This window comes from Shimazuella alba, assembly GCF_009831235.1.
Classification (GTDB): Bacteria; Bacillota; Bacilli; order Thermoactinomycetales; family Thermoactinomycetaceae; genus Shimazuella; species Shimazuella alba.
Genome location: NZ_WUUL01000006.1, coordinates 57,672 through 115,342 on the forward strand (window position 1 = coordinate 57,672; position 57,671 = coordinate 115,342).

Consider the following 57,671-nt stretch of genomic DNA (forward strand, 5'->3'; position numbering starts at 1 on the left):
AAAAGTTACTGTCTGGTCTGGAACAACGCTTGTTCCAGACCAGACTTCGTTTTACTCTCGTTTGCATTCCTGCTCGGATTGTCAAACAATATATTATGTATTATAATTCGTATAAATGTATAAACATACATTTAAGTGCCTATAGACAAGGATTAAAAACATGGCACGCACACTCGACGAAATAAAACGGGAAATCACTCGCCTTCGTACTACCCCAATGGTGCAAAATGCAGCTGGGTTTGGAAGGATATTGGAATTGATGCTGAATATTGTCGAGCATCTCTTTTCCAATGAAAAGCGCTTTGCAGCGTTGGAGAAGGAGAATTCCACAGAAAATCGTCGATAAGAATAGGCGGTATGCAAATGCATACCGCCTCACAAAAATGAAGCAAGAAAAAAATAGATCCATTATGTAAAAATTCCCAATCTCTTTACGACGATACAAATACACGTTAGGATAAAGTCATTCACTGGCTTAAGAGAAAGACATTGGTTTGACTCCGGAAATTCAGCGAATTCTCGACCTGCTGGCTGAGGCAGAGAAGTACTACGAAATCCACATAACTCTGCGGGCTAAGAATGCTGCAAGGAAGGTTATCGAGAATAGCACAAGTACGCTGGAGTTCATCTCCAGCGAGATCAAGCCTGCAATCATCGATGCACATGAGTCCCTGCGCGCACTCGAGGATGGAAAACTCAAGGATAAACTGCGCACAGTGGAACACTCATTCGCTAAGGCTGAAATCTCTCTTCGTTATGATGAGATTGTAAAAGGCTTCGATTACTTCAGGACTGGTCTTCGTGCTCTCGCACGTGCAAAGAAATTGAACAACGTTGAGTCCCAGTGACTTACCTCTTAGGCCACGCCCTGCATACATATGGCACATGTGTGTAGGGCGGCCAATCTATCATGATTCATTACATAAATTTAAATACGAAATATAGAGATCCTCACTGATTAGTTCAGCGGGGATCTCTTGTTTTTACTTTAGATATTATAGGTGTTTCATGATTTATATCGCTTTCTCGGATTAGTTTAGACATCAGATACTGCCTTTTTTCTTTTTGATCAAACCTTAATTGCACACACTTATATTATATGTAATTATAAATTATGATTAATATTTTTAATACATAAAAAATTAATCAAATCGTAACATTTCTTTACACTAGGTTTACGATTCCTTCATTTATCAACAATGTTTCCCACGTATATTGAAGAAGAACAAAGATTTAAGCATCCAACAGGAGGAATCTTTCGTGAAAATAAAAAAGCGCATTTTAGCAAGTGGAATAATTGGACTTGCATTCAGCAGTATCCTCGTCGCTTGTAGCAGTGGAGCAAATGACGAAAATAACAAACAATTAACTGGAACTCTAACATCTGTAGGATCAACTGCGATGCAGCCTTTTGTCGAGGAAGCAAGCAAATCCTTTATGGCTTCCAATCCTGGCGTACAGATCAACGTACAAGGCGGCGGAAGTGGACAAGGCTTAACTGCAACCGTGAATGATACTGCCGACTTAGGCAATTCTGATATATTCGCTGAAGAAAAAGAAAAGATTGATGCCTCTAAACTGATCGATCACAAAGCATTTGTCGTTGGGATCGCACCTGTCGTTCATCCACAGGTCGGAGTAACCAATCTTACACAACAGCAATTAATCGATATTTTCACAGGAAAAGTAAAAAATTGGAAAGAGGTCGGCGGGAAAGATCAAGCGATTGTATTGGTAAACCGCTCAGAAAGCTCTGGAACACGAGCAACATTTGCTAAGTTTGCGCTTAAAGATAACCAAGAGTTTCGTGGTAATGGTGCAATAGTTGAGGATTCGTCTGGCACAGTACGTAAAATCATCGGTCAAACCAAAGGTGCAATTGGCTATCTGGCATTTTCATACATTGATAACACCGTGAAAGCACTGACATTGGATGGTGTACAACCAACCAATGAAAATGTAACCACTAATAAATGGCTTGTGTGGGCTTATGAACATATATATACCAACACCAATGGAAAAAACAAACAACTAGAAGATGCTTTTCTCAAATATATTTTATCGCCTGAAATCCAAAATGGATTGGTGAAAAAATTAAACTATATCCCTATCATCGACATGAAAGTAGAAAGAGATGCTTCTGGCAAACTGAAATAATCGCTAAATCACACAACAAAAAGAAAGGAGCCTGAATTTTTGGGTAAACAGGCTCCTTCTTTTCTTATGAGATTACTTGAGAGGAGTTCGTTCATGGAAAAAAACGAAAAAACTTCTTTAGCAGTACAGCTACAGACACCTGCAAAACGGATGTTTTGGATGGAATGGCGCGGCCGCTCCATCACCTATATCAGTGTATGGATCGTAATTCTCGTCCTGCTGTCCCTTCTTTGGTTTATCACCTCCAAAGGATTACAACCATTTCTAAATGGGGAGGTAACACTCAGTCAGTTTTTCTCTTCGAATTGGAATCCACAAGATAACAAATTTGGCAGTTTGTATATCATGTTAGGCTCTTTCATGGTGACGATTTGTGCGACGATCATCAGTGCACCACTTGGAATTAGCGCAGCAGTCTTCATGACGGAAATAGCACCTAAATGGGGAAAAAAAGTTTTACAACCAACTACAGAGATATTAGTAGGGATTCCTTCAGTCGTCTATGGATTTATTGGTCTTACTCTTTTAGTTCCTTTTATCGGTAAGTTTGTTGGCGGTGTTGGCTTTGGATTACTAGCAGGGACACTGGTTCTATCGATTATGATCCTACCAACCATTATCAGTATCAGTGTAGATGCTATCGAATCCGTACCACAAAAATACAGGGAAGGCTCTTATGCTCTTGGTGCAACACGCTGGCAGACCATTTGGCGCATTGTTTTAAAAACCGCACTTCCGGGATTAATGACAGCTGTTGTCCTTGGAATGGCTCGTGCTTTTGGGGAAGCATTAGCTGTACAAATGGTCATCGGAAACGTACCAAATGCTCCTTTTGACTTCTTCACCTCTATTAGTACCTTAACAAGTATGATCACACAAAACATGGGAAACACCGTACCAAGTGAAACCTTTAACCAAATACTTTGGTCCATGGGACTTGTTCTATTGCTTATCACACTGGTATTTATTCTTCTCATCCGCTTTATCACTCGACGGAGGGATGCTTAGATGAACGCAAAATTAATCGACCGATTTGCAACCCTCTTTTTTTATGCAGTTGCAATCTTGATCATCTGTACTTTAATCGGTTTATTAGGCTATATCGTCATTCACGGTATTTCCTATATTTCATGGGAATTTTTAACCGAGCCACCTGGATCTTATATATTAGGTCAAGTTGGCGGTATTGCACCACAGCTATTTAACTCTTTTTACTTGCTTATTCTGACGATGATCATCACCTTGCCAATTGGAATCGGCGGTGGTATTTATATGGCAGAATACGCCAAACCAAACAAGTTTACGAAGTTTCTGCGCCTATGTATGGAAGTGATGTCCTCTCTGCCTTCCATCATTATCGGATTATTTGGCTTATTGCTCTTTGTTCAATATACAGGCTGGGGTTATACCTTAGCTGGAGGGGCACTCGCGCTAACCATCTTCAATCTGCCTCTGATGGTACGAGTGGTAGAACAAGCGATCACAGCTGTTCCTAGGGAACAAAAAGAAGCTGCCTTGTCCCTCGGTGTCACCCACTGGCAAACGATTACCAAAATCATGCTGCCCGTTGCTTTACCTGGTATTGTTACAGGAGCTATCTTAGCAGCAGGACGTATTTTTGGAGAAGCAGCCGCATTGCTCTTTACGGCTGGTTTGAGCTCACCAAATCTAGATTTCACTGATTGGGACCCGACTTCTGTCAGCTCACCACTCAATCCATTTCGGCCAGCAGCCACGTTATCCGTTTATATTTGGAAGGTGAATTCGGATAGCCTATCAACGGAAACCGCTGCAATTGTGTCTGGGGGATCTGCGTTTATTTTGATCTGCGTCGTCCTATTGTTCACGATCTTTGCCCGTCTACTCGGTAGGTATATTTACCGACGATTGACTTCATCTTGATCGGAGGTGCATAGAAAAATGCTCGATTTCCCTTTTGTAAAAAAACGAGACCCTGAACTTTCCAACACCGTCACAGTGGAAACAAAAAAGTTAAATGTTCATTATGGCAGCTCTCATGCCTTGAAAAATATCGACCTCACGCTATATGAAAAAACAATCACTGCCTTCATTGGCCCTTCTGGTTGTGGGAAGTCTACTTTGCTTCGATGTATCAATCGGATGAACGATACGATTGCAAATGCAAAGATTACAGGAGACATCCTGATCGATGGGGTAAACATTCACGCTGACACCATCCACGCTACTGGGTTGCGCAAACATGTAGGCATGGTCTTTCAAAAACCAAATCCTTTTTATAAATCTATCTTTGAAAATATTGCCTTTGCATTGCGGATTCATCAAACCCCAAAAAAAGATATCCCTGTTATCGTAGAAGATAGTTTGAAACGAGTTGGGCTGTGGGAGGAAGTAAAAGATCGTTTGCACGAATCAGCCCTGCAACTATCAGGCGGGCAACAACAGCGGCTATGTATAGCTAGAACCATCGCGATGAATCCAAGTATTATTTTACTCGATGAACCTACGTCAGCCCTTGATCCGATCTCCACAGAGAAGATCGAGAAATTACTCCAAACACTAAAACAAGATTTTACCATCGTCATCGTAACACACAACATGCACCAAGCTGCCCGCATCTCAGACTACACCGCATATTTCCATCTGGGAAATATGATTGAAATCGGTCATACAGAACAAATATTTACCACTCCAGCACAGACAAAAACAGAAGATTATTTGAGTGGGAAATTTGGATGATGGGGAGGGAAAACCAATGAGTCAAACGCTTACTGTAGATAAATTTCATGTATACTACGGGGAAAAACACGCCTTAGACAACATATCGATCAGCTTTCAACCAAAGACTGTAACTGCTTTGATCGGTCCATCAGGATGCGGAAAATCAACCTTATTGCGCAGTTTAAACCGTATGAATGACTTTATCCCCATGTTTCGTACAGAAGGATCTGTTCGCTTAGGGGAAGAAGAGATTTATGACTCGAAAATAGATGTTGTAAACTTACGCAAACGAATGGGCATGGTGTTCCAACAACCTGTACCCTTCCCATTATCCATTTATGACAACATCGCTTATGGACCTCGTATTCATGGAACAACACAGAAAAAGAAATTGGATCAGATTGTAGAGAAAACCTTGCAGCAAGCGCATTTATGGGAGGAAGTAAAAGACCGCCTGCACAAGTCTGCTCTGGGTCTATCTGGTGGACAACAACAACGCCTTGTCATCGCTCGTGTACTCGCCGTAGAACCAGAAATACTTCTGTTGGATGAACCTGCTTCCGCACTTGACCCCATCTCTACCGAACACATTGAACGATTGATTCTCTCTTTAAAAGAAGAGTATACGATTGTAGTAGTCACCCACAACATGCAGCAAGCCAAGCGTATTTCTGACCAAACCGCTTTCTTTTTACATGGGGAAATCGTAGAGAGAAACGAAACACAAACTTTGTTTCATTCTCCAATAGATCAACGAACAAACCATTACTTATCCGGACAATTTGGATAATTTTTAGCAAAATATAGTATTTAAACCATTAATCAAAACCAACCATAAATACAGTTAGACACGAATGTATGCACCATCTTAGGTATGAGTTCAATTCGATTTCGAACTCATACCTTTCATTTTTCATTTATATGTCTCTAACTCCCTGCTAACAAGCCAAGATAACTCCAAAACATTTTTCTCGCTAGATAATCCACCTCAAAAGTTTATGTATGACGGATGGATCATTCTTTATGTTTGAAGAAACAAAGTCCCCGAGATATATCAAGTGACTTATATCATGTTAAAATAACCTCTAATATAATAAATATAAATAAAAGTGCTTATTTAATAGAGGTGGAAAAAGGATGTCAAACAGAGATGAAGTGATGGATATAAGAAAAAGAGCCATTGAGCGAGCTATTCATTATATGCATCTTCATATATATGAATCACTCTCACTCTTTGATATAGCAGATGTATCTGCCTATAGTCCTTTTCATTTTTCCAGAGTATTCAAAAAAATATTAGGTGTCTCCCCTCTTTATTATTTCTCAACATTGAAATTTCAAAAGGCAAAAGAACTTCTACTAAAGACTGACTTAACAATACAAGACATTTGTTTGGATATTGGACATCAAAGTTTAGGAACCTTCACAACCGCCTTTACTAGACGAGTAGGACTTTCTCCGTCTTCTTTTAGATCATCTTTTATGCAACTTGAAGAAAATCTACAATTGATATGGGATATCCAAACTGATAAAAAGGACATTATTAAAGATTCTGATACAGTCATCAGTGGGATTATCTCAGGCACAAAATCATTCCAAAAAGGGATTATTTTAATTGGTTTGTTTTCAAAAGTTGTCCCAGAAGGGATTCCAAAATATTTAAAATTAATGAGTCAACCTGGAAAATTTCAATTCACTGGAATTAAACCTGGAATCTACTATTTGAAGGCGATTGTAATCACAGAGAATCTAACACCAATGAATATATATTTGCCGCAAGATTTATTAGGAGCAAAGATAGAAAAACCAATTATTATAAATAAAGCATTCCCAAGACGAGAACGGATCGAAATGATATTGAAGGAAAGGAAAAACACAGACCGTACTGTCCTAGTTTCTTTACCATTATTAATTCAAAGATATTTGAAAGAGAAAATAAGAGCAATCTAGAAGAAATATTGTCTACAATCATTTGATAAATTTGAATTTGAAGGAGGAATGAAAAATGATAGAATCTGAAATGAAACAAGGTCAATTGCTTGCGGTTAATTTATCCACAGAACAAACAGAGAAAATAATGGATTTCTATACTCAGGTAATTGGTTGGAGTTATAATGCTTTCAAAACAGAGGATATTTCAGGTTATACTATGAAATCAAAATCCGGACAGCCAGCAACTGTAATTAGCCATCTTAAAGGACAACATGCCAATATGCCACCATCTGTATGGATTCCATATTTTCAAGTAGATGATTTACAAAAAAGTCTAAAAACCTGTGAAGAACTTAGTGGGAAAGTGCTAAAAAAACCAGAATCTTGTTGTGGGAGCTATGCAGTGATTGAAAATCCAACAGGTGCTATTTGTGCGCTTTATCAAAAGTAAAAAAAGAGAATCTCGAAACGTCCATTACAACTGGACGTTTTGAGACTTTATGATATGATATAAAATCAAACTCAGATAGATATTAAGAATTCTTAAATATCGTTAAATTCCAATGGAATACGAACCGTAAAAACGCCCCCTTTCCCAACTGCACTTTCCACTTCTATTTCACCATGCTGTAATTCTACAAAATGCTTGACGCTAGTTAATCCAAGTCCTGTTTCCTCAGAGTTACGGATTCGAGCTTTTTCGACTGGATAAAATGTTTAAATATATGTGGTTGATTTCTTTCAAGAATTCCGATTCCTGCTGACCCCGTCTCTACAGAACATATTGAACAATTAATCCGCTCTTTAAAGAAAGAGTATACGATTGTCTTGTAGCCCATAATATGCAGCAAGCAAAACATAATTCTGACCAAATAGCTTTTTTTACATAGGGAGGAAGTGGGAAACTTCTTACGCAAGTATGTTAATAACATATATCATCTTCTGTTGAATAGCATTCCAGTACTACTGATTTATCTCCGTACGTTTTTTCAGCATGATTTTCACCCCACCCACAAAACTGATCCAAAATGTTTTTTAAACCCCAGCCATACTCACTCAGCTCATACTCTACTTTTGGCGGGATTTGGTTATATGTGATTCGTATGATAATTCCCGCACTTTCTAGTTCTCTTAGCTGTTTGGTCAACATTTTCTGTGTAATATTAGGTATTAATCTTCGTAATTCATTGGTTCGTTTTTTCCCTGTCATGAGATGATAAAGAATAACACTCTTCCACTTCCCGCCAATTACATCTAAGGTTACCTCCACTCCATTTTGATATCGTGGTGGTGTTTCTCCTTTGACAATCATTTTCTCGCCCCCTTCACACGAAATCATCAAAAACATAGCATTTCCAGAGCTAAGGATATTTTTAATCCCTACCATTTTTATAGATTTTTTAGGATCATCTGTGTTCCTATGGCACTTTGAAGTGCGTACTTCACTTATCATTATATAGCATTCATAATAACCATGTATTCAACTCATAGCATCAAAAATCTATTATTCGTTTGAATTAATCTCTAAACAAAAAATAATCACAAGCAGGTGACGTTAATTGAAAGTTTTAACTGTTGTAAGCCATCCCAGAACACAATCTCTTACATTTTCAGCTACAAACCGCTTTGTACAAGGCCTAATCGAAGCGGGGCATGAAACAGAGATTCTAGACCTGCATCGGATTGGTTTTAATCCTGTGCTTTGGGAAGAGGATGAACCTGATTGGTCAGGTAAATCAAAACTTTACTCTCCCGAAGTTGAGCAGGAAATCGAACGGATGAAGCAATTTGATGCATTGGCATACGTCTTTCCACTTTGGTGGTTTAGTATGCCTGCTATGCTAAAAGGCTACATTGATCGCGTATGGAACCAAGGATTTGCTTATGGCTCAAGCAGACTCCATCATCAACATGTATTGTGGTTCATTTTGGCTGCTGCTTCTCGTGAACATCTTGAAAAGCGGGAATATGACAAGATGATCGCTCATCACCTCAATGTTGGTTTATCAAGCTATGTTGGCATTTCAAATTCACAAGTTGAATATTTGTATGATACTTTAAATGGAGACCCACAACATATAGAAAAATTATTGGATAAAGCTTATCAACTGGGATTGAACTATGCAAAAACGTAAAGTGGAAGGTGAATATTTTTGCCGTGTTAACCTGCTTCGTTAGATTCTCCTCGTCGATTGAACATAAATTAACCCCAAAAACAAAGACTATTTATATCCTTGACTGGATAGAAAGATAGTCTTTTTTGTAATAGTGACCCTTAGTCGTGAAATTCGTTATTTTACAACGAAACTAGAATAGACTTATACTCTTTCTATAAACTCATCTACAAGGAGTGTTTTCATGTCTAACAAAAAAATAATTTACTTTCTCTGTACCGGGAACTCTTGCCGCAGTCAAATCGCAGAGGGATTTGGAAAGAAGTATCCGGAAGATCAATTTGAAGTATTCAGTGCAGGAATGGAAGGACACGGATTAAACCCCAAAGCTGTGAAAGTAATGGCTGAAAAAGGCATCGATATTTCCAATCATTCTTCTGATGTGATCGATCCTGAGATTTTAAATAAGGCTGATTATGTGATTACACTCTGTCGAGATGCCAATGATAATGGTCCGATAACTCCATCCCTTATACAACGAGAACATTGGGGATTTGATGATCCGCTAAGGCAAAAGGTACGGAAGATGAGATTTGGTTATTTTCCAGCAAGTACGAGATAAGATCGAAACACGTATTCAATAGTTTGCAAAAACGAAGACTTAATACGAACTAAATTTACTCAAAAAAAGGAAATATTGACATAAAGAAATATTAACTCCTTGGGATAATAATGACGAAAACTCCTACTAGACAAATAGCAGCACCAATCCAATCATATAAATCAGGAGTTTTCTTATCGATTCCCCAACTCCATAGAATAGAAAGCACAATGAATACACCACCATAAGCTGCATAAACACGACCAAACGAAGGAAAGGATGGAAAGCTGGCGATGATGCCATAAACAAAAAGAGAAAGTCCACCTAAAAACCCGTAGAACCAAGGTTTCCCTTCTCTTAACCAGATCCAAATGAGATATCCTCCCCCGATCTCTGTTAATCCAGCGAGTAAAAACCATATGAGTACCATATAACCTCTTTCCCTTCTATACATTTAACCCAGTAATAGTTTTGTATAATTTAAAAAAATAAACCTAAGCATTATATCAGCTCAGGCTTTATACCTCACTATATTCCAGTGGAAATCGTACTGTAAAGACACTACCTTTACCAACTGTACTCTCCACTTCTATTTCGCCATGCTGTAATTCTACCAGATGCTTGACAATAGCCAATCCAAGTCCTGTTCCCCCAGAGTTACGGGATCGAGCTTTGTCGACACGGTAAAAACGTTCAAATATCCTCGGTTGATCCTTTTCCGGAATACCAATTCCTGTATCCATCACTTGTACGATCCAATATGGATCATCTTGTTTGACTTTTACTGTTACTTTCCCCCCTATGGGGGTATAATTCATCGCATTGGCTAGTAGGTTCATCAATATTTGCCTTACACAGTCCGTATCCATTTTCACCATCAATGGGGCTACATCGGTCAGCAATCGTAAATTTTTAGCTTGCATTTGTTCAATCAATGTTTCCACTACATCATGAACTACCATTTGCACAGAAACGATGTCCATTTTAATTGGAACTTGTTTGGACTCAATCTTGGATAAATCCAATAAATCTGCAACAAGGCGTTGTAAACGTAATCCTTCTTTGTAAATGATTTGCAAAAATTCTTTGCAGGTGTCGGGGTCTGTCCGTGCACCATCCAGTAATGTTTCTGTAAAACCAACGATAGAAGTAAGCGGTGTTTTTAATTCATGTGAAACATTAGCCACAAAATCTTTTCGCAACTCTTCTAAATGACGAAAAGCGGTTAAATCACGAAAAACAACAACTAGTCCAGATTGCTGATCATTTTCTTGTATGGGAGTAAGATTTGCTTCGACAATTCTTTCTTGGGGATAAAACAGCGGCATTTCCAACCGTACCGGTCTGTTTGTCTCCATAGATTCGAGCAGAAGCGGACTCAAATTATAGGCAGATAAATAAACATCATAATGTTGTCCGAGCATTTGGTCTACTGGTAAACCAAACATACTACCGAAAGCATGATTCACTACTTTGATCAATCCATCCCGATCTACCATCATTAAACCCGTTTCTAAAGATTCAATGACACTATTCATCCGATTGGTGCTCTCTTGCAAAGCACTCAACTTCTCATATAATGTCTCCAAAACACTCACCCCCTTGTAGGCTAATATCATTTATAGACAGCCTGAGCTAACATAAGAGCTGGGTTCGCTTCACGCGGATTTTAGACATTTATTCCCATTAAACCTTCGTTTCTTATCGTCTTTAATTTAGGTTATTGATCCACACTCTAAACTACGTTATCGTTAAATTAGAAAATCGCTCCTATCCGGTTGAGCGATCCGAACTCGAGAAAGAAGTAGAATGAGCAGCGCGAACGAATTCCCTACTGACAACCCTGAAATGACCACTTCAAACGGAACGAAGTGCTGGTCAGAAGTAATTCAGGGGGATCTCGTGCACTACTACGAACACCCTGATGGTCGTAGGCTCAAGGCACTGATTGATCTTAATATTCGATGTGTTCGACATGTTATCGATCTTCGGAGTAATGAGCCAACAACAGTAACCGACTGGTACGAATTCTTCCATGGGTGATCCTTCTGTTCTAAGGTTCATGGACCATTTGCGAATTTCGTAGGTGGTCCGCCTACTTTTATTTTTCATCGTCAATTGTCTCAGGACGTCTTTGACAATCTTTATTTTCTCGTTTATTTCTCTTCTTTACTCTCCAACTTGTAACCAACTCCACGAACCGTTTTGATGTAGAGCGGCTTCTTAGAATCTGGTTCGATTTTATCTCGTAGATGACTGACATGAACATCTACAATACGCGAATCCCCAACAAAATCATAATTCCATACAGCATTGAGCAATTGATCTCGCGATAACACTTTCCCACGGTGGTTTGCGAGGTACATGAGCAATTCAAATTCTTTAGGGGTCAGGTCGATCAGTTCTCCATTTCGAGATACTTCGTACCCATCCGTATCAATGAGAATATCGCCAATTTGGATGCTTTTATCAACCGATTTCTCTTCCTCATCACTTCTCCTGATAGCTTCCATCCGGCGAAATATCGCTTTTACACGGGCAGTCAATTCTCTGATACTAAATGGTTTCGTCATATAGTCATCCGCACCCAGTTCAAGTCCAAGTACTTTGTTAAATTCATCAGATTTTGCAGTCAACATCAAAATAGGGATATGTTCCTTTTCTGTGCGAATGCGACGACAAACTTCCAATCCATCAATTCGTGGAAGCATTAAATCCAGCACGATCAGATCAGGCATTTCCACTTTTATTTTTTGTAATGCGATGTCTCCATCTAATGCACTATCCACTATAAAACCTTCTTTTGTAAGGTTAAATTCAATCAATTTTACAATGGAAGGTTCATCTTCTACTACTAAGATTTTCTTTGCCATCTTTTTCAACTCCTACATTCGTGCTCTATCCCTAATCTTAAGAGAAAACATACGAAAAGGAAAGGTTACGAGCACCTCCAGAAATAGTACTTTTTGGAGTTCACTCTTTTAACCTTCCCTTATCGAAAAACAAATATATTATCTCTTTTGGCGATTGTTTCTTGCACGCTCGTTTTTGTTCAAAAACTTCTTACGTAAACGGAATGTTTTTGGAGTTACTTCTAGTAATTCATCTTCTTTCAGATACTCGATAGCATCATCGATTGTCATCTGACGAGGAGCATCTAATTTTAATGTCTCTTCTTTTGTAGCACTACGAATACTAGTCAGATGTTTCTTTTTACATACATTTACTTCTAGATCCGTATCACGAATATGCTGACCAACAATCATCCCTTCATATACTTCTGTTCCTGGAACGATAAACATTTGACCACGCTCTTGTGTAGCATGTAATGCATAAGTGGTAGCAGTACCAGTTTCCCAAGCGATCAAAGAACCGAAGTCATTGGTTTGAATCACACCAGCATATGGTTCGTATCCTGCAAGCAGGCTATGCATTTGGGCTTCTCCACGAGTTGCTGTCAGCAATTGTTGTCGGAAGCCGAGCAGACCACGAGAAGGCGCTAAGTATTTAAATTGAATATTCCCGCTGTCTAGTACAACCATATCTTGCAATTGACCTTTGCGGATACCAAGAAGTTCTACAACTGCACCTTGGTAATCACTGCTCACTTCAATATCGACAACTTCCATTGGTTCCATTTTACGACCGTCGATCTCCTTCAAGATAACCTCTGGTTTACTCACTTGGAACTCATAGCCTTCACGGCGCATGTTTTCAATCAAAATTCCGAGATGCAATTCTCCACGCCCGGAAACCGTAAATTGATCCGATGAATCTGCATCTTCTACTCGCAGGGCCACATCAGCTTCGGCTTCTCGATAGAGTCGCTCACGAAGTTTACGAGAAGTAACAAAAGTACCATCTTGCCCAGCAAATGGACTGGTATTGATTCCGATTGTCATCCGAAGAGTAGGTTCTTCTACTGTGATTGGCGGTAGTGCTTCTGGATGCTCTGGATCTGCAAACGTATCACCAATACCCACATTATCTATCCCTGTCAGAGCAATAATATCCCCTGCAGTTGCCTCTTCTACTTCTACACGAGCTAGACCTTTATGAATGTACACCTGTCCCACTTTAACAGAGCGGGAAGTGCCATCCGCAGCTAGTAGAGTGAGTTGTTGACCTTTGCGAATGGAACCACGTTCCAATCTCCCGATCACGATTTGACCTTTGTATTCATCAAACCCTAATAAAGTAGCCTGCATTTGAGTAGGACCGTCAACATCTACTGCTGGAGATGGTAATTCGTTGATAATCTCTTCAAATAATGGCTCTAAAGTATCTGTTAGGTTTTCATAATCCATACCTGAAATTCCGCTCAGTGCACTAGCATACACTACTGGAAATTCACACTGTTCATCTGTCGCACCAAGATCGACAAATAGATCAAAGGTTTCATTAATAACTTCTTCTGGACGACGATTATCACGGTCAATTTTGTTTACAACTACAATCGCTTTATGTCCACGTTCGATCGCTTGACGAAGTACGAACTTGGTTTGTGGCATTGGTCCTTCTACTGAATCTACAAGTAGCAATACACCATCTACCATATTCATCACACGTTCTACTTCTCCACCAAAATCTGCGTGGCCTGGTGTATCTACAATATTGATCTTAATCCCTTTATATTCAATTGCCGTATTTTTCGCAAGGATCGTAATTCCTCTTTCACGTTCTAGTTCATTGGAGTCCATCACTCGATCTTCCACCTGTTGATTTTGGCGGAAAATATGGCTCTGTTTTAACATTGCATCTACAAGTGTGGTTTTTCCATGGTCAACGTGAGCGATGATGGCAATGTTTCTTATTTGCTCTACATTCATTTCTCTCTAATTCCTTCCTCTACATGATCACAAAGGAGATCGTACCACATATATGTGTTCATTGCTACGAAAAGGATGAAAAAGACCGATTTTATCGATGAAAAGTAAATCTTTTCTTTGACAGGAGGAAGAAAAAGATATGGAAAATCACCAATTGTAAACCAATCGCTATCCAAATAATAGAAAATCGATCCATACTAAATAAAAAGCTGCTAAGTATGGCTACTCCATATGGAAAATAGAATGATACCCTCCAAAGTTTTTTGCTTGGATTATACAAAAATAACATCAATATCAACGCTAACAGACATTTAAATAATGCCAAAATCAGAAAACGAAGATCATTGACTCCCATTCCATACGGAGAACGAACAGTCAACTCATAATTCTCATTGTTGCCAGTATATCCATTTAATATATGGTCTTGATCAGATTTGTATAGAGGTGAACCTTCGATCAGGTTAATTAATTTGGTCCCTACTTCTAACTCTGCTGATGCATAAGTGGGAGCTTTCTTCATCCATGCCGGAACCGTATATAGCACATAGCGATCTGGTATCGTGTAATCAACTTTTGCTGTGCGAATACTTGCTATTTCTTTATATACCTCATCTGACAATACAATGACATCATAACCAGGAATAAAACTGCCTATATTCGACTGTAGATGAAAGGCTGTTGGATATCCTTGAAAGGCAATTGTACTTTTCTCTATTACGCTTTTCTGATGATAAAAAGCATTAACAGCAGTAAAGAAATAGACAGCTTCATTTTCTTTTAATTTAGAAGGAAGAGATCGTCCCAACTGTTTCGTCAGCTTTGCATACTGTGAGTAAGAAATGGCGAGTGGAAAACGTATTCCATTCGATTCTTTCAAAATCAGAAAATCCACCGTTTGCTTTTGAAAAGAAACTCTTTTCTTTGTCAACTCTTGTTCTAATAATCTTTCATACTCACCTAATTTGGATTTATCTTTATAAAGTGCCTCTAAGTAAAAAGTAAAAGCATTCTCTTTATAATATGCTTTTTGAGTCTGATAGCTAGTCAGAAAGACTTTCATTTCCCCAATAGAAGAAACAAGAAAAATAACAGCTAAAAAAGAAACTACTATTTTTCCAGTCAATCCGCTAAATATTGTTTGATTACTTAAGATAGAAACAAATTCGATTTTTTTATCCATCCAAACAAGTGAGGCGACACACAAGATAAAAAAGAAACCAAGGACTAAGTAAAAAAACGAAACACTATACCATGCTGGCTTACCGAAAAAATGAAAGGACAAATATAACAATAGAAGAAGGATAATACTTACAATAATCCATATATAAGATTGAAACCGCCCAAAAGATTTCCGCGCTTTTCTCTTTGGGTACAAAAACAAAGCCAAACACAATGAGCTAACTACAAATGCAGAGAAAAAAAGAACTACTGTTATCCCAATCGCTCTAGATGGAAAAAGAAACGGAAAAGAAGGGGTTTCCATAAGCACGGCAAATATGGGAAAGATGAGTGGACTAAACAACAGACCAAGTATGATACCAGTTACCAAGGTAGAAAATCCAAACAATACATTCTCCCAAAAAATAACCCATTTCATCTGTTTTAACGACACATCGTCAAGAGTATCAGGAGTGATATTCCCCCGTCTAATGCTTATCTGATAAATCGTGGCAAAGAGAAGAAACAAAACAAAAAGAATCCGAACCATATTGATATCCATCATATCTTTTTCTTGGATATTTAAAAATTTTTCAAACCAAGGATGATGAATAAGCATCTCGTACCAGAGATAAACCATAATAAAGAAGGTATGTATCATAAAAAACATTCGGTAAGGTTGGAAGTTTTCTTTTATATTTCTCCATACAAGTGCTTTGATAGACAGGATAAACAACCTCCTTTAAACATTTATTTTTTTAGAGTAATTTTAACAGAAAAATGATCCGAAAAAACTATTCATAGAAAAGCTATTTTTCTTAATAAATGATAATATAAATGCAGCATTCTTGGCTGGAAATATTACCTGTAAAATGATGGATATACATATCTGGGAAAATTTGTTGATGTTAATTGCAATTTTTAATACTTTGGAAACAAGTGAATAGAAGAACCCTCTCAAAAACCATCGTTTTGAAAGGGTTTTATTTTGTTTAAAATCTTTTATTTTGGAAGAAATATATCTCTCCTAATTGCTCAAATTCATCACCTATCATTTTTAATCAAAATTCCCTAGTGTTGGGAATCTGCTAATCCTGATGCTACCCTATACTAAAGGAGAAAAGAATCACTTGGAGTAATATAATTTTTTCTACTGTTCATAAAAGTAATACAATGGGCCAATCGCTCTATCCCTAGTTTAATGTGACTTTCGTTTACTTGAGAAATGCTTAATCGAAGAAGATTTTCCTTTTTATATTCTGATAAAAACATTCTGGAGGCATCATCCACATATACATGCTGATCGTTTAGCATATGCACTGTCTGTTTTGCTGTCATATTCTCAGGCAAACTGATGGAGAGAAAGAATCCTGAAGTCGGTTTAGAAAAATGAGTATTAGATGGAAGCAATAATTCACACGCCTCTTGAAGCATTTGCATTTTAGTGCTATATACCTCTTTTATTTTTTTGAGATGGCTATGAAACATACCACTTTTTAAAAAGAGTTCTAGTGAACCTTGAGAAAGTGCTGAGCTATTAAAATCCGAACTAAATTTATATCTTAAAAAATTGTTAATCATCAATGTAGGAAGAACGACTGTAGCAATTCTTAATCCTGGGAGAAAAATTTTCGAAAAGCTTTTCATATAAATCACTCTCCCAGAAGGATCAAAAGAAAATAAGGGATCTGATTTTGAATTTTGGTCAAGGTCTCCTAGAAAATCATCTTCCACTATGTATACATCGTATTTTTCAGCTAACTCCACGATTTTTTTCTTTTCCCTGTTTGTATAAGAATGCCCAAGTGGATTGTGAAATCTTGGGATAATATAGAAAAATTTTATATCATTATTTCGAAAAATATATTCCAGACGTTCGAGGTCGATGCCTTCCATTGATAACTCAATTCCAAAAGTATTAACTTGTTGCAGATGGACGGACTCAAGCAATCCAAAATAAGTGGGCTGCTCCATTAGAATATTGCTTTTTCCATTTGGAAATGGCATAGAAACTAATAAATGGAGGGCTTGCTGCGAGCCAGAAACAATGATTACTCTTTCCGGTTGAGTGAATACCTGTAGATTCTGCAAATATTTCACTAGTTGTACTCGTAAGGAGTACAGTCCTTGTTGATCAGAGTATGTAAAAAGCTCTTCTTTATATTGTTCAATTGCTTGATTGATACAATGTTGAAATTCAACATAAGGCATAACATTTTTATCTGGACCAGCAGACAAAAAATCAATCACGTCATTTTCATTCGTCTCATTTCGAAATTCATTCACTACAAAGTAACCACTTTTAGGAACAGAATAAATAAAATGCTCTTTTTCTAATTCTTCGTATGCTTTAATGACCGTATTTTTGCTACATGAAAAACGCTCAGATAGCTGACGAACAGAAGGAAGTTTACTTCCTGCAATAAGTGTCCTATCTGCTAGTCGACGCTTAATCTCTTTGGTTATCTCTATATATTTGGCGCTCATCCATTCACCCCCTACAACTGTCATGGTACAGACAGCTAAAAGAATGGTTTATTTTTATATTTGTACCTTTTATTATGTTGATTATAACAGAACTGTACTTCAACAGAAATAAAAAATGAAACAGATATGATACAAAAGAAAAAGATAGGGGTAGGATTGGATGAAGAGAGAAACCAGAGAGAAATTAGGATTATTGCTGGGCTTAATTGGTGTGATTTGTTTTAGCTTAACACTCCCGACTACACGTATTGCAGTAGAATATTTGGGGACTACGTTCGTCGGTCTAGGAAGAACAGTTGTTGCTGCTATTTTAGTGGCAATGGTATTGATTGTTCGAAAAGAAAAGCTGCCTTCTCCCCGCCAATTCAAAAGTCTGTTTCTTGTTGCAGTTGGCGCAGTTTTAGGATTTCCTCTTCTTACTTCTTGGTCAATGAAATTCTTGCCGGTTTCTCACGGTGCTGTGGAAGTTGCGCTGTTGCCATTAGCAACAGCCGGATTTGCTATGGTTAGAGCAAGGGAAATTCCTTCTCTCAAATTTTGGATTTCAAGTGTAATCGGCTCTGTAGCTGTTATTATTTATGCCTTTCACCTCGGATTTGGTTCACTACAATTTCCCGATTTGGCTTTACTACTAGCAGTGATTATACTTGGACTAAGTTATGCAGAAGGTGGGAAACTATCGAAAGAAATAGGCAGCTGGCAAGTGATTGCTTGGGCCATTTTAATCGGTGCGCCATTTTTTGTTATTCCAGTTGGGCTGAGCCTTACAACGGAAATGCTTCATGCTCCAATACACGCTTGGGCTAGTTTTATATATCTCGCAGTTGTAAGTCAATTTTTAGCATATGTCGCTTGGTATAGCGGAATGGCTATGGGGGGAATAGCAAGAGTTAGTCAGATTCAATACTTGCAACCATTTCTAATGATTCTATTTTCAGCAGTATTTCTAAATGAATCTATCACATTTTTCACTCTTACAATAGCAGTGCTTGTTGTCTTTTCTGTTATATTAGGCAAAAATGCTCCCGTATCTAAAAAAGGATCTATATTAGAGAAAAACTAATGCATGTTCAAAGGGTTGTGAAGAAGCCTAACGACTGTTTCACTTTAATTAAGTCTTTGAGACAATCTTCCCAAAAGGGTACAGGTAATTGAAGTAGGGAAAAACCGAAACTTGTCTAATGAAAAAGTGTAAAAATAGGTAAAAAGCGTATCAACACATAGGTGATACGCTTTTTTTGATCAATAGTATTTATTGCCATAGTTGAATTCAAAATCGATATTCATCCCTTTAGGGACTGTCACATATAATTTATACTTCCCTTTTTTGGGTTGACCTGAGTATTTACTTAAAGGATCAAAGTAACTCAGTGAATTTAACTTCAGTGTAGAGGTAGTGTATGTACGAACTGTTTTTCCGGTACTGCTATTTACCACTTTATAGCTAATTTTTCCCTGAGTAGAGTTATTGCTACGAGTATGAATATAGTTTTGAGATCCTGGTACATAATTGAACTCAAAATATTTAACGGATTTCCCGCTTCCGGCTTCCCCATTATAGCGTGATTTGTTATTTGGAAATGCCCAGTTGAGTCCTTCGACAGCTACAGGATTTTTTTGGTATTCGGACCAAAGTTGAGGTAAAGTTTTGCCTGTGTACTCTTTAAACAAGTCATCGGAGTAGTAGTTATTTTGAACACGTTGGTGGATTTTCAACACACTGCCTGGTGCTTTGATATGATTTAACCAACTAAAAAAGCGAGCTGTCACACCATAGCTATCCGTGTATTTTTGCGTTGATTTTACGGCTGGAAGACGCCAAGACTCAATATGGGAATAGCGGGAACGAGCGTAATCAGCCATTCCTTCTCGAAACCAACTAGGAGCTTTGACACCATTTGGATAGGCATCAACAACATGGAACATTTCATGAACCAACATACCTTGGTCATTTGGATGTTTTTTTGCATAATCTGGATTCACATAAATCACATTGCCGGCTGCATAAGCAACAGGATATTTTTCATTTTTTACGAATTTTACAACTACCTCTTTTGGTGCTTTACCCGGACTATATTGCTGAGCCATTTGCGCATAGGTGCTTTTAAACGTTTTTTCATATTTACTTACGACAGATGATAGAGCTGAATCACTGTATTCTGTAGTAAGTTTATAATCACCGCTCGTCACCACTTTTGTTGCAGCAATAGCTTTTTTTGATGGTACTCCGATTGCAGGAATACATGCAACCGTTAAGGCTAGAGCAAAAGCTATCTTTTTATTTATCAGACGCTTCATCCATCCCTCTCCTTCATATGTACTATTATTTTAGTTTATGCTATAAAAAAATAATACCTTTTTCAAGAGATACCAGAATGAAGACAAAGAGAATTAACATTTCAATCAATAGAATTGTTAAATTTTTACGCCTTTCCTTTGTAGAGTGCAACTATTTCTTCTGATTTTTGTTGAATTTTCCTTCTTAATACATCAGGTTCTATTACCCTGATCTTTGCTCCAAAACCCATGATAAAAGCTAGTGCTTCTTGCTCCACCTGAAACTGTAAAGCTACTTTGCTCCATCCTGCTTGCATCTGTTCTTCTAGTACATCTATTTTTGGAAATCTGCCCGCATAAGAGAGATTTTGGAGAATAGCAGCGTCAACTTGTGCTACTACATGATATTGAGGCAAACGTTCTACAAATTGTTCCGTTGATTTTTTCCAGTAAGACGCTAAACAAAAATCATGAGGTCGCGTGAAACTTTCTTCTGTAACTTCTACTTGTTTGATTCGATCTACACGATAAGTTCGAATTTGGTCATCTAAAGAAGCAATAAGATACCATGTACTCCCCTTTGCTACCAACCCTAAGGGATTCACTAGCCTTTTTCGATTTTCTTGATCTGCCCGCAAATACTCGATCCAAACTTTTTGATCTCTCCACAAAGCATTTTGAAGCGAAGCCAGAAATACTTGGTCTTTCTTCGTTGGATGCCAGTGTGAGCTGTCTAGATGAATACGTTCTAACATATACTCGGCATCTTTTCTTGTTTTCTGAGGAAGAATGGAAAGCAACTTCATCTGCGCTAGTTCTACCTCTTTCTTTATACCTAAATCTTGTTGAATTTTTTCAGAAAGCGGAAGAAAAAGTACTGGCATTTCCTCTTGATTCAATTGCATAATTTTTGGTTTGTAGTTTTGTAAAAGCTTCCAGCCACCATACTTACCTTTTTCTGCATAAACGGGAAAACCTTCTGCACTGAGCACATCCATATCACGGTGGATCGTTCTTTCCGAAACTTCTAGTTTCTGTGCTAGTTCTTTTGTAGTTAGCTGCTCATGAAGTTGTAGATTCAACAAAATAGAAAACAATCGATTAATCCGCATTTTTTCTCCTAGCAATTTCTTTTTTATTTAACGGTAGTAACTTAAGGAGCAGATAGGGGGAAGTAGAAGAAACAAAAGTCTCCATAAAATGCCGATGCTATGAAAATATGAAAGCCCATCCCCATCATATTTGGGAATAAGCTTGATCATAAGTTATCCTTTACTAATTTTCACAAAAGATTCCTTACATGCTGAATGGAGGGATATATCGTCCATCGATATCCGTAAATCCATATTCTCTTGCCAGATTGCCAACCTTGAACACTTGCCCACTCTTTTTCATGATTTTTGGATCATTTGCTAATGCCGTGATAGCGCGTCCAATATAATAAGGGCTTTCGGTATCTTTCAAAGCATCAATCTCCTGCCAATGTTGTTCATCTGTATGAAATGTTGACAGTACCAGTTCTGTTCTCATCCATCCCGGAGAGAGAGCTATCACAGGAATATTATCTTGTTTTAGATCAATAGATAAGCCATATGCCATGCGAGTTAAAGCGTTTTTCGCTAAATCATAGTAAAAGGTGCCTGCGTATTTGTATTCATCCCAAAATGTTGTATGAACAATAAGCCCCTGTTTCTGTTCACGGAGTAATGGGATTGCAAAGTAATTTGTAGCAAGTTGCGCTCGTACACCTGCTGTAAACATGGTATCCCAATGATTTATCGAAAATTCCCAAAAAGGTTGTGGCTTTGGATTTTGCCAGAGATCGTGTCCACCCCATACATTATTCACCAAAATATCGAGCTTGCCTTGTTCACTACGAATTTGTTTGATCAGTGCTTCTGTTTCCAAGTCTATGGTATGATCACATCGCACAGCAATACCTTTCCCTCCAGCTTCCTCAATTTGTGCCACAGTATCATCGATTGTTCCAGGCCAATTGTTTGTCGAACTCCCTTTTGTACTCCGTCCTGTAACATAAACTGTTGCCCCGGCTTTTCCTAACTCTACTGCAATCCCACGTCCAGCTCCTCTACTTCCTCCTGTTACAAGAGCTACTTTCCCATTTAATGTTTTCATGTACCTCATCCCTTTTGTACAGATTTGTTCAAGATAAAGGAGAATGATTGACTCCTTTGGTTCTCACCTCTTAAATATAAAGCCTCAATATGACATGTAATGACATATTTACAAAAGTTATAGCTAAGTACGTTGAACAAGTATATCGTCTGCACAAATCAAAACGAGTTATTTTTTCAAAAATAGCAACATATTATACATTCGATGATACCTACAAATACAGGAGGTGCAACAATGGCCATAAAGCCCCCTATGCTCCAAAGTGGTGATACGATTGGAATTGTTACACTTGGGAGTCCTTTAGGAGCCAGTACAATTGACGCAAGAATAGAAACGTTAACAAGTATGGGATTTCAGGTTTTAGTCGGGGATCATGTATATGATTATGATGGAATTGTTGCAGCCCCCGCATCAGAACGGGCCTCTGATTTCATGCGCATGATAGAAAACCCGAATGTAAAAATGATTTTAGCAAGTAGAGGTGGCACTGGTGTCAAAGATATTCTCCCTTATCTCGATTATGATGTTATCCGGAGAAATCCAAAAATAATTTCTGGCTATAGTGATATAACGATCTTATTAAATGTAATCTATCAATTTTCCGATCTCATTACTTTTCAAGGTCTTATGCTCATTGATTTCACACCTAATACCCCCACTTATAACTATGAGCAATTTTTTATCACCACATCCTCCTTCACAAATAGAAGACAAATAGAAAACCCAGTAGGAATACCACTTACAAGTCTCGTACAAGGTAATGTTACTGGACCAATCGTAGGTGGGAATCTCACCTCTTTTGCCGATACACTTGGAACACCATATGAAATAAATACAAATGGGAAAATATTACTCCTAGAAGAAATTCATGAGTCAACAGAGAAAATCTATCGTGATTTAACACGATTAATCCAAGCAGGAAAATTTCGAGATTGTATTGGGATCGTGATGGGTGAATGTACTAATTGCCCCATTTCTTATGGAACTTCCTATGATACTCTCATAAACTCTTTACTTGTCCCGCTTGGAAAACCACTGATGACAAACTTAAATACTGCTCATGGGACCTATAAGACTACCATTCCCATTGGCGCAAGAATAAACTTAAATACATATGAAAATACACTTACTGTAGTTGAATCTGTTGTTCGTGCGTAAGGAAAATAAGTTGACAAACCCAAAATACAATTATTTTTCAAACAAAATGAACATACATATAATCAATTGTTTGATTAGCAACTTAGAAAAGATAATTCTGGGTATTGTCGAGACTTATGAAAGGCATAGATTTTGTTAGTTTCTAAACATTTCACTCTGGGAACGTGTCGAAACCCCAATAAATGACACTTCACAAAATATGATCCACGAATCCAGCTATATCCGTGTAATGCGTTTTAACTTCTTGAGAACATAGTCAATAGACTGTTTTTTGTTATAATTTTCATACTCATTATTGTCTAACTTAGTATGTTAGAGGTCACCTCATGACGGAGAACAGGCTTACTACCGAGAGTAAGTGCATCCTGGGAACTCAGGTTCATTCGCTCTATCTGTGTCAGGGCGAGGTGTACTACATCTTCCCTGATCTCACTGCCGAAACTCAATTCGGAGACATCACCGTCTTCACAACATGCCACCACACGGTGTTCGTGGATGGTGATCGGCGCTTCAAGGTTCAGCCGAATGGAACACCGGCAAAGCACTTCTTCTGTGTGGACGAGTATGGCAGCCAGAATCGCAGCCGTTTTAACGTTTGGCTACAGGTCATCGACCGCTGGCTCTGCAATGCGGAAGATGGGAAGATGGGCAGAAGTCGGAGGCCTACCCCTGGTTGAGCGACCCTGATCTCGAAGAGGACCGCCTGAACACCTGGTGGAACATCTGGAGTAGGGAGCTCCGGATCACTCAGTACTAAGTGACTTCCTCTCCGGTCGACAATGGCACACGCTCCTCTCGTTGTCGAGAGGAGCACCAATTCTACCTCCTTTTCTCTGAACAAAAAAACCGTTTTATCTCCTCTATAGTGTGTGGATTTTCCAATGAAGAAAGATCCCCAAGTATCTCTCCTAAATATGCCGCACGCAAAACACGCCTTAAAATTTTTCCATTTCTGGTTCTTGGCAATTCTTTCACAACATGAATACTTTTTGGTTTTAGAGGTTTCCCTAGCTTCTTTATCACAAACTCCTTTAGTTCTTGTTCTATCTGCTTCGAAGGAGAGCTCTGCTTATTTAGCGTGACAAAACAGACAGCAACGGTTCCCTTGACTTCATCTGGAATACCAATCGCTGCTGCTTCCACTACTACATTATGTGAAACAAGTACTGTCTCATACTCAATTGGCCCTATTCTTTTACCAGCAACTTTGAGGGTGTCATCACTGCGCCCTTCTATATACCAATAGCCTTGTGCATTTTTTCTTGCCCAGTCTCCATGCACCCATAGACCGGAAAATCGTGCCCAATAACTATTTTCATAGCGATCTGGATTCCTCCAAAATCCCCTCGTCATACCCGGCCAAGCTTGCCGTATAACCAACTCCCCTACTTCATTTTCCACTGAATTTCCATTTGTATTTACAATATCCACGATCATACCTGGAATTGGCCCATGAAAAGAGCATGGTTCCAATGGAAGACCAGGGAAACTGGACAAAATACCACCAGATATCTCTGTTCCACCCGAATAATTTACAATTGCACATCTCATTTTACCTACTTTTTTATACAACCACAGCCAGGGATCTTTGTTCCAGGGCTCGCCCGAAGAGCCAAATACTTTTAAACAAGATAAATCGTGCTTATCAACCCACTCCAGCCCGCTACTCATCAACATCCGTACTGTTGTTGGAGAAATACCTAGATGAGTAATCTGGTGCTTTTCGACCAAATTCCAGAGTCGACTGCTGTTTGGATAATCAGGTGTGCCTTCATATAATACAATCGTACCTCCTAGTAAAAGTGCACCAAAAACCATCCAAGGCCCCATCATCCAGCCCATATCTGTTACCCAGCAGAGTGTATCTTCCGATTGAAAATGAAAGGCATATTTCAAATCTTGTGCAGCTTTTAGAGGGAAACCTGCATGTGTATGGACTGTACCTTTTGGTTTACCAGTTGTACCTGATGTATACAACAACATACATGGAGTTTCTGCTCCCACCCAGATAAGCGGACTTTGATTTGGTGTGTTTTCCAGTAGTGTCTGATAGGATATCCATTCTACCTGTAGGTCACTGACCTGAAACTGTTCTCGAGATCGTTCTACCACAACAACATGCGAAAGGGTGACACATTGCTGTGCTGCTTTCTGAGCTTCCTTCCCCATCATCATTTTCTTCCCACGTCGATAGAAAAAATCAGCTGTTATCAGTAGCTTTGCACCACTATCATCTACTCTTGTAGCAACCGCTTCAGCAGCATATCCGGAAAAAACCGGAATCACAATAGCTCCGATTTTTGCTGCACCTAACATAACGACGACCGTTTCTGGAATCATAGGGAGATAAATGACAATACGATCCCCTTTTTGAATACCGAGCTGAAGCAGACCATGAGCAAATCGATCTGTTTCCTCCGCAAGCTCTCGATATGTTAGCTGTCTTTGTTCCCCATCATCAGCTTCCCAGCAAATGGCATGCTTTTCTGCTGATTTACCTTGTACATGTTTATCAACAGCATCATAGGCGATGTTCATTTTCCCATCTGTATACCATCGGGTCCAAGCAATCCCCCGAGAATCATCCATGACTTTGCTATACGGTTTATACCAAGTCAATCCTACTGCTTTCTCCATGTGGGACCAGAACCATGCTGGATCTTGTTCGATTGCTTGATAAAGTTCGTTTAATGATGCAAATCCAAGCTGTTTGATGAGTTGATATAAATTGGATTTTTCCCATTTTATGGAGGTAGGTAAATAGGTTTGTTTTTCTTCACTCAATGTGATTCATCCCTTTCCAACATGTATTGATTTTGCGATAAATCATTTTCGAAAAATCAGCAAATAGACCCTTTACAAGGAGACCAAGCCTCTCCCAGCAAGATCAAATCCTTCATACATGTTTCAAATAGATGCAGGAGAACGATTATTTAACACTTTTAAGTTAGTGATTAAAACATTTCTACCTAAAATGAAATAAGGAGAATAAGCTGAGCCAGACAACAAGGAGTAAGCGCTTACAAAGATAATATTATAACTATTCCTATTTATGATTTTATCATAGGCAAAAAATATTTTATTGATATATACTTTTATTAGTAGAAGGGATGCTGCTAACGGAAAGTAATACAGTGGCAGTTAGTGGAATATGGAATTAAGATTCAAGATAGACAGGTGTGCACAGATATCGAAATATCTGTGCACCTTTTAGCTAATTTGGATATCCGGATTGAGCGTGAGCATATGTCAATTGTGTATCTATACTCACATACTTGTCGTCAGCAATGAGACGCTCGATTACTTCTTCCAGATAACGAATAGACAGACCAAGTTTTTGCTGCCTAATTGGTATCTTCACAAGAGGATAGGCTTCATTCATTTTCAAGATGGCTTGACAGAGCGCTTTGAATTCATCAGTCGTTAGCGTTCTGCCTTTCCTAACTCTCTTGAAAACAGAATCGATCAGTACTCTAGCTTCCTCAATAAGCCGCTCCGATTTCGCAAGATCAGTCTCCTGCATCTGATCGCCATTCTGGACATCGTTCTTCTTAGCCATTTCTCTCCAATGAGTGCTAAATCATATAAAAAGAAATACAAATCATATCTTAACACAGAAAAATATTTAGAGAACAAATATTTTTAAATGTATAAACTTATATATTGGAATTCAAATTATCAGAAAAAACTGTTCAGAAAGAATATTGCTTGCCAACTCATTCCCCCTCATGTTTTAAATGTTTTATAGAATAAGCTAAGCGATTGGAAAGTCATTTCGCAACCGTCGTTTTCAATCAGTTTCATTTAGAACATCTTATAAGTTAAATCCTTAAAAAAGCGATCGCCCTGTTTTCGTTTTGAACTGCTAGTGGCAGTAAACGAAAACAGGGCGAGTGGTGCTTTACAGCACCACAAGGCTCACAGCCGATCAGGCAGCGATCGAGTGGTCACGCTGTGCCAGCGGCACAATCCACTTCCAGGGCTTGTATCCCTTGGCAGCGTACTTGGCGCACACCTCTTCGATCGCCCATGGATCGTCTCGAACCACCACCAGTGCCTCGAACACATCCGACGTCCGGGCCGCGAAGCAATCGCGAACCCACTCCGCCGTGCACTTGTATGTCACGTACTGGATGATGTGGTTCATCGCACCATCCTGTACCCACCAGGCCGGTCGGTGAGAACCTTCGCCGATGTTCATCCCGAACTCGTCGAGCTGGCGACGGCGGAAGTTCTCCACCAGTGGATTCTGAGCGGCCACGATCTTGTCGTTGGGCATTCCACCCGTACACGCGATGAGCTGCCCGGTCTTGTGGATCCCCAGCAGAACCACCTTGCCAGAGCGGTCACCATCCGTCTCATCGATGATGTTCGTTCCGTCGCAGATCGCCGGGATCGCATCCGGGTTGCTGATGATCGCCTTCGTGTACGAAGGGCTGTTCCAGCGGGAGTACGGACGACCGGTTCCCTCCGCTTGGAGCTTCGCGAACGGGAACAGAGTACGGTTCATACCGATCCGGAGCTGCGGCTTACGCCGCAGGAGCCGCGAACCCTTCTTCAGTCGGACAGAACCGCCCCAGATGACACCGGGCTTCGATCCGGTCTCAGCGACGAAGTTGAAGGCTGCCTGGATCTCGTCCGTGGACCACTGAGGGTCGGGCTCACGGAAGAAGACGGTACGCAGGTCCTCGGGAAGGTTGGTGATGTCCTTGTGGAGGTCCAGATTGACGCGCATGTTTGTCCCAATCTTGTACTGTGATCCTTAGGTCATAAAGACCTCTTTGTTATGAGTATAATACAGAAACCTCCTATCTTCCAATTTATTTGCCATAAATTTAAGGGTCATTCGCATAATTGAATCGCTAGATTCTCTCCTCCAATCAATAAGTTTTCGTTCTTCGATTATTATCTCTCCTGTTCTCTATGTCCTATTTTATTTTTCGAGTCATAACCCTAAGTTCTGAAAAATAGACTTTCCGTTAAACTACTTGAAGTTTTAAATCTAATTTTCTATATAATTGATTCTTCACTTTGCATAAGATAAAAATCCCTTGACAGCTACTGTCAAGGGATTTCAAGGTTTAATCTATTCCTTTATGCAATTAGTAAACTACTGGGAGAAACATGACCTCAGCTTCTCCTGTGTCAAACACCCAGAGCAAGCAATACCAGCTATGATTCGCTTCATTAATTCTTATTGTTGAAAAACTACTTTAGAATTGCTGTTCTAATCTCATCGACTGTAATCGTTTGAATTTCTTTAACACCAGACAATCTTTGATCATTGGTAATGAAAAAATCAGCTCCTGAAGTAATAGCTGTTGCTAAAATAAATGCGTCTGGTGTTTTCAAGTGATACTTACCACGTAGATAAGCCGCTTGTTCAGATACTTCAACACTGACTGGTTCAACGAACAGATTTGGAAAATGAGAAAAGAGTATCCGATAGCGTTTTTCTAGTGCCTCATCACCTTCTCGAATAGGTTTGGTTAAAATTTCTGTCAATGTTATCACAGAAGCAATTGCTTGCACTCTTCCTTCTTCTACTACTTCTAAAATTGTTTTTACCGTTTCTCCATAGTTTGGATGCTGTTCAAATGCGTAAATAAATAAATTCGTATCCATAGCTATTCGCTGAATATCAGCAAAAAAACGACTTACTCCCACCCTTCTCTCTCCTTATTCACATATTCATCCGCAGTTTCTTTTTCCCATAACTTCCTGCCAAGTCCCCAAAATGCTTCCGAGAATTTAATCGGTTTTCTAATAATAATGATTTCATCACGTAACTCGTCATACTTCCAAATCAACTCATCACCAATATCTAGTTTTGCTTTCTCACGAATATCTTTCGGAATCGTCGTTTGATACCTTTGCTTTATCTCACTTTCTAAACGCAGAGCATGATCCATCACCAAAAACCTCCGCTCTTATTTCAGATATATTTTTATTTTATCATACATACTAACACTTTATTCTGACAACCTTAATTTTCTTCCACAAAAAAAGCTCTATCTAATTTTTATTTTTAGATAGAGCTTTCATGCTGTTATCGTTATGGCTAATTTAGTACTTTCATGACATTGCGGACAGAATCAGCGGACTTATCAAGCGCTGCTTTTTCAGACTCAGTAAGTTCCAATTCCAATACTTTCTCAATCCCACTGCCACCAAGTACTACTGGTACTCCGAGGTAGAGGTTTTGATAACCGTATTCTCCCTCTAAGTAGGCAATGGCAGGAAGGATACGCTTTTTATCTTTGAGAATTGCCTCCGCCATTTGCACCAGAGATGCAGCTGGGGCGTAGTAGGCACTGCCATTACCTAGCAAATTAACAATCTCACCGCCACCGATACGAGCCCGTGCTACAATCGCATCCAAACGATCTTTGGGGATCAATTTTTCGAGTGGGATTCCACCAGCATAGGAATAACGCACAAGTGGAACCATGTCATCTCCATGACCACCAAGCACAAATCCGCTGATATCTTCCACAGAGATGTTTAGCTCTTTAGCTACAAACGTACGGAAACGAGCGGTATCAAGTACACCAGATTGCCCAATAACACGGTGTTTTGGAAATCCAGAGGTACGGAATACTTCATAGGTCATTGCATCTACTGGGTTAGTAAGAACAAGAATGATGCTTTCTGGAGAGTATTTTACCACTTGCTCTGTTACCGAACGCATCACTTTTGCATTGGTGTTCACAAGGTCATCGCGACTCATACCAGGTTTACGAGCAATCCCAGCAGTAATGATGACAACATCAGATTCTGCTGTGTCTTCATAGCTGCTTGTACCTGTGATATTTGCATCAAAACCTTGTACAGGACTCGCTTCTAGCATATCAAGCGCTTTCCCTTTGGTTGGGTTTTCTGCTTGAGGTATATCTACTAATACAATATCCCCAAGTTCTTTTTGCGCGAGCATCAACGCTGTAGTTGCACCAGTAAACCCTGCACCAATCACAGATATTTTACGACGTTTAATAGCTGTCATGCTATGTTCCTCCTACAAATTTTCAATAAGATGATTAGCAAATTCTGAACATTTTACTTCCGTTGCACCTTCCATCAAACGAGCAAAATCATAAGTGACCGTTTTATCCAAAATCGTTTTTGCTAAAGATTGATGAATGAGATCAGCTGCTTCTTGCCATCCGAGATGTTCCAGCATAAGCACACCCGAAAGAATGACAGAACCAGGATTTACTTTATCCAATCCAGCATATTTTGGTGCAGTGCCATGAGTAGCTTCAAAAATTGCATGACCTGTTACATAGTTAATATTTGCCCCTGGAGCAATGCCTATGCCACCTACTTGAGCGGCTAGTGCATCAGAAATATAGTCTCCATTTAGGTTCAGTGTAGCAATTACATCGTATTCTTTTGGCCGGGTAAGTACCTGTTGAAGGAAGGCATCAGCGATTACGTCCTTCACAATCAATTTTCCTGCTTCTGTTGCTGCTTGTTGTACTTCATCTGCTGCTTGTTTTCCTTGCTCTGCTGCAATGCGGTCGTATTGTGCCCATGTGAATACTTTGTCGCCAAATTCACGCTCCGCTAATTCATAGCCCCACTGTTTAAACGCACCTTCGGTGAATTTCATGATGTTACCTTTATGAACCAGCGTCACACTTGAGCGTTTATGTAAAAGTGCATATTCAATTGCAGCTCTCACTAGTCGCTCTGTTCCTTCTTTTGAAACAGGCTTTACACCAATCCCAGATGTTTCTGGGAAACGAATTTTCTTTACACCCATCTCTTCCTGCAAAAACTGAATCACTTTCTTCGCTTCAGCAGATTCGGCTTCCCACTCAATACCTGCATAAATATCTTCGGAGTTTTCACGGAAAATAACCATATCCACATGTTCTGGATATTTCACTGGACTTGGAACTCCATCTACATAGCGAACAGGGCGCACGCATACATATAAATCCAATTCTTGCCGCAAAGCTACATTAAGAGAACGGATTCCGCCACCTACAGGAGTTGTCAATGGCCCTTTAATAGCTACCAAATATTCTTTGATTGTGTCTAGCGTTTCCTCAGGCAACCATTCTCCTACTTGATTTTTTGCTTTTTCTCCTGCATAAACTTCTTTCCATGCGATTTTCTTTTCTCCATTGTATGCTTTATCAACTGCTGCATCCAATACCCGCTTCGAAGCTGCCCAAATGTCCGGACCTGTCCCATCTCCTTCGATAAAAGGAATAACCGGATGATTCGGAACCCGCAATCTGCCATTTTCCCCCATTGTAATCTTTTCTGCTGTCATGTATGTACTGCCTCCTTAATGGAATCAATCACATTTTTATTTATCGATGGTAACTATCCACTACTATAGCAAACATAGGGAAAAAGGAGATATATAATCTCCTTTTTTTATTATCTATTTTCGATTGGTACATATTTTTGATTCGTTTTTCCTACATAATCTGCACGTGGACGAATCAAACGATTATCATGGTATTGCTCCAAGATATGTGCTGTCCAACCAGTGATTCGGCTCATAGCAAACAAGGGTGTAAATAAATCCTCTGAAAGGTCAAGGTAATGGTAAACCGTCGCAGAATAAAAATCTACATTTGGTTTCAACCCTTTATTCGTAACCACTAATTGCTCCACTGTTTCAGAAATATCATACCATTTCGTATCTCCGTGTTGTTCACCTAACTTTTTCGACATCACACGTAAATGTTTTGCTCGAGGATCTCCGTCTTTATAGACGCGATGGCCAAATCCCATAATTTTAACTTTATTATTCAATTTATCTAAGATATAAGGTTCTGTATTTTCAGCAGTACCTATCTCACGTAACATCACCATTACTTGTTCATTTGCACCACCATGAAGCGGACCTTTGAGCGCACCAATAGCAGCTGTTACTGAAGAATACATATCTGCCAAAGTTGCCGCTGTTACACGAGCTGCAAAAGTAGAAGCATTCAATTCATGGTCAGCCTGCAGGATTAAAACTTTATCTAGAGCTTGCACAGCAACTTCGGATTGTTCTTTTCCAGTTAACATATATAAAAAGTTTGCCACTAATCCTAGATCGGTACGGGGTGCGATTGGCTCTAATCCATCACGTATACGAGCAATAGCAGCAATAATGGTTGGTATTTTTGCAGTTAAACGTATTGCTTTTCGTTGATTTGCTTCAGCAGTATTTACTTCTGCTTCTTCATCATACATGCATAATGCTGAAACCGCGGTTCGAAGCGTGGTCATTGGATGTGCATCTTTAGGGAATAAGCGGATTTGATTGATTAATTGATCGGAGATTTGTGCATTTTCTTGAAGTGCTTTCCTATGTTCAGCTAATTCCTCTCGGTTAGGAAGATGATTGTACCAAAGAAGAAATGCTACTTCATCAAAAGTAGAGTTCTCCGCTAAATCATCAATATTATAACCTCGATAAGTTAATACTCCATCGATAATGGAGCAAATTTCTGAGGAGAGAGCTGTAATACCTTCCAAGCCTTTAACTACCATGTGTTATCGCTCCTTATCCATCGTAACAAAATGAGAGGCACCTTGAAATTTCAGGTAAAGTAAACGGTTTCATACCAGAGTCATTGTAAAACCATTTCGATTATCAAAACACTTTCATATTATATCCGAGAAAAGAGATTAAATCTACTTGATAAATCGAATTTAGTGCCCAAAACTAGTGTACCACATAATTACCAAATTTCCCATCCTAAGGTCTTTGTAAGATGCATCCATTCAGAGCATCTAATGGTATAATATCCCTTGTAAGGAGGTGAGCAGTTTACGTGAACAAACAGCATATAATAGGAATTACATTTCGAAGCGTTCTAGTAATCTCTATCACGATTATCGTTTATTATCTACTACAGTTTTCCATTCCTCTTCTCTACCCTTTTCTCATCGGATGGGTAATTGCAATGTTGATGGAACCTATCATCCTTTTATTAGAAAGAAAATGTAAGATACCAAGGCTTCTAGGTTCCTTTCTCGTCTTATTTTTGTTGTTATCTTTGTTACTTACATTGGTCATCTTTTTAATCGCTGGAATTGTAGTAGAATTAACCAATCTTGCCCAAAAATTGCCTTCATTCTTTAATGACTTGGGACAATTGCTATTTGAAAAATTTGTCCAGCAGAATACATTTATAAACCACATCTTAGATACGATCCAAATGTATTTACAAAAAAATCCAACGCAACAAGCTAGCATCCAAGCCACTATCCAAGAAAATATTTCTGCGCTCACCAAACAAGGAACCATGCTCATCACAGATATTATTAGTGGTATCGGAACTTTTTTAGGAAATCTTCCTTATTTGATAACTGTTATGGTATTTATCACTCTCGCTACATTTTTTATCAGCTTAAAATGGCCACGTATCAATGCTCGTCTAGAAAAAATTATACCTGATCATATTCGTACAGTTGGAGGAACCGTTTTTCATGATTTAAAAAAAGCATTAGTTGGTTTTATCGGAGCACAATTGACACTTATTACTATTTCAGCAGTTATTATGTACATAGGACTTCTTATCTTACAAGTTCCTTATGCTATTTCAATTGCTATTATTATTGGGATAGTTGATCTTTTACCGTATTTAGGAGTAGGTGCTGTACTTGTCCCATGGATTATTTACCTATTTTTTATCGGCAATATCCATCTAGCTATCGGGCTTAGTATTGTCTATTTGATAATTCTTATCACAAGGCAATCTATCGAACCAAAGTTGGTCGCCACAAGTATCGGACTCGATCCATTAGTGACCTTGATCGCTCTTTTTATTGGATTAAATCTGCTCGGTGTACTTGGTTTTATCGTCGGACCAACTGTAGCTGTTATTATTATCGCTCTACACAAAGCTCGTATTTTCCAAGATATTTGGAGATACATTATAAATGATAAAAAACAGCGAACTTAGCGAAAGCGTTTCATCGCACGATCCCGAAGCCAAACAAAGACCATTTGTTGAATGAATCGACGAGTAAAGGGGATCAATAGCAAAACAGCAATGATATCACTTATAAATCCCGGAAAGACTAACAGCACAGCACCCAATGATAGCAGCACACCCTTTAAAATCGTATGCCCAGGGGGTTGTCCAGCAGACCATTGCTGCTGTGCTGTTTTAAATGTTTGATAACCAAATTTTCGAATAAGCAGTAGCCCAATGACCCCACACAATACAATCAGCAAAATGGTCAAGAGAGGTCCAATCAGACTTCCTACCCAAATAATACCAACGAGTTCTACCAGAAAGACGACCACCATAACTTGCAAAATTTTTCTAAAAAGCAACTTAGACATCCCTTTCCATCACTGACGCTTTTTCTTTTTGCTCACTCTGTATTGGTTGATTGTAATTTTAATAATTGATTGTATAATTCAGGACATTTTTCACTCAATCGAATTCTTTTCATTTCTCTCGAAACCCAAATATGTTTGGTATGACCTGTTGCCAATAATTTTTGATCTGCTTTCCTTTTGATGCAATAATGAAAAACAATTTTGCTTGGTCCAATCTCCTCAATTTCTGTCTCCACCACAACAACATCATCATATTTAGCTGAATCGCGATACTGCGCACCAACATCTACTACCGGTAACAAAATCCCCTTTGCTTCTAATATTGGATAAGAAAATCCTAACTTTCGAATCAAATTTGTTCTTCCTACTTCAAACCACACCAAATAGTTAGCATGGTAAACAACTCCCATTTGATCTGTCTCTTGATAACGAACTCTTATTTCTGTACTCAAAACCATTCCTCCATCAACTCTTATTCCTCCTGTCAGTATAACAAAAAAATAAGTATCATATTTCACCAACTCCAATCACATAATAAGGACAAGGAATGCACAACAAACTGTCGGAATATGTTAGAATGAGAAGGTTGGTTTTTTTGATACGGCTATTCGAAAAGTGCCTATAGATAAGCTTCATTTACTTGCTTTTATAACATGAATAGCCTTAATGTGACTAAAAATCTATGAAGAAGAAAGGAGCCTAACCATGCTACGTCGCAAAACAAAACGCAGAAATCGCCTTCGTTGGTGGATCTTCCCACAACTAGGTTTGATGTAAAATAAGAAACACCATCTCTATATTCGTTTAAGAGATGGTGTTAATTTATATTGATTCACGACTGCAAGCATTGCATGGTTGCAGTCGCTTAAATCAGCTTCTAAACTGACTTAGGAAATCTCAGCCGAACGTGATGATCCTGGGCATTACCAGTACGAAACGTATAGCGTTCAGTACCTTGCCATCTTTGGAGAGTAGCTCACACTTTACTTCTCTAGAATTGATCACCTGATACGTAACATTTGCTACTGGAACTGACGTCTCACCAGAGTAATCATCAGCAGTAAACCTTTTTCCACAATCGAATTTGTAGGTGTGGACAACTAGGTAGCGAAAATTTCCTTTTTGTGCCTTTTCTGATGGAAATTCTCCACCAGCTTCCTTCAATCCACGGAGAAACTCATCCCGCCTGCTACTCATCCTTAGATCCTATCGTTCGTCGGGAAATGTAAACACCTATATTCTGCCTTTAAATCAGAAAATTATCTACATTACATTTGCTTTTCCAGAATAGATCTGACCTGTATTTGTATCCACTGTAACCACTTTTTCCAATCGAAGGGTATCCACTGCGCCTCTTACTCCAACTACTACAGGTATCCCAAGACTGACACAAACAACTGCAGCGTGAGAAGTAAGACCACCTTCTTCCGTAATAATAACGGATGCGCGTTGAATCAGATCGATTATTTCTTTATCTGTTCCACATGTGACCAATGCTGCTCCATCCACCATTTTCTCCCGCAACTCTTGAGCCGAAGTGCCGACTACAACAGGTGCTGTAACCACTTGTTTTCCGATTCCTTTTCCTTGTAGGAGAACTCCACCTACCACATACACTTTCATCAAGTTAGTAGTACCAGATTGACCAACTGGAACTCCAGCGGTAATGAGAATCAAATCACCCTGAGAAACAAAAGAGGAAGAAATCGCTGAATGAATGGAACTTTGAAACATTTCATCTGTTGTTTCACATTCTTCCCCAAAAACCGGAAATACTCCCCAAATCAAGTTTAATTTCCGCATAATATCTTCGTTTGGTGTCACCGCTAAAACAGGAATATTCGGTCGATACTTAGCAATCATTCTTGCCGTATAGCCTCGTTCTGTTGCAGTTACAATGGCAGATGCTTTTAAATTTTTACTTGTGTGTACAACTGCTTGGCTGATTGATTCAGTGATCGTATGCCCAGTTTCTAAGCTCATCTTATCTAACCAAAGAGCATGGTTAAAAAACGCTTCTGTCCGTTCTGCGATTTTGGCCATTGTCATTACAGACTCAACAGGATACTTACCCGCGGCTGTCTCACCAGACAGCATGATAGCATCTGTACCATCTAAAATTGCATTTGCTACGTCACTTGTCTCGGCACGGGTTGGACGTGGGTTTCGCTGCATGGAATCCAACATTTGGGTAGCTGTAATAACTGGTTTGCCCATAAGATTACATTTACGAATTGTATCTTTTTGTACTTGAGGCACTTCTTCAACGGGAATTTCCACCCCAAGATCCCCACGAGCTACCATCAAACCATCTGCTACTTTTAAAATTTCATCAACGTTTTCAACGCCTTCTTGATTTTCGATCTTAGCAATAATCGGGATATAAACATTATGTTCTTCTAAGATTTTACGAATATCAATAATATCTTCTGCTTTTCGAATAAAAGACGCGGCGATAAAATCAACATTTTGTTCAATACCAAAGCGAATATCTTCAGCATCTTTTTCCGTAATACCAGGAAGATTTACTCTTATTCCCGGTACGTTTACCCCTTTTTTACTCTTCAGCGTGCCACTGCTCTGGATCGTACAATGGACTTCTGGACCTTCCACATCATTGACTTCAAGTCCGATTAAACCATCATCAATCAAAACCGTTGACCCCGGATGTACATCATTTGGAAAATCAGAATAGCTGATCGATATTCGATTTGCGTCACCCAAAACGGACTCAGTTGTCAAAGTAACCTGATTTCCAGCTACTAATTCTACCTCGGGAACGCTTAGATCACCCGTTCTTATCTCAGGGCCTTTTGTATCCAATAAAATGGCTACTACTTTTCCTTCTTCTTTCGCAGCTTGACGAATAGTACGAATTCTAGCAGCATGTTCTTCGTGACTCCCGTGTGAAAAATTTAAACGAGCTACATTCATACCTTCTCGAATAAGAGACCGCATAGTCTCTAAATCTTCACTAGCTGGTCCAATCGTGCACACAATCTTTGTTTTCCGCATAATTTCCTCCCATTTGTTTCTAAACAAGCTTTTTAAATGGATAATTGTTCGGTCAGGGGGTAGAGAGTAAGATCTGGTGTATGTTTTTCTGTAAAGGCGACAGTAAACGGAACTCCTATAGGTTTACCATTACGAACCGCTACCATTTGATTGCTCGCACCTTCAAGTATTAGTTCTACTGCCTTTACACCCATTCTGCTCGCAAGTACACGATCAAAAGCAGTCGGAGAACCACCTCGTTGAACGTGCCCTAAAATAGTAACCCTTGTTTCCAGACCGCTCTCTTCTTCAATTACTTTGGCAACTTCTACTCCATTGCCAACCCCTTCTGCAATAAGAATAATACTATGTTTTTTGCCACGTTCAACCCCTCGGTTTAGACGAGAGATAATCTCTGCCAAGTGGAATGGCTCTTCTGGTATCAAAATAGACTCTGCTCCACCAGCTACACCAGCCCATAAAGCTATGTCTCCCGCATTTCTTCCCATCACTTCCACTACATATGTACGTTCGTGTGATGTGGCAGTATCTCTAATCTTATCGATACAATCAATTACAGTATTGATAGCTGTATCAAAACCAATGGTAAATTCCGTTCCAGGGATATCATTATCGATCGTGCCAGGGATCCCTATTGTTTTTATCCCTTTTGCAGCTAGTTTCGTAGCCCCACAGAAGGTTCCATCTCCACCGATAACGATAAGTCCATCAATTTCAAATTTCTGTAGCTGAGCTAATGCTTTGGCTTGTCCTTCCTCTGTCCGAAATTCATCTGATCTAGCAGTATATAGTATAGTACCACCACGATGAATAATATCTCCAACTGAACCTAACGGCAAAGGAATGATATCACCTTGGATAAGTCCAGTATAGCCTCGTTTCACCCCGAATACTTCCATACCAGCAAAAATAGCAGCACGGACTACTGCTCGTATTGCAGCATTCATACCTGGTGCATCTCCACCACTTGTTAACACAGCGATCCGTTTCATGCTTTTCACTCCTAATTCCGAAAGATAATTATTTCATATTATTATTGTAATTTTACATCTTAAATATCCTTTCGTCGAGAACCGAACAAACAACTCCCAATATAACAAAAGATAAAACGGATCAAAAAAGATCCGCAGTAGTTACTCCAATGATATATTTTTAAGGCCCTCTCGAAATCACTAATACAAATAATATGACAAGACTATCTTGTAATAGTAAAGAGAAAACAAACCATCGAAAATCGGCCTTCTGTATCAAACAAAGTAGTTCGTATACCATAGCTACTTAATTTAGATATTATATCAGAAAATTTGTAACTACATCTAAAAAATGTTCATTTTCTTCTATACGGACATGCCATGAATTCAAAAAAATATTCACTTTGATATAAAGAGATTTTTTCTTACATGTACTTTCCATTGATTACTACAAGTACCTGCTTCTATTTTATGTAATTTAAGCGGGAAATCAAACTCTTTCATCACTCGATTTGCGACCACTTGATACACTCAGATATCTTTAGAGTACTTTTTACTCCACTATTCTCTACCACACTTCCCGCTTGTTCCATGTCAGGAAAGAATGTACCAGAATCACGTTTCCAGATAATGAGCTTGTCTAAAAACTTTGCAGACAAATGGTTCGCACTCCACTCTCATATATAATCATAAAATGACTTTTCTCTTTTTAAACCAATGCAGCGTGATAATAAAATTATGTTTCTGATACCTTATCGTTTAGTTAATATTTATTATTATTAATATTATTTTCTACTTAATAGACCTCTAACCTGTAAAACATTAATATTCTTCTGTACAATACAACTGGAAAATATTATTATTTTTAATTATATTATAATATTTATTTAGATCTGCTATAAATGAGATACAGTTTATTTTTAACAGTAAAACATATGGAAGGGGTGCCCAGTTGGAACGCAATGAATTACTTTATATAGGGATGGAACTCGCCAAGTATTTTGTCTATTATTGCGAAGGCGAAAATTATGTTAGCATGATCGATCAATTCCGATGGGCAAAAACCCGGATTACCCTTATAGAAGCAATAATTAATTTGCTCCAGCATAGTGAACCAGATCAACAGTTAGTAGAAACGAAACTCACCGATGAAGATTGGAAGCGCTTAACTACCTTTATTCAAAGGGCTGACATCCATGATGTAAGAATATTACACACAGCCATGATTCGCTATGTTTCAGCTTTTGAATTGGAGAAAATACAGAAAACAGAAGAATATCTGACAGAACTATTGATCCATTTTGATGAAGAATAGACTTTATATCTCTACTAAGAGGTTATTAAAGTGATGCCCCTATCCAATACAAAATTTCGTAACAAGTAGGGGCTTTTAAGTATGTCTATCCCTTTACGAATGAGCTAAGAACACACTACAACCCATCACCTGCGCCCTTGAATGATTATGATTAGCGAATATCCCGCACTGGTTGTAATGAACCAATTCACAATATCCTTCTTAGACTCCTTCTCAAGAGTTTTTGGCAGATACATCCTTCATTTGAGATCCTAGATAGGTTTTTTACTCTTCAACTTCACACTCTCATCAAAAGAAGCATGTATAAAGGGGATAAAAAATAATTGAGAATGAATATCATTATCGTGTTATAATAATCACAGCCGTCTCACCTAAGGGGCAAAAATGACGCATTTCGCACCACACCGGTGGATTCTAGGACCTATGCAAGAAGGGAAAGCAATTGGTCGATTTGGATTTCTGACCTATTTTGGTCATGGTGTCTACGACTCCATGCTCGTCCTATTTCTTCTCGAACAAGGATGGAGCAAGGCGGAGATCGCACTGCTTATTCCTATCAGTGCACTGACAGGCATTGTGATTGGACCAGCGTGGTCTATGCTGGCCGACGCGGTAAACAAACATAAGCTAATTCTGACCATTTCTATGATTGGAACGGCCACATGCATTCTGGTTCAATCTTTTTCGCCACCACATGCACTTTTCTGGACAGCAACGGTACTTATGTACATCTTTGCTGCTTCTGTAAGTCCTATCACAACAGGACTTACAGCGAGTTATTCAGCTCGTACGGGAGGTAATTATGGAAAACTGAAATCCTATGGTCCGATTGGCTATGGAATCGGTGCCTTGCTCATCGGTGTTGTTAGCCAGTTCACAGGACTAATCATCATCTGCTACACCTTTGCTCTGATCCTTATCGGATGTGTCTTTGTGCTACGCTGGTTCCCTACCGAAGCCAAGCGAGACGATCCTGTTTGGACAAAACTGACTGTACATACTCTGTTCAATCGAAAGACGATCGGATTTTGGATCACAGTGCTTCTAGTCACTGGTCCACTCCAGTCTTTCCTTTCGATCTTTGGACTGCTGTATACATCTGCAGGGGGGAACGCAGCAGATATCGGATATGCAACCATGTTCGGATACTTTATCGAATGGATCACACTTCGATACAGGCAGCAGCTATTCAAAAAGTTCAACCAGAATATGATCACTTGCAGTGTCGTACTGGTTCTTGGAGTTAGCTGGTTTGCGATCTACCTTTTCCAGAGCACAGTGACATTCTGGTTCGCCTTTGCGGGACATGGTGTAGGCATCGCACTCCTCATCTCTACATTCGATCTACAGATGAGTAAGATCGGCGGGGAGAAGTTGACCAGCTCCAGCATCGGAGTACTCTACTCGATGATCTCTGTTGCCATGTTCGCTTGTACTGCTCTTTCCAGCTTTGCTATTAAGCTGACAGGGGATGACTACATCACTGCTCTGCTGTTCGGAATTATCACGATAGGTGGACTGTTTGCAATGGTTCGAATGTACGTAAAGACTAAAACAAATACTTCGGAGAAATCACCCACTCTCGAACCCGAGCTGCCAATGCAGACAAAAAGAACTGTAAATAAGCCTGCACTGCTGGTTGGCGCGGTGGTGATGGTCGGTTTGCTCGTGATCGTTAAAACAAAAAATACGCTAAGATGATCTCATAAATGAATATTGTAGTATGAGGTAACCTTTATCTCATACAAAATCACCCTTTGGCTTTCGCCAAAGGGTGAAAAGATTTATTTTATATATTATTAGTCAATCTTGATGAAAATCTCGTGTTATCTGTAATTACTATCTCGTTATGCTACATGATTTTGATTGCTTGTGCACAAACACCGCAAGCCCATCTAAAAGCAACCATTCCAACATAATCCCAATTCAGTTGCCAATTCCAAATTTACTTTTGTTTTATTGGAAATGTTATATACTTAGTGACCTATGTTCAAAATACGATCAGTCCATCCTTGATAAAAATCTGCTTCGTGCGAGACAAGGATCAAACTCCCAGAGAAGGCAATCAACGCTTGTTGAAGAGCTTCTTTTGCATCTATATCCAGATGGTTTGTTGGTTCATCCAAAATAAGAAAGTTTGTAGGTGATAAGAGCAATAAACATAGCCTTACTTTCGCTTGCTCTCCACCACTAAGGGATCGAATCGCTTGTGTAACATGCTCATCTTTCACTCCACATCTGGCTAAGTGAGAAAAAATTTCTTTCTTCGTTAGCTTCGGATAAGCATCTGATATTACTTGCATCGGAGTCATACGCCCATCTTCCCATTTTAAATCTTGTTCATAGTAACCTACCTTTACTTGCTCCGAAAAACGAAATTTTCCCGAAATAGCTGGTATGGAACGAACCAATGTTTTAAGTAGAGTTGATTTTCCTATCCCATTAAATCCAGTGATGATAAGTTTTTCCCCAGCCGCAACTGATAGATTGATTTTAGGTAAGAGGGGTGTACCATAACCAACTTCTAAGTCATGAACCGCTAGAGTTGTCTGAGCTTGTAATGGTATCTCACGGAACTCAAAGGTTGGCTTTTGAATCGTTGTAGGGGCAGCAATGCGCTCCATCCGATCCAATTGTTTTCTACGACCTTTGGCTATTTTGGAGTTGTTACCTGCAATGTTTTTGCGAATATAAGCTTCTGTCTTTTCGATATGTCTTTGTTGGGTTCGATACTGACGAATGTAATCTTCTTTTAAATGTTCTTTCTGGCGAATGAAATCAGAGAAAGTGCCATGATATTTTTTGATCATTCCAAGCTCGATATTACAAATACAAGTAGTGATCTTTTCTAAAAATCTATCATCATGTGAAACAACAATAAATGCCCCTTTAAATGTTGTCAAATAACTTGCAAGCCACTCTACGTGTTCTTTATCCAAAAAATTAGTAGGTTCATCTAACAATAGAACATTGGGTTGCTCCAACAATAATTTGGCTAAAATTACTTTTGCACGCTGTCCACCGCTTAACGTTTGAATCTTACGATCCATACCAATTGCTTCGATTCCCAAGCCAGAAGCAATTTTTTGTATATTACTATCTATTTGATAGAAATCATTTGCTTCTAGTTGTTTTGCAGTTCCACTGCTTTCATCAGTAAATCATTATCTGCATTTGCCGCACTCTCTTCGTAAAGGTAATTCATTCTTTGTTCCATTTCCATCAAATTTGCAAACGCTGTTTGAAGATATTCATTTATCGTGTATTGCCCATCAACCTGAGCATATTGATCCAAATGACCTATTTGTGCATTGGATTGCCAAACAATTTCTCCTTTATCGGGAATAACCTCTCCTGTTAGTATTTTGATCAGAGTGCTTTTTCCTGCTCCATTTTGCCCTACTACTCCCATGTGTTCTCCTTTGTATAATTCAAAAGAAGCTTGATCATATAATTTTTTCTCTGCAAATGAATGAGATAAATTTTCGACTTTTAGCAAACTCATTTTGTTTTCATCCTCTTTTTTAAAAGTAAAAAGGCAGAGAGTAGTGTCGTTTGACACCTGCCCTCTGCTTTGTGCTTCCTTCACAAATAGCTCCACATACAAAGGACCGAAGACAAAGCGTTGCCTTTGGTCCTTTTATCTATCTTCATCGGAAAAATAGTCACCTTTAAATAAGCATAGCATGCCTACGCTTGTTTCAACTATTCAGCCGATGAATAAGGAACGTCAAACTGTTCCTTGATTAGGCTCCATACAATGCTTCATCGTATACATTTGTATGGAGCTAAGTTTTCTAATGAGTTTTCCCAATTTTATATACATCATTTTTATGCACCTTTCCTTCATTCAGATTTTAATCCAAATCAGCAGGAAGAGCAAGTTTCTAATATATCAATGAAGATCAATCGTTATATTTCATAACCAAGCAAAAAACCGTAGACAGATAGTCTACGATTTTTACGCCTTACCTTCTAATACAGCAGAAGAAAACTCGCCAATTCGTGCAAATTTTTGATATCGATCTTCAATTAATTGTTCGCCGTTCATCTCTAGCAGGGCTTCTAAATATTTTACTAAGACACATTTGATGTTAATCGTTTGTTGGTTTGGATCCTGATGAGCTCCACCTTTGGGCTCTGGGATAATCTCATCGATAATACCAAGATGAAACAAATGATCAGAAGTAATTTTCAGAGCTTCTGATGCTTCTTGTGCTTTGGATGCATCTCTCCAAAGAATAGTTGCTGCACCTTCTGGAGAAATAACAGAATAATACGCATGCTCAAGCATCAAAAGTTTGTTTCCAACACCGATCCCAAGTGCTCCGCCACTACCGCCTTCACCTGTAACAATACAGATAATCGGAACAGAAAAACCAGCCATTTCTCTCAAGTTACGAGCAATTGCCTCGCTTTGGCCTCTTTCCTCGGCCTCCATTCCCGGATGAGCGCCTTGCGTATCGATAAATGTAATAATTGGACGGCCAAATTTATTTGCTTGCTCCATCAATCGAAGAGCTTTTCGATAACCTTCAGGATGTGGCAAACCAAAATTACGGCTAATCTTATCTTTTGTGTCTGTCCCTCGCTCATGACCAATAACCGTAACAGGGATACCATTTAACTTGGCAATACCACCTACAATAGCGGAGTCATCTCCATATAAACGATCCCCATGCAACTCTATAAAATCAGTAAAAAGGGTATGAATATAGTGCAAAGTTGTCGGACGACTTGCATGACGGGCAATTTGTACCTTCTGCCAAGTTGTCAAATTCCCATAGATTTCTTGTTCTAGTCTTTCTGCCTTTTTTTCAAGAGTTTCGATTTCCTCACTCAAGTCAATCGATTTCTCGCTAGTAAAAGTTCGTAATTCCTCTATTTTGTTTCGCAATTCTACGATTGGCTTCTCAAAGGACAGCGGATTATTCAAGTTCTCCCCTCCCTAAGCATGAAATGCTAATAATTTTATCAGAGTATCTCGAAGTTCCAATCGAGGTACAACTTGATCTAATTGTCCTCTTTCTAGTAGAAACTCAGCAGTTTGAAAATCATCAGGCAATTTTTGACGAACTGTTTGTTCAATAACTCTTCTGCCAGCAAATCCGATAAGTGCTCCTGGTTCAGCGATATTAATATCCCCTAGTGAAGAAAAACTCGCAGAGACACCACCAGTTGTTGGGTTGGTTAGAACAGAGATAAACAATACCTTATCTCTATTCATTCTCTCTAAAGCAGCAGTAGTTTTTGCCATCTGCATGAGAGAAAGAGCCCCTTCCTGCATACGTGCCCCGCCTGATGCAGAAAAAAGAACAAAAGGGTATTTTTTCTTCGCTGCTCTCTCTGCTGCTCTGGTTATTTTCTCTCCTACAACTGATCCCATACTCCCCATGCGGAATCGAGAATCCATCACTCCAAGGATGACAGGAAATCCTCCGATCGTTCCTTCACCAGTTACGATTGCTTCGTTTAAATCGGTCTTCTTCATGTCCTGTTCTATCTTCTTCGCATAGCCAGGAAATTGCAAAGGATCAACGGATCGAAGATCCTCGTCAAATGGAAAAAAGCGACCATCATCCACAAGAGAAGCTATTCTCTCTGGTGCACTAAGTGAAAAATGATAGCCACAAGATTTACATACTTTAAGATTCTTTTCTAGCTCTTTGGCAATACAGATCGTTCCACATTTTGGGCATTTCTCCATGATCCCTTCTGGAACTTCCTTTTTAGCTTGTTCAGAAGGGATGGTGGCATATTTACGTTGTTTACGAAATAAATCCTTAAGCAATCAATCTCACCTCGGTTTCATAACAGAATCGAACCATTCAGCATTACATTAGCTTTGGATGGCAGCATTGGTTAATTGAATCGTTTTTTCCATGATGTCATCAGGATTTATATCAAGTAGAGCAACCCCTGTTTGAATTGCAGCAGCTGCTACTTCTTTTGCAACTTGTGGTGCAACCCGGCTGTCAAATGGTGCTGGGATTACATAATCTGGGCGTAATTCATATTCTGGTATGAGGTTTGCAATTGCAAAAGCTGCTGCTACTTTCATTTCTTCATTGATTTGTGTAGCGCGCACATCAAGTGCTCCCCGGAAAATCCCAGGAAATGCAAGTACATTGTTTACTTGATTTGGATAATCGGATCGTCCTGTTCCTACTACTTTTGCACCAGCAGCAATGGCAACATCAGGCATAATTTCAGGATCAGGATTTGCCATAGCAAAGATAATAGGGTCTTGATTCATTGATTTTACCATATCTTCCGTCACTGCACCTGCTACAGATACACCGATAAATACATCTGCTCCAGCAATAGCTGTATGTAAATCACCTTGTACTAAATTTCTGTTCGTAATACTAGCGATTTCCTCTTTAATTGGATTCATACCTTGGGGGCGTCCTTCATAAATCGCACCCTTGCTATCACAGAGGATTACATCTTTTACACCCATATGAATTAATAATTTCACGATTGATATACCAGCTGCACCCGCTCCATTTATTACAACACGAATTTCACTCATCTGTTTACTAACTACTTTAAGAGCATTGATAAGTCCTGCAACTGTTACAATTGCTGTACCATGTTGGTCATCATGAAATACAGGGATTTTCAATTCTGCTTTTAACCGTTCTTCGATTTCAAAACAAGCTGGAGCAGCTATGTCTTCCAAATTTATTCCGCCAAAGGTAGGCTCTAAAATTTTGACCGTCTCTACAATTTTATCGATATCTTTGGTATCAATACAAATGGGAAAAGCATCCACACCGGCAAAAGCCTTGAACAATACAGCTTTTCCTTCCATTACGGGCATTGCTGCATGAGGGCCTATATTACCTAGTCCCAAAACTGCTGTACCATCTGAGACCACTCCTACTAGGTTCCCTTTCATCGTGTAGTCATATACTTTTTCTGTGTTTTGATGGATCTCTTTACATGGCTCCGCTACGCCTGGAGAGTATGCCAAACTTAAATCTTGTGCGTTACGAACGGGAACTTTAGATAAAACCTCTAATTTCCCTTGTTTTTCTTGATGTAATTGCAGTGATTGTTCTCGTATACTTGTCAACAAATTTCGCTCCTTTCAAGCTTTCTGCTCTTGTCCTGTTAAGGGCTAGCAACTTTGCATGATTTGTCCACTGAGTGGGCAAACTTCGACTCATAATACCAAACATTATAACAAAAGGGAATAAAATAAGATAATGATGCGTTAATATTCGGATTTCCCGGAATAAAGTCCGTTTTTTCTGAAAAAAAAAGAGAGTTGATCCGCCATCCTCTTAAGATGACGAACCACAAGAACTACCGCTACTACTGCTACTACTGCATGAGCTGCTACTGCATGAACTACTACTGCATGAACTACTACTACATGAACTACTACTGCATGAACTACTACTACATGAATTGCCATAACTAGTACTGCATGACTGACGATTTTTATATTTCCCTTTCCTTTTTTTTCCGATTTTACAAATGTTTGAGATGCAGATAACTGCTGTTAACATAAGCATAACCAAAACAAACAATGATACAAAAATAGCACCAACCATGAAAGCTCACCAACCCTTCAGAGGGTAAAATGGCGTACATGTATACATATCTATTGTATCATAATATTTACATTAAATGAAAATAACAAACCCTTGAAGTTATACTATTTTGACGTTGTTTTTTCCCACAATCTGCTCCAATTCTTTGAGGCAGGTACCTGTTGGAAATACCCCAAATTGTGAAACGGGGAGTTCCAGCATTGTCTTTGTTCGTTCATAGTATAAAAAAACGGAAAGACTTCCAGGATGATTTTCAAAAATATATTTTATAGTTTCAGCTTTTTCTTCTATTTGTGCGGGAATACGAATATATAATTTGTTTATGTTTTTCATTGAATCCAGAGCCGCCAATTCATTTGCAATCAACTTGCGCTGATTGCTTGCTACTTGTACAGTAGCAGTGACATACAACAATTGCTTTTCTTGTAAAAGCATCCTTCTTTGTTGATAAACATCAGGAAAAACAACTAGCTCTATTGTTCCCGTTTTATCTCCTGCTTCTACAAAAGCCATTGCATCCCCTTTCTTTGTTTGAACGATCTTTATACTAGAAATTAATAATGGAATGTCGAATCTACTTCGATTTGCTAAATGATTAACTTGTTCAACCGTGTAAGCTCCCATGGGGTAAGGATCTAATGGATGGCCTGATAAATAGAAACCAATCAATTCACGTTCCAATTCCAACTGCTCCATTTGCGTATAAGGAGCGAGATCTGGGTATTGAATCTCGTAAGGAAACTCTTGAAATAAAGAATGTTGATTCCCAGAATCCCGATTTGCCTGTATCGCATCATCCAAAATAGCTAGCTTTTGCTTCCGATTTCCTGGTAATGAATCCATTGCTCCTACTTGAATCAATGATTCCAAGACACGACTATTACAAAGGCGAAGATCAATTCTACTACATAGATCAAATAGATCTAGAAAAGGTCCATTTTTCCTTGCTTGTAAAATAGAGCGAATGGCGAGTGTACCAACATTTTTAATTGCACCTAATCCAAAATATATCCCTGTGTCTGATATGGTGAAACTTTGCTCACTGGTTTGGATATTAGGAGGAAATACCGTAATACCCATTTTTTTTATCTCTTCTAGATACTCGACCGTTTTGCTCTGATTGCCCATCGTGGTAGTAAGCAGTGCCGTGAGAAATGCAACGGGGTAATTAGCTTTCAGATAAGCAGTTTGATAAGCAAGTACTGCATACGCCACAGAATGACTTCGATTAAACCCATAATCAGCAAAACGGACGATTAAATCATAAACTTCATTTCCAAGCGTTGTAGAATAACCTTGTTGAACACACCCATCAACAAAGGCAATCCGCATCTCATGCAACAAATCTTTCTTTTTCTTTCCAACTGCTCGACGCAGAATATCTGCTTCCCCCATCGTAAAACCTGCCAAGGTTGCAGCTATTTGCATAATTTGTTCTTGATAAACAATAATTCCATATGTATTTTGAAGAATTTTGGTTAAAACAGGGTGTGGCATTTGTATTTCTTCTTTTCCATGCTTTGCTCGAATAAATCGAGGAATTTGTTCCATTGGCCCTGGACGGTACAGAGCAACTACTGCTACAATATCTTCAAAGCACGAAGGTTTTAATTCTGTTAGCGTTTTTTTCATTCCTGTTGATTCTAATTGAAACACTCCACTTGTCTCTCCACTAGAGAGCAATTGATATGTTGCAGGATCATCCATTTCCTCCTGAAAAACAAATGTTTCTCCTGTTTGTTCGCCAATAAATTGTTTTGCTCGTTCTATAACGGTTAGATAACGCAAACCCAATAAATCCATTTTTAACATACCGATCGTTTCCAGTGATTCCATTGGATACTGGGTAATTGGTGCTACCCCGCTACCTTCTTGTAATGGAACATAGTCTGTCAAAGGAGTTGGGGCTATTACGATTCCAGCTGCATGTGTCGAGGGATGTCTAGGAATGCCTTCTATTTTTGCCACTGTCTGAAATAGTTTTCTTACCGTTTGATCTTGATTTATTTCTACTTGCAGTTGTGGTTCTCTCTCCAACGCCTTTTTTAAGGTGATCCCAGGTGTGCCGGGTATATATTTGGACAACTTGTCCACTTGTTGATAAGGAACTCCCATCACTCTTCCCACATCGCGTACTGCTGCTCTTGGAGCCATGGTCCCGAACGTAATAATCTGCGCTACTCGATCTTCTCCAAATCGATTTTTTGCATATTCAATTACTTCATCCCGTCGCTCATAATCAAAATCGATATCAATATCAGGCATATTTACCCGCTCAGGATTCAAAAACCGCTCAAATAATAGACCATATCGAATGGGGTCTACCTGTGTAATCCCAAGCAGATATGCCACAAGACTTCCAGCAGCGGAACCTCTACCAGGCCCCACGGCAATTCCATTCTTCCAAGCAAATCGAACCAAATCCCATATGATCAAGAAGTAATCATTAAATCCCATTTGGTCAATTACCCGTAATTCATACTGTAATCTAGAGGTTATTTCATCAGTTACATTTGTATACCGTTTCCCTAGACCTTTTTCACATAAAGCAGTTAGATATTCTGCTGGAGTCACTTTATCTGGTATGGGAAAAGCAGGCAGCAACAATTCACCTAATGGCAGGCTTACCCGACAACGATCTGCTAGTTTTGCTGTATTAGAAATAGCTTCTGGAATATGCGAAAAAAGAGCTGCCATCTCTTCTGTTGATTTTAAATAGACTTGGTCTGTGTGAAAGCGAAATCGATCTTCATCTGCTAATTTACTCCCGGTACCTATACATAGAAGGCAATCATGCATGTATGTATCTTCTGGATGGGTATAGTGAACATCGTTGGTAGCAATTAACATCAAGTTATATTCGGTTGCCCACTCGATGAGAACTTGATTCACTTTCTGTTGCTCCCAGAGTTGATGATTCTGTAATTCTAATACAAATCGATCTTTTCCAAAGATAGCAAGATATTCTTGTAACAATTGTTTTGCACCTACGAGATCATCTTGTAAAATAGCGGATGGTATTTCTCCTGCTAAACAAGAACTCGTAGCAATCAAGCCTCCTGAGTATTTTCTGAGTAATTGTTTATCAATACGCGGGCGGTAATGATGTCCTCGTAATTGTGCTTCTGTTACCAATTTTAGTAAATTTCTATATCCCTCATTCGTTTCAGCTAATAATAAAAGATGATGATTTTTTGCATCTTTGCGTGATGGACGATCTTGGTAGTGACCGGATGTGATATACATTTCGCAACCGATAATCGGTTTTATCCCATTTTTTTTACACAATTGAAAAAATGGAACTACCCCATACATTACACCATGATCGGTGATTGCTAAACTTTTCATGCCCAATTCTTTCGCTTTTAGAACTACTTCCTCTAATCGAGAGGCTCCATCCAGCAAACTGTATTCCGTATGTACATGTAAATGAACAAATGAACTGTTATCCATGTTGCCAAATTTCTCCTCTCTGATATGGATGAATTGTGAATAAAACGGTTAAATTTTAAATGAAATATATATTTGATAATGATGACTGGTTTCATAAAACCATCATTTCGGGTATGATATTAGTATATAAATTTTTGGAAAAGGGGGAACCAAATTGATTATCAGTCGTAAGGCGCTTGCGAGGGAAAAATTGGAGAAACTTAAAAATGGTTACTCTGTCTATACAGAAACAGATGAAGTTGCTAGTTACATTGAAAAAGAACTAGCTAACCTGGGAAAAAAGGTACTAATCGACCGTACGCCGATTGGATGTTGGTTTATCCCCGAAGAGCGCCTAGAAGATACCAATAAAGAAGCAAAATAACGATAGTGAAGATAGACAGCGCCCCATGAACAAAGAATGGTGGCGCTTCTTCACGCCTTTTATCAGGGGGCAAGAATGGTAACCTTAACTTTATTACTTATCGTCATCATGATTTTATCATTTTGTAGTACGATCTATTTTAGCATTGTTTCCCGTAGAAGGGGAGCAAATGCTCTACTTTCTCGCAGCTATATGAATTTGAGTATGGGAATCTTATTTACAGCATTATCTATCCATCTTTTTACCTTTACGCTTCCTCTTCTTGGTAAAATTTTGGCTGCGCTTATCTTACTGATAGGTATCATAAATGTATACTACTCATTCAAGATAAAGCGATATGCAAATCAACAGAACCTACAACAAAAAAACAATGCTGAAAAATAACTATCTGTACATAAAGAGAGGTAGGGATGATAAATGTCCCTACCTCTCTTTTTCTAATAAGATTTTCCAATTCCTCTTTGTTTTTTCTTATGTTGTAACCAAGTTTGTCTCCAGCGATATTCCTTTTGACTCTGTAGCTTTTTTCCAGTTTGCTTCCATGCATTCCAGTTGGCAATAACATAAAATGCAGTAAACAGAACCCATAAACTAGAAAAAAGTATCTGAAGTTCTGACTCCCAACCTAGTCTCGGAACTGCAAAAACGATCAATCCGATTCCGCCCAATATTTTCATCAGGATAAATACCTGCATCTCCACCACCTCTTTCTACTATATGAAAGAAGGATGAGAAATAGACGAGTAATCTAACAATCGATAGACTCACCCGGCTGCAACTCTACTCCAGATAAATCTTTGTACCGTAGTTTTTTAATAAATTTGGCACCATCTTGTTCAATGAGTGGATATGTATTGTAATGGATGGGCACCACTTGCTTTGCATCTATCCATTCTGCCGCAATCAAGGCATCTTCTGGCCCCATGGTAAAGTTATCACCGATTGGTAAAAATGCTAAGTCAATATCGTTATGCATTCCTATCAGCTTCATATCTTGGAACAAAGCAGTATCTCCAGCATGATAAATCGTTTTGCCATCTGCCATCAATAAAATACCAGCTGGATCTCCTAAATAGATGATCTCTTGTTTCTCCTCATCTACAAAAGCACCACTATGATGAGCTAAAGTAAATTTTACTCGGCCAAAAGGAAAATCACAGCCTCCACCAATCCCCATACCATGTGTTTCAATCCCTTTCCAACTAAGCCATGTAGCCAGCTCAAAAGGTGCAATCACCTTTGCATTATTTTGCTTTGCGATCGGTATCGTATCTCCAAGATGATCGCCATGTCCATGCGTCAGTAAGATATAATCTGCTTTCACTTGATCAGCAGTTATATCTGCTCTTGGATTACCAGTAAGAAAAGGATCGATAATCAAGTTGTAGTCATCCATATGTATTTCGATACAAGATTGCCCATGATAAGTAAGTTTCATCTGTATTCCTCCTATATAAAAAAGACTACTTCCTTATCTATCAAAGGTGTAGTCTTTTTATTATTACTATCCTATTAAATGGGTTCGGCTGGGTCAAGGTATTGCTACCCTTTCCCAGCCGGTGGTCACCTGTACTGATACCAAGCAGTTACAAGGTAATCAATCCCTTGTGAAACATCCTCACGCAATTTACGATCCTCCAGAAGTCTAGCCTTACGATCCGCAAGGATCGGGGTTCCTTCCAAGATATCACGCAAAATTGCAGCTCGGACGAATGATTGACTTGCAGTCAACTTCTGCTGCATGAACCAGTAGGCAAAAGCGTATGCTTCCATATTGTACGAGTCGCTGGCAACGAACGACGTTTCAAGCGGGAGGCGAAGAATCGCACACTTTATCTCATTGCGCATGGGTTCGGGAAGAGAATCTGCCTGCCTGTCCGCTTCCTCCAGCTTCCCATCCAATATAAGGGATATCGTACGATCCTTCGCCTTATCCCACTTCGGGTTATCAAATGTAACTCCAAAGTAGAACATGGCAAGCTGGACAGCTTCCACCAGATTGATCTTGCAGGCTGTGCTCATCTTTCCTCCAGTTACTATTCCTGTTGCATTGCTTCCATCACCTAGCATCCATTGATAGGTAATAAGATAACAATGAGATCGCTCCTTTGTCGCGAACACCTACTTCAAGCTTAGCATAATAGTTGTAAAGATTCGACCAAAACCCTCTTTTTTTAAAATTTACCAAATTAATTTTACATTTGTTAATTATTTCATTTTTGATAGATGTCATTTAGGTGTGAGGATAGATGTATTCTTCGGTCTATCCTCACGGTCTTCAACTAAGAATCGCGTTCCTCCCGATCAGATCAAAAGCTTCAACACCCTTGTTCATATTCTCAGCTCGCTCAGGATCTCCCTCAAGATACCTTTGCTTCAAGTGTTCGAAGCCATTCACGGACACGGTCGGGTTTACGACGATCCTTTTTCGAGTTGTTAGCCGTGCACTCCTCTGTTGAAAACAGTACTACATTTCAACTTATCATAATTTTAATTAATCTGATTATTTTATTTACTAATATGTATGTAGGTAATTGAAGTTTTTGATATGACAGGACCGGGGTTTCTCGTTTCACAAGAACCCCGGTCTATCCCCTAACCTATTCATTACCTCAATGAAGCCATCACCTTTCGAATATCAGGAACATGATCCACGATGCTTGAAAGCTGTTCGCAGGCGATCCTAGGCTTCGGCTGGTCTCCGCTGAGACTCTGAATCGCATCATTGATGACAGACTTCCGAAACAGGTGTCTCCGACCAAGCTTGTCTCGAATCGCTTCGAGATCCTTGATTACATCCTTGTATTCAGAAGTGGAAGAGGGCATGGTTCCTCCTTCAACAGGAGATGGACTTTCCATCTATGCTTATTATAAATCAAAAAATAATTTTTTTTAAGGTTTTTACTGGTCGGTATAAAAATAAAGTGAAATTCAAAAATGACAGAACCATGTGCTTGGGCAAAATGAATTTTAGCTAGGTACAAAGCCTTGTCAGTCTATTTTTTACTCCTCCGGTTCTTATTTTGTACCTAATTTGAGTTCTGCATAAGAGTAACCCTCTTACACATTTGTTAAATTAACAATCCTTATTAAGCGCCCGTTTTACGCACCCCTTGATACTTGCCTACATAGCATACAGTAGTTACCGCTTGGGAAGGGGATTATTATGGGGCTAAAAAAAATTCAGCTACAAATTGTTCCAGAGCATCAATTTACCAATAACAGCAATATTATCATGAGTCGCTCAGTGGCCCTAGCCCTTGGTATCAAAGAGCAACCATTTTGGGTTACCTTTGGTGGTGCAGCTGATACAGGTTATCTTGCTCTCAGTACTCATTCAGGTAACTTAGTTCGAATACATGCAAATTTAGCAAAAAAACTCAAATTGCGATCACAACCATCTATTTATGCACAGTATGACGAAGAAGCAATGCGTTTACGCTTTGGACCATTGTTTGGAGTTTTAATCAATGGTACTCAAGATTCCAAGCAAGAAAATGTGCTAGGTCCCTTGACAAAATTTTTAGATGAATGCGTGTTAGCTGGTATCACTCGAGGTACTGCGGTTGCAGTGTTTCAACCAGAGCATATCGATTTAAATCAGAAGGCCATACTTGGATGGGTAAAAGAAAAGGGAAAATGGATTCAATCGAAGATCCCTTACCCAGATATTATCTACAATCGAATTACTTCCCGCCGAATTGAAGAACTAAAAAACGTCCAGAAAAAGCTAGATAAATTAACCAATTATCATCGTATACCCATGTTCAACGAACGATTTCTTAATAAGTGGCAAGTTCATGAAATCCTGCAAAAAGATGATTTCGTCTCTAATATGCTTCCACAGACGTATCGCTACAACTTGATAAAAGTGAAAGAAGCAATCGCAAAACATCCCTGTTTGTATCTCAAACCCACCAATGGAAGCCTTGGGGGAGGTATCATCCGACTTACCAAAGTCCATCAAACTTATCTTTACCAATACGCCACTCCTAATGGCACAGTATCACAGACAACAACTTCCCTCCTCAAACTAGGCAAATTTCTAGATCATAAGATAAAAAAACAACCTTATCTGATTCAACAAGGACTATCCCTTATTACCTATGATAAGAGACCAGTCGATTTTCGAGTCTTAACGCAAAAAAACAAAGAAGGGAAATGGTCTGTCACTTCTGCCGTTGCTCGTATTGCAAATGACCGCCAAATCGTATCCAACTTGGCTCGTGGGGGCACGCTGCGTAAGGTGCATGAGGTATTAGCTGAACTAACACAATTAAGTAAAAAGCCAACGAGTAAAGAGATTCGGCAGACAGCTATGCATATTGCAAATGCATTTGAAAAGCAAGCAGAAGGCCATTTTGCAGAATTAGGAATTGACCTTGCACTTGATACAAAAGGGCGAATATGGTTATTAGAAATCAACTCTAAACCATCAAAAACAGATGATACCGTACTTAATCAAGGTGCAAAGATACGTCCATCTGTCACGAAGTTATTTGATTATGTCCATTATTTAGCCGGGATTAAAACAGCACCACTTATAAGGAGGAAAAGACGATGACACCTCATTTTCATCAGACAATTGGCATCATTGTCTGTACACAAAAAAATACAACAAAAGTTCCTCCTTTTGCTGAATCTATTTATTTTTTTCAATTAGCAAAGATTGCAGAAAGCCATCAATTAGAGGTGTTGATTTTTAATCCAAAGCAAATTAATTGGACAAAACGAACCGTTCTTACTTGGTACGTGGAAGCGAATAAGTGGAAAATCGGGATAAGAGAGTTACCTTTCGTGATCTATGACCGTTGTTACTATACCAGTACAGCCCATTTCCAATCCTATCGCCCGCATATTTTGCGAATCCACCATGATAGTCTTGTACAGTTTCTCGGTAGGGCACTTGGTGGAAAAATCCAAACACACAATATGCTAAAAACAAACAGAATGATCAAACCCCATTTACCAGAAACACATTTGTATAAAGATCCCATTAGTGTCCTTTCCATGTTAGAAAAATATCAACGTATCTGCATCAAACCTAATGGTGGCAGCCATGGCATCGGTGTGGTATCGATCGAGAAGCAACAAGGTGGATTTCATTTAAAAGGACGAACAAAGCGTAATCAGCCTTTCGAAAAAAGAATACTATCTGAAAGCCAATTTATCGTATGGATACAATCGTTCATCCAAAACACTCGATATCTCATCCAGCCTTTTCTTTCTTTGTATACAAAAGAAGGTCTGCCATTTGATTTGCGTATCTTAGTACAAAAAAATGCTGAACAGAAATGGGAAACTACCGGAAAAGCTATTCGCATCGGCAAGAGTAAGAGCGTTACTTCAAATTTACATGGCGGCGGAGATGCTATAAAACTAGAACCTTTTTTAGCAGAAAATTTTTCTATTGATCAGATCGAAAAAGTGGAAAGACAAATTGATCGGTTAGCTAAAATTGTTCCCCCACATATTGAAAAGAAGCATGGAAAATTAGTGGAATTAGGTCTTGATGTAGGAATCGATCACCATGCAAATGTTTGGATTATTGAGGTAAATTCCAAACCAGGACGCTCCGTCTTCCTACGGACGGGCGAATTAGAGACAAGGAAACGTTCGATGGAACTTCCTGTCCAATATGCTAAAGCTCTGCTTTCCCAGAAAGTAGGAGGATATTGATGAATTCGATCATCTGCCAAACGCAGCTATCACACGCAACTCCTGCAAAAGCAATTTTGATGCCTGCATCATTGTGTGATCAATTTGGTTTTCAAAACGGGCAATCCATCAAAATGGAAATTGGTAATAAATCTGTTATTACTCGGGTCATTGCTACCCGAATGATGGAGGCAAAAATTATTCTTTCTCCTCCAATCGCAAGACATCTATCCTTGCCCTATACCGGAATGATGCGAGCTGTTGTTCATAATCGAACTTTAAAGCTCGGTCCAGTTATTGGAATCTTAACTACTGGCTTTCGAGCAAACACCACAAACCCCTTTGGAGGTAGAACTTCCTTATTCCAAAGTTTTATTCGAGCAGGAAATACAGATAAACCAATCATCTATGTGTTTACCCCTGAGATGGTTGACTGGCAAAATAGAGTGGTAACGGGATGGTATTACCGATTT

The 57,671-nt window shown here is 39.0% G+C and carries 55 protein-coding genes and 2 pseudogenes (1 of these 57 only partly in view); 23 read left to right on the forward strand and 34 right to left on the reverse strand.

Annotated features, from left to right (window positions below; all coding sequences use genetic code 11):
• Positions 1–160 precede the first annotated feature (160 nt).
• The 9 genes from GSM42_RS10220 to GSM42_RS10260 all read left to right on the forward strand — a co-directional run bounded on the left by GSM42_RS10220 (position 161) and on the right by GSM42_RS10260 (position 7,240).
• A complete protein-coding gene (locus GSM42_RS10220; RefSeq protein WP_160801444.1) occupies positions 161–346 on the forward strand; it encodes a hypothetical protein in 186 nt (61 codons plus the stop codon).
• A gap of 148 nt (positions 347–494) precedes the next feature.
• Entirely contained in the window at positions 495–848 is a 354-nt protein-coding gene (locus tag GSM42_RS10225; protein WP_160801445.1) for a hypothetical protein, read from the forward strand.
• A gap of 418 nt (positions 849–1,266) precedes the next feature.
• Entirely contained in the window at positions 1,267–2,157 is an 891-nt protein-coding gene (locus GSM42_RS10230; protein WP_338055288.1) for a phosphate ABC transporter substrate-binding protein PstS family protein, read from the forward strand.
• A gap of 93 nt (positions 2,158–2,250) precedes the next feature.
• On the forward strand, positions 2,251–3,165 hold the full coding sequence (pstC, locus tag GSM42_RS10235; protein WP_237446558.1) for a phosphate ABC transporter permease subunit PstC: 915 nt from the start codon (positions 2,251–2,253) through the stop codon (positions 3,163–3,165).
• A complete protein-coding gene (gene pstA, locus GSM42_RS10240; RefSeq protein ID WP_160801447.1) occupies positions 3,166–4,059 on the forward strand; it encodes a phosphate ABC transporter permease PstA in 894 nt (297 codons plus the stop codon). It begins immediately after the preceding gene.
• A gap of 18 nt (positions 4,060–4,077) precedes the next feature.
• The gene (gene pstB / locus GSM42_RS10245; protein WP_160801448.1) at positions 4,078–4,875 is read left to right on the forward strand and encodes a phosphate ABC transporter ATP-binding protein PstB; all 798 of its coding nucleotides are present in this window, start codon (positions 4,078–4,080) and stop codon (positions 4,873–4,875) included.
• 16 nt (positions 4,876–4,891) lie between these two features.
• Positions 4,892–5,647, forward strand: a complete 756-nt coding sequence (pstB, locus tag GSM42_RS10250) for a phosphate ABC transporter ATP-binding protein PstB (RefSeq protein ID WP_160801449.1) — start codon at positions 4,892–4,894, stop codon at positions 5,645–5,647.
• A 347-nt stretch (positions 5,648–5,994) separates the two neighbouring features.
• Positions 5,995–6,807 (forward strand): helix-turn-helix domain-containing protein, encoded by an 813-nt coding sequence (locus tag GSM42_RS10255; protein ID WP_160801450.1) that lies wholly within the window; start codon positions 5,995–5,997, stop codon positions 6,805–6,807.
• A gap of 55 nt (positions 6,808–6,862) precedes the next feature.
• The gene (locus tag GSM42_RS10260) at positions 6,863–7,240 is read left to right on the forward strand and encodes a VOC family protein (protein ID WP_237446559.1); all 378 of its coding nucleotides are present in this window, start codon (positions 6,863–6,865) and stop codon (positions 7,238–7,240) included.
• A 92-nt stretch (positions 7,241–7,332) separates the two neighbouring features.
• Here GSM42_RS10260 and GSM42_RS20605 read toward each other — a convergent pair whose 3' ends face one another.
• Both GSM42_RS20605 and GSM42_RS10270 read right to left on the reverse strand, forming a co-directional pair.
• On the reverse strand, positions 7,333–7,479 hold the full coding sequence (locus tag GSM42_RS20605; protein WP_338055289.1) for an ATP-binding protein: 147 nt from the start codon (positions 7,477–7,479) through the stop codon (positions 7,333–7,335).
• A 232-nt stretch (positions 7,480–7,711) separates the two neighbouring features.
• Entirely contained in the window at positions 7,712–8,101 is a 390-nt protein-coding gene (locus GSM42_RS10270; protein WP_160801451.1) for a winged helix-turn-helix transcriptional regulator, read from the reverse strand.
• Positions 8,102–8,348: 247 nt separating this feature from the next.
• Between GSM42_RS10270 and GSM42_RS10275 the strand changes: the two genes are divergently transcribed.
• Together GSM42_RS10275 and arsC are read left to right on the forward strand one after the other, a co-directional pair.
• Positions 8,349–8,924 (forward strand): NAD(P)H oxidoreductase, encoded by a 576-nt coding sequence (locus GSM42_RS10275; protein ID WP_160801452.1) that lies wholly within the window; start codon positions 8,349–8,351, stop codon positions 8,922–8,924.
• Between the two features lie 223 nt (positions 8,925–9,147).
• Positions 9,148–9,547, forward strand: a pseudogene (gene arsC, locus GSM42_RS10280) (arsenate reductase (thioredoxin)).
• A 69-nt stretch (positions 9,548–9,616) separates the two neighbouring features.
• Here arsC and GSM42_RS10285 read toward each other — a convergent pair.
• Together GSM42_RS10285 and pnpS are read right to left on the reverse strand one after the other, a co-directional pair.
• Positions 9,617–9,934 (reverse strand): YnfA family protein, encoded by a 318-nt coding sequence (locus GSM42_RS10285; protein WP_160801453.1) that lies wholly within the window; start codon positions 9,932–9,934, stop codon positions 9,617–9,619.
• Between the two features lie 88 nt (positions 9,935–10,022).
• On the reverse strand, positions 10,023–11,093 hold the full coding sequence (pnpS, locus tag GSM42_RS10290; protein WP_160801454.1) for a two-component system histidine kinase PnpS: 1,071 nt from the start codon (positions 11,091–11,093) through the stop codon (positions 10,023–10,025).
• Between the two features lie 313 nt (positions 11,094–11,406).
• Between pnpS and GSM42_RS10295 the strand changes: the two genes are divergently transcribed.
• Complete coding sequence (locus tag GSM42_RS10295; RefSeq protein WP_160801455.1) at positions 11,407–11,547, forward strand: hypothetical protein; 141 nt, start codon at positions 11,407–11,409, stop codon at positions 11,545–11,547.
• Between the two features lie 113 nt (positions 11,548–11,660).
• Here GSM42_RS10295 and GSM42_RS10300 read toward each other — a convergent pair whose 3' ends face one another.
• The 4 genes from GSM42_RS10300 to GSM42_RS10315 all read right to left on the reverse strand — a co-directional run bounded on the left by GSM42_RS10300 (position 11,661) and on the right by GSM42_RS10315 (position 17,978).
• Positions 11,661–12,377 (reverse strand): response regulator transcription factor, encoded by a 717-nt coding sequence (locus GSM42_RS10300; protein WP_160801456.1) that lies wholly within the window; start codon positions 12,375–12,377, stop codon positions 11,661–11,663.
• Positions 12,378–12,515: 138 nt separating this feature from the next.
• The gene (gene typA, locus GSM42_RS10305; RefSeq protein ID WP_160801457.1) at positions 12,516–14,333 is read right to left on the reverse strand and encodes a translational GTPase TypA; all 1,818 of its coding nucleotides are present in this window, start codon (positions 14,331–14,333) and stop codon (positions 12,516–12,518) included.
• Between the two features lie 91 nt (positions 14,334–14,424).
• Complete coding sequence (locus GSM42_RS10310) at positions 14,425–16,227, reverse strand: ABC transporter permease family protein (RefSeq protein WP_160801458.1); 1,803 nt, start codon at positions 16,225–16,227, stop codon at positions 14,425–14,427.
• A gap of 374 nt (positions 16,228–16,601) precedes the next feature.
• Positions 16,602–17,978, reverse strand: a complete 1,377-nt coding sequence (locus tag GSM42_RS10315; RefSeq protein ID WP_160801459.1) for an aminotransferase-like domain-containing protein — start codon at positions 17,976–17,978, stop codon at positions 16,602–16,604.
• A gap of 160 nt (positions 17,979–18,138) precedes the next feature.
• On the opposite strand from GSM42_RS10315, the gene GSM42_RS10320 reads away from it, so the two are divergent.
• Complete coding sequence (locus GSM42_RS10320; RefSeq protein ID WP_160801460.1) at positions 18,139–19,041, forward strand: DMT family transporter; 903 nt, start codon at positions 18,139–18,141, stop codon at positions 19,039–19,041.
• Between the two features lie 179 nt (positions 19,042–19,220).
• On the opposite strand, the gene GSM42_RS10325 is transcribed toward GSM42_RS10320, so the two are convergent.
• The 3 genes from GSM42_RS10325 to GSM42_RS10335 all read right to left on the reverse strand — a co-directional run bounded on the left by GSM42_RS10325 (position 19,221) and on the right by GSM42_RS10335 (position 22,391).
• Complete coding sequence (locus tag GSM42_RS10325) at positions 19,221–20,276, reverse strand: basic secretory protein-like protein (RefSeq protein WP_160801461.1); 1,056 nt, start codon at positions 20,274–20,276, stop codon at positions 19,221–19,223.
• 125 nt (positions 20,277–20,401) lie between these two features.
• Complete coding sequence (locus GSM42_RS10330; protein WP_237446560.1) at positions 20,402–21,367, reverse strand: helix-turn-helix transcriptional regulator; 966 nt, start codon at positions 21,365–21,367, stop codon at positions 20,402–20,404.
• Between the two features lie 184 nt (positions 21,368–21,551).
• Entirely contained in the window at positions 21,552–22,391 is an 840-nt protein-coding gene (locus tag GSM42_RS10335; RefSeq protein WP_160801463.1) for an SDR family NAD(P)-dependent oxidoreductase, read from the reverse strand.
• 234 nt (positions 22,392–22,625) lie between these two features.
• Here GSM42_RS10335 and GSM42_RS10340 point away from each other — a divergent pair, with 234 nt between their 5' ends.
• Positions 22,626–23,549, forward strand: a complete 924-nt coding sequence (locus tag GSM42_RS10340; protein WP_160801464.1) for a S66 peptidase family protein — start codon at positions 22,626–22,628, stop codon at positions 23,547–23,549.
• A gap of 326 nt (positions 23,550–23,875) precedes the next feature.
• Positions 23,876–24,226, forward strand: coding sequence for a hypothetical protein (locus tag GSM42_RS10345; protein WP_160801465.1), 351 nt, complete (start codon positions 23,876–23,878; stop codon positions 24,224–24,226).
• Positions 24,227–24,368: 142 nt separating this feature from the next.
• On the opposite strand, the gene GSM42_RS10350 is transcribed toward GSM42_RS10345, so the two are convergent.
• From GSM42_RS10350 to GSM42_RS10385, 8 genes are all read right to left on the reverse strand, one after another.
• Positions 24,369–26,333, reverse strand: coding sequence for an AMP-binding protein (locus GSM42_RS10350; protein WP_160801466.1), 1,965 nt, complete (start codon positions 26,331–26,333; stop codon positions 24,369–24,371).
• Positions 26,334–26,763: 430 nt separating this feature from the next.
• Positions 26,764–27,108, reverse strand: a complete 345-nt coding sequence (locus GSM42_RS10355; RefSeq protein ID WP_160801467.1) for a hypothetical protein — start codon at positions 27,106–27,108, stop codon at positions 26,764–26,766.
• Between the two features lie 369 nt (positions 27,109–27,477).
• Positions 27,478–28,284, reverse strand: coding sequence for a hypothetical protein (locus GSM42_RS10360; protein WP_160801468.1), 807 nt, complete (start codon positions 28,282–28,284; stop codon positions 27,478–27,480).
• A gap of 473 nt (positions 28,285–28,757) precedes the next feature.
• Positions 28,758–29,216: a PIN domain-containing protein gene (locus tag GSM42_RS10365; protein WP_160801469.1), complete on the reverse strand. Its 459-nt coding sequence runs from the start codon at positions 29,214–29,216 to the stop codon at positions 28,758–28,760.
• Positions 29,207–29,461, reverse strand: a complete 255-nt coding sequence (locus GSM42_RS10370; protein ID WP_237446571.1) for an AbrB/MazE/SpoVT family DNA-binding domain-containing protein — start codon at positions 29,459–29,461, stop codon at positions 29,207–29,209. The genes GSM42_RS10365 and GSM42_RS10370 overlap by 10 nt, the downstream gene beginning before the upstream one ends.
• A gap of 149 nt (positions 29,462–29,610) precedes the next feature.
• Complete coding sequence (gene mdh, locus GSM42_RS10375; protein WP_160801471.1) at positions 29,611–30,552, reverse strand: malate dehydrogenase; 942 nt, start codon at positions 30,550–30,552, stop codon at positions 29,611–29,613.
• A 12-nt stretch (positions 30,553–30,564) separates the two neighbouring features.
• Positions 30,565–31,833, reverse strand: a complete 1,269-nt coding sequence (icd, locus tag GSM42_RS10380) for an NADP-dependent isocitrate dehydrogenase (protein WP_160801472.1) — start codon at positions 31,831–31,833, stop codon at positions 30,565–30,567.
• 110 nt (positions 31,834–31,943) lie between these two features.
• The gene (locus GSM42_RS10385; RefSeq protein WP_160801473.1) at positions 31,944–33,053 is read right to left on the reverse strand and encodes a citrate synthase; all 1,110 of its coding nucleotides are present in this window, start codon (positions 33,051–33,053) and stop codon (positions 31,944–31,946) included.
• A gap of 284 nt (positions 33,054–33,337) precedes the next feature.
• On the opposite strand from GSM42_RS10385, the gene ytvI reads away from it, so the two are divergent.
• Positions 33,338–34,471 carry a sporulation integral membrane protein YtvI gene (gene ytvI, locus GSM42_RS10390; RefSeq protein ID WP_160801474.1) on the forward strand — a complete coding sequence of 378 codons (1,134 nt, stop codon included), beginning with the start codon at positions 33,338–33,340 and terminating at the stop codon, positions 34,469–34,471.
• On the opposite strand, the gene GSM42_RS10395 is transcribed toward ytvI, so the two are convergent.
• From GSM42_RS10395 to GSM42_RS10420, 6 genes are all read right to left on the reverse strand, one after another.
• Positions 34,468–34,848, reverse strand: coding sequence for an FxsA family protein (locus GSM42_RS10395; RefSeq protein WP_160801475.1), 381 nt, complete (start codon positions 34,846–34,848; stop codon positions 34,468–34,470). The genes ytvI and GSM42_RS10395 overlap by 4 nt on opposite strands.
• A 41-nt stretch (positions 34,849–34,889) precedes the next feature.
• On the reverse strand, positions 34,890–35,315 hold the full coding sequence (locus GSM42_RS10400; RefSeq protein WP_160801476.1) for an acyl-CoA thioesterase: 426 nt from the start codon (positions 35,313–35,315) through the stop codon (positions 34,890–34,892).
• A gap of 439 nt (positions 35,316–35,754) precedes the next feature.
• Entirely contained in the window at positions 35,755–36,054 is a 300-nt protein-coding gene (locus GSM42_RS10405) for a hypothetical protein (protein WP_160801477.1), read from the reverse strand.
• A 66-nt stretch (positions 36,055–36,120) separates the two neighbouring features.
• Positions 36,121–37,872: a pyruvate kinase gene (gene pyk / locus GSM42_RS10410; RefSeq protein WP_160801478.1), complete on the reverse strand. Its 1,752-nt coding sequence runs from the start codon at positions 37,870–37,872 to the stop codon at positions 36,121–36,123.
• Between the two features lie 32 nt (positions 37,873–37,904).
• Positions 37,905–38,864, reverse strand: a complete 960-nt coding sequence (pfkA, locus tag GSM42_RS10415) for a 6-phosphofructokinase (RefSeq protein WP_160801479.1) — start codon at positions 38,862–38,864, stop codon at positions 37,905–37,907.
• Between the two features lie 482 nt (positions 38,865–39,346).
• A complete protein-coding gene (locus GSM42_RS10420) occupies positions 39,347–39,502 on the reverse strand; it encodes a hypothetical protein (RefSeq protein ID WP_160801480.1) in 156 nt (51 codons plus the stop codon).
• Positions 39,503–39,795: 293 nt separating this feature from the next.
• Between GSM42_RS10420 and GSM42_RS10425 the strand changes: the two genes are divergently transcribed.
• Both GSM42_RS10425 and GSM42_RS10430 read left to right on the forward strand, forming a co-directional pair.
• Positions 39,796–40,158 carry a hypothetical protein gene (locus GSM42_RS10425; RefSeq protein WP_160801481.1) on the forward strand — a complete coding sequence of 121 codons (363 nt, stop codon included), beginning with the start codon at positions 39,796–39,798 and terminating at the stop codon, positions 40,156–40,158.
• A 384-nt stretch (positions 40,159–40,542) separates the two neighbouring features.
• Positions 40,543–41,859, forward strand: coding sequence for an MFS transporter (locus GSM42_RS10430; RefSeq protein ID WP_160801482.1), 1,317 nt, complete (start codon positions 40,543–40,545; stop codon positions 41,857–41,859).
• Between the two features lie 275 nt (positions 41,860–42,134).
• Here the strand turns inward: GSM42_RS10430 and GSM42_RS10435 are convergent.
• From GSM42_RS10435 to GSM42_RS10455, 6 genes and pseudogenes are all read right to left on the reverse strand, one after another.
• Positions 42,135–43,663 (reverse strand): annotated as a pseudogene (locus GSM42_RS10435) (ABC-F family ATP-binding cassette domain-containing protein).
• 456 nt (positions 43,664–44,119) lie between these two features.
• On the reverse strand, positions 44,120–45,094 hold the full coding sequence (locus GSM42_RS10440; protein ID WP_160801483.1) for an acetyl-CoA carboxylase carboxyltransferase subunit alpha: 975 nt from the start codon (positions 45,092–45,094) through the stop codon (positions 44,120–44,122).
• Positions 45,095–45,106: 12 nt separating this feature from the next.
• The gene (gene accD / locus GSM42_RS10445; RefSeq protein ID WP_160801484.1) at positions 45,107–45,949 is read right to left on the reverse strand and encodes an acetyl-CoA carboxylase, carboxyltransferase subunit beta; all 843 of its coding nucleotides are present in this window, start codon (positions 45,947–45,949) and stop codon (positions 45,107–45,109) included.
• 48 nt (positions 45,950–45,997) lie between these two features.
• Positions 45,998–47,239 (reverse strand): NADP-dependent malic enzyme, encoded by a 1,242-nt coding sequence (gene ystJ, locus GSM42_RS10450; RefSeq protein WP_160801485.1) that lies wholly within the window; start codon positions 47,237–47,239, stop codon positions 45,998–46,000.
• A gap of 141 nt (positions 47,240–47,380) precedes the next feature.
• A complete protein-coding gene (locus GSM42_RS20370; RefSeq protein WP_202404875.1) occupies positions 47,381–47,584 on the reverse strand; it encodes a hypothetical protein in 204 nt (67 codons plus the stop codon).
• Between the two features lie 238 nt (positions 47,585–47,822).
• Complete coding sequence (locus GSM42_RS10455; RefSeq protein WP_160801486.1) at positions 47,823–51,176, reverse strand: DNA polymerase III subunit alpha; 3,354 nt, start codon at positions 51,174–51,176, stop codon at positions 47,823–47,825.
• A gap of 154 nt (positions 51,177–51,330) precedes the next feature.
• Between GSM42_RS10455 and GSM42_RS10460 the strand changes: the two genes are divergently transcribed.
• Complete coding sequence (locus tag GSM42_RS10460) at positions 51,331–51,540, forward strand: YtzJ family protein (RefSeq protein ID WP_160801487.1); 210 nt, start codon at positions 51,331–51,333, stop codon at positions 51,538–51,540.
• A gap of 75 nt (positions 51,541–51,615) precedes the next feature.
• Complete coding sequence (locus GSM42_RS10465) at positions 51,616–51,924, forward strand: YtpI family protein (RefSeq protein WP_160801488.1); 309 nt, start codon at positions 51,616–51,618, stop codon at positions 51,922–51,924.
• A 53-nt stretch (positions 51,925–51,977) separates the two neighbouring features.
• On the opposite strand, the gene GSM42_RS10470 is transcribed toward GSM42_RS10465, so the two are convergent.
• The 3 genes from GSM42_RS10470 to GSM42_RS10480 form a co-directional block, all read right to left on the reverse strand.
• Complete coding sequence (locus GSM42_RS10470) at positions 51,978–52,235, reverse strand: hypothetical protein (RefSeq protein WP_160801489.1); 258 nt, start codon at positions 52,233–52,235, stop codon at positions 51,978–51,980.
• Between the two features lie 53 nt (positions 52,236–52,288).
• A complete protein-coding gene (locus tag GSM42_RS10475; protein ID WP_160801490.1) occupies positions 52,289–52,978 on the reverse strand; it encodes a metal-dependent hydrolase in 690 nt (229 codons plus the stop codon).
• Positions 52,979–53,103: 125 nt separating this feature from the next.
• A complete protein-coding gene (locus GSM42_RS10480) occupies positions 53,104–53,562 on the reverse strand; it encodes a hypothetical protein (RefSeq protein WP_160801491.1) in 459 nt (152 codons plus the stop codon).
• Between the two features lie 1,144 nt (positions 53,563–54,706).
• Here GSM42_RS10480 and GSM42_RS10485 point away from each other — a divergent pair.
• The 3 genes in view from GSM42_RS10485 to GSM42_RS10495 are tightly spaced (each overlapping or abutting the next) and all read left to right on the forward strand, a layout consistent with a single transcriptional unit that may run on beyond the window.
• Positions 54,707–56,104 carry a YheC/YheD family endospore coat-associated protein gene (locus GSM42_RS10485; protein WP_160801492.1) on the forward strand — a complete coding sequence of 466 codons (1,398 nt, stop codon included), beginning with the start codon at positions 54,707–54,709 and terminating at the stop codon, positions 56,102–56,104.
• On the forward strand, positions 56,101–57,219 hold the full coding sequence (locus tag GSM42_RS10490; protein WP_160801493.1) for a YheC/YheD family endospore coat-associated protein: 1,119 nt from the start codon (positions 56,101–56,103) through the stop codon (positions 57,217–57,219). Before GSM42_RS10485 ends, GSM42_RS10490 begins: the two co-directional genes overlap by 4 nt.
• Positions 57,219–57,671, forward strand: partial view of a YheC/YheD family endospore coat-associated protein gene (locus tag GSM42_RS10495; RefSeq protein ID WP_160801494.1) — the start only. 936 nt of this gene lie beyond the right edge of the window; only the first 453 of its 1,389 coding nucleotides appear in the window; it begins with the start codon at positions 57,219–57,221; its stop codon lies off the right edge, out of view. Before GSM42_RS10490 ends, GSM42_RS10495 begins: the two co-directional genes overlap by 1 nt.

Excerpts from the sequence above, each read along its gene's own strand:
- GSM42_RS10220 (WP_160801444.1), top strand. The coding sequence starts at position 161 with ATGGCACGCACACTCGACGAAATAAAACGGGAAATCACTCGCCTTCGT.
- pstC (WP_237446558.1), top strand. The coding sequence starts at position 2,251 with ATGGAAAAAAACGAAAAAACTTCTTTAGCAGTACAGCTACAGACACCT.
- pstA (WP_160801447.1), top strand. The coding sequence starts at position 3,166 with ATGAACGCAAAATTAATCGACCGATTTGCAACCCTCTTTTTTTATGCA.
- pstB (WP_160801448.1), top strand. The coding sequence starts at position 4,078 with ATGCTCGATTTCCCTTTTGTAAAAAAACGAGACCCTGAACTTTCCAAC.
- pstB (WP_160801449.1), top strand. The coding sequence starts at position 4,892 with ATGAGTCAAACGCTTACTGTAGATAAATTTCATGTATACTACGGGGAA.
- GSM42_RS10255 (WP_160801450.1), top strand. The coding sequence starts at position 5,995 with ATGTCAAACAGAGATGAAGTGATGGATATAAGAAAAAGAGCCATTGAG.
- GSM42_RS10260 (WP_237446559.1), top strand. The coding sequence starts at position 6,863 with ATGATAGAATCTGAAATGAAACAAGGTCAATTGCTTGCGGTTAATTTA.
- GSM42_RS10270 (WP_160801451.1), bottom strand. The coding sequence starts at position 8,101 with ATGATTGTCAAAGGAGAAACACCACCACGATATCAAAATGGAGTGGAG.
- GSM42_RS10285 (WP_160801453.1), bottom strand. The coding sequence starts at position 9,934 with ATGGTACTCATATGGTTTTTACTCGCTGGATTAACAGAGATCGGGGGA.
- GSM42_RS10300 (WP_160801456.1), bottom strand. The coding sequence starts at position 12,377 with ATGGCAAAGAAAATCTTAGTAGTAGAAGATGAACCTTCCATTGTAAAA.
- typA (WP_160801457.1), bottom strand. The coding sequence starts at position 14,333 with ATGAATGTAGAGCAAATAAGAAACATTGCCATCATCGCTCACGTTGAC.
- GSM42_RS10315 (WP_160801459.1), bottom strand. The coding sequence starts at position 17,978 with ATGAGCGCCAAATATATAGAGATAACCAAAGAGATTAAGCGTCGACTA.
- GSM42_RS10320 (WP_160801460.1), top strand. The coding sequence starts at position 18,139 with ATGAAGAGAGAAACCAGAGAGAAATTAGGATTATTGCTGGGCTTAATT.
- GSM42_RS10325 (WP_160801461.1), bottom strand. The coding sequence starts at position 20,276 with ATGAAGCGTCTGATAAATAAAAAGATAGCTTTTGCTCTAGCCTTAACG.
- GSM42_RS10330 (WP_237446560.1), bottom strand. The coding sequence starts at position 21,367 with ATGCGGATTAATCGATTGTTTTCTATTTTGTTGAATCTACAACTTCAT.
- GSM42_RS10335 (WP_160801463.1), bottom strand. The coding sequence starts at position 22,391 with ATGAAAACATTAAATGGGAAAGTAGCTCTTGTAACAGGAGGAAGTAGA.
- GSM42_RS10340 (WP_160801464.1), top strand. The coding sequence starts at position 22,626 with ATGGCCATAAAGCCCCCTATGCTCCAAAGTGGTGATACGATTGGAATT.
- GSM42_RS10345 (WP_160801465.1), top strand. The coding sequence starts at position 23,876 with ATGACGGAGAACAGGCTTACTACCGAGAGTAAGTGCATCCTGGGAACT.
- GSM42_RS10355 (WP_160801467.1), bottom strand. The coding sequence starts at position 27,108 with ATGGCTAAGAAGAACGATGTCCAGAATGGCGATCAGATGCAGGAGACT.
- GSM42_RS10360 (WP_160801468.1), bottom strand. The coding sequence starts at position 28,284 with ATGCGCGTCAATCTGGACCTCCACAAGGACATCACCAACCTTCCCGAG.
- GSM42_RS10370 (WP_237446571.1), bottom strand. The coding sequence starts at position 29,461 with ATGGATCATGCTCTGCGTTTAGAAAGTGAGATAAAGCAAAGGTATCAA.
- mdh (WP_160801471.1), bottom strand. The coding sequence starts at position 30,552 with ATGACAGCTATTAAACGTCGTAAAATATCTGTGATTGGTGCAGGGTTT.
- icd (WP_160801472.1), bottom strand. The coding sequence starts at position 31,833 with ATGACAGCAGAAAAGATTACAATGGGGGAAAATGGCAGATTGCGGGTT.
- GSM42_RS10385 (WP_160801473.1), bottom strand. The coding sequence starts at position 33,053 with ATGGTAGTTAAAGGCTTGGAAGGTATTACAGCTCTCTCCTCAGAAATT.
- GSM42_RS10400 (WP_160801476.1), bottom strand. The coding sequence starts at position 35,315 with ATGGTTTTGAGTACAGAAATAAGAGTTCGTTATCAAGAGACAGATCAA.
- GSM42_RS10405 (WP_160801477.1), bottom strand. The coding sequence starts at position 36,054 with ATGAGTAGCAGGCGGGATGAGTTTCTCCGTGGATTGAAGGAAGCTGGT.
- pyk (WP_160801478.1), bottom strand. The coding sequence starts at position 37,872 with ATGCGGAAAACAAAGATTGTGTGCACGATTGGACCAGCTAGTGAAGAT.
- pfkA (WP_160801479.1), bottom strand. The coding sequence starts at position 38,864 with ATGAAACGGATCGCTGTGTTAACAAGTGGTGGAGATGCACCAGGTATG.
- GSM42_RS10430 (WP_160801482.1), top strand. The coding sequence starts at position 40,543 with ATGACGCATTTCGCACCACACCGGTGGATTCTAGGACCTATGCAAGAA.
- GSM42_RS20370 (WP_202404875.1), bottom strand. The coding sequence starts at position 47,584 with ATGGCAATTCATGTAGTAGTAGTTCATGCAGTAGTAGTTCATGTAGTA.
- GSM42_RS10455 (WP_160801486.1), bottom strand. The coding sequence starts at position 51,176 with ATGGATAACAGTTCATTTGTTCATTTACATGTACATACGGAATACAGT.
- GSM42_RS10465 (WP_160801488.1), top strand. The coding sequence starts at position 51,616 with ATGGTAACCTTAACTTTATTACTTATCGTCATCATGATTTTATCATTT.
- GSM42_RS10470 (WP_160801489.1), bottom strand. The coding sequence starts at position 52,235 with ATGCAGGTATTTATCCTGATGAAAATATTGGGCGGAATCGGATTGATC.
- GSM42_RS10475 (WP_160801490.1), bottom strand. The coding sequence starts at position 52,978 with ATGAAACTTACTTATCATGGGCAATCTTGTATCGAAATACATATGGAT.
- GSM42_RS10480 (WP_160801491.1), bottom strand. The coding sequence starts at position 53,562 with ATGAGCACAGCCTGCAAGATCAATCTGGTGGAAGCTGTCCAGCTTGCC.
- GSM42_RS10485 (WP_160801492.1), top strand. The coding sequence starts at position 54,707 with ATGGGGCTAAAAAAAATTCAGCTACAAATTGTTCCAGAGCATCAATTT.
- GSM42_RS10490 (WP_160801493.1), top strand. The coding sequence starts at position 56,101 with ATGACACCTCATTTTCATCAGACAATTGGCATCATTGTCTGTACACAA.